Annotated in this window: 55 protein-coding genes and 2 pseudogenes (2 of these 57 only partly in view); 27 read left to right on the top strand and 30 right to left on the bottom strand. The window is 58.3% G+C overall.

Annotation, left to right across the window (positions count from 1 at the left end):
* Positions 1 to 728: the 3' portion of a hypothetical protein gene (locus ACIQY3_RS02370; protein WP_403017634.1), read on the top strand. The gene continues 379 nt to the left of window position 1, outside the view; 728 of the gene's 1,107 nt are visible here — the last part of the coding sequence; the start codon falls outside the window, past its left edge; the stop codon is at positions 726 to 728.
* A 204-nt stretch (positions 729 to 932) separates the two neighbouring features.
* Positions 933 to 1,808 carry a LysR substrate-binding domain-containing protein gene (locus ACIQY3_RS02365; RefSeq protein ID WP_403016869.1) on the top strand — a complete coding sequence of 292 codons (876 nt, stop codon included), beginning with the start codon at positions 933 to 935 and terminating at the stop codon, positions 1,806 to 1,808.
* A gap of 127 nt (positions 1,809 to 1,935) precedes the next feature.
* Here the strand turns inward: ACIQY3_RS02365 and ACIQY3_RS02360 are convergent, their stop codons facing one another.
* The 7 genes from ACIQY3_RS02360 to ACIQY3_RS02330 all read right to left on the bottom strand — a co-directional run bounded on the left by ACIQY3_RS02360 (position 1,936) and on the right by ACIQY3_RS02330 (position 8,583).
* A complete protein-coding gene (locus ACIQY3_RS02360; RefSeq protein WP_403016866.1) occupies positions 1,936 to 3,300 on the bottom strand; it encodes an MFS transporter in 1,365 nt (454 codons plus the stop codon).
* A gap of 172 nt (positions 3,301 to 3,472) precedes the next feature.
* Positions 3,473 to 4,906 carry an NAD-dependent succinate-semialdehyde dehydrogenase gene (locus ACIQY3_RS02355; RefSeq protein WP_403016864.1) on the bottom strand — a complete coding sequence of 478 codons (1,434 nt, stop codon included), beginning with the start codon at positions 4,904 to 4,906 and terminating at the stop codon, positions 3,473 to 3,475.
* A complete protein-coding gene (locus ACIQY3_RS02350; protein WP_403016863.1) occupies positions 4,903 to 5,937 on the bottom strand; it encodes an aldo/keto reductase in 1,035 nt (344 codons plus the stop codon). The genes ACIQY3_RS02355 and ACIQY3_RS02350 overlap by 4 nt, the downstream gene beginning before the upstream one ends.
* Positions 5,938 to 5,947: 10 nt before the next feature.
* Positions 5,948 to 6,460: a formaldehyde-activating enzyme gene (gene fae / locus ACIQY3_RS02345; RefSeq protein WP_054615233.1), complete on the bottom strand. Its 513-nt coding sequence runs from the start codon at positions 6,458 to 6,460 to the stop codon at positions 5,948 to 5,950.
* Between the two features lie 378 nt (positions 6,461 to 6,838).
* Positions 6,839 to 7,135 carry a pentapeptide MXKDX repeat protein gene (locus ACIQY3_RS02340; RefSeq protein ID WP_290028986.1) on the bottom strand — a complete coding sequence of 99 codons (297 nt, stop codon included), beginning with the start codon at positions 7,133 to 7,135 and terminating at the stop codon, positions 6,839 to 6,841.
* A gap of 54 nt (positions 7,136 to 7,189) precedes the next feature.
* Entirely contained in the window at positions 7,190 to 7,969 is a 780-nt protein-coding gene (locus ACIQY3_RS02335) for a molybdopterin-dependent oxidoreductase (RefSeq protein WP_403016861.1), read from the bottom strand.
* The gene (locus tag ACIQY3_RS02330; protein WP_403016859.1) at positions 7,966 to 8,583 is read right to left on the bottom strand and encodes a cytochrome b/b6 domain-containing protein; all 618 of its coding nucleotides are present in this window, start codon (positions 8,581 to 8,583) and stop codon (positions 7,966 to 7,968) included. The genes ACIQY3_RS02335 and ACIQY3_RS02330 overlap by 4 nt, the downstream gene beginning before the upstream one ends.
* A 157-nt stretch (positions 8,584 to 8,740) precedes the next feature.
* Between ACIQY3_RS02330 and ACIQY3_RS02325 the strand changes: the two genes are divergently transcribed.
* Positions 8,741 to 9,682, top strand: coding sequence for a class I SAM-dependent methyltransferase (locus tag ACIQY3_RS02325; protein ID WP_403016857.1), 942 nt, complete (start codon positions 8,741 to 8,743; stop codon positions 9,680 to 9,682).
* A gap of 188 nt (positions 9,683 to 9,870) precedes the next feature.
* Here the strand turns inward: ACIQY3_RS02325 and ACIQY3_RS02320 are convergent, their stop codons facing one another.
* Complete coding sequence (locus tag ACIQY3_RS02320) at positions 9,871 to 10,638, bottom strand: LuxR C-terminal-related transcriptional regulator (RefSeq protein ID WP_403016855.1); 768 nt, start codon at positions 10,636 to 10,638, stop codon at positions 9,871 to 9,873.
* 111 nt (positions 10,639 to 10,749) lie between these two features.
* On the opposite strand from ACIQY3_RS02320, the gene ACIQY3_RS02315 reads away from it, so the two are divergent.
* Positions 10,750 to 11,853: a polyamine ABC transporter substrate-binding protein gene (locus ACIQY3_RS02315; protein ID WP_403016853.1), complete on the top strand. Its 1,104-nt coding sequence runs from the start codon at positions 10,750 to 10,752 to the stop codon at positions 11,851 to 11,853.
* Between the two features lie 44 nt (positions 11,854 to 11,897).
* Positions 11,898 to 13,013, top strand: a complete 1,116-nt coding sequence (locus ACIQY3_RS02310; RefSeq protein WP_403016851.1) for a P1 family peptidase — start codon at positions 11,898 to 11,900, stop codon at positions 13,011 to 13,013.
* A gap of 126 nt (positions 13,014 to 13,139) precedes the next feature.
* On the opposite strand, the gene ACIQY3_RS02305 is transcribed toward ACIQY3_RS02310, so the two are convergent.
* On the bottom strand, positions 13,140 to 13,751 hold the full coding sequence (locus ACIQY3_RS02305) for an NAD(P)H-dependent oxidoreductase (protein WP_403016849.1): 612 nt from the start codon (positions 13,749 to 13,751) through the stop codon (positions 13,140 to 13,142).
* A gap of 85 nt (positions 13,752 to 13,836) precedes the next feature.
* Here ACIQY3_RS02305 and ACIQY3_RS02300 point away from each other — a divergent pair, with 85 nt between their 5' ends.
* Positions 13,837 to 14,463 (top strand): TetR/AcrR family transcriptional regulator, encoded by a 627-nt coding sequence (locus tag ACIQY3_RS02300; RefSeq protein WP_403016847.1) that lies wholly within the window; start codon positions 13,837 to 13,839, stop codon positions 14,461 to 14,463.
* 133 nt (positions 14,464 to 14,596) lie between these two features.
* Here the strand turns inward: ACIQY3_RS02300 and ACIQY3_RS02295 are convergent, their stop codons facing one another.
* On the bottom strand, positions 14,597 to 15,229 hold the full coding sequence (locus ACIQY3_RS02295) for a TetR/AcrR family transcriptional regulator (protein WP_403016845.1): 633 nt from the start codon (positions 15,227 to 15,229) through the stop codon (positions 14,597 to 14,599).
* A 162-nt stretch (positions 15,230 to 15,391) separates the two neighbouring features.
* Here ACIQY3_RS02295 and ACIQY3_RS02290 point away from each other — a divergent pair, with 162 nt between their 5' ends.
* Positions 15,392 to 15,832, top strand: coding sequence for a hotdog fold domain-containing protein (locus ACIQY3_RS02290; protein WP_403016843.1), 441 nt, complete (start codon positions 15,392 to 15,394; stop codon positions 15,830 to 15,832).
* 127 nt (positions 15,833 to 15,959) lie between these two features.
* Here the strand turns inward: ACIQY3_RS02290 and ACIQY3_RS02285 are convergent, their stop codons facing one another.
* Positions 15,960 to 16,682, bottom strand: coding sequence for a GNAT family N-acetyltransferase (locus ACIQY3_RS02285; RefSeq protein ID WP_403016841.1), 723 nt, complete (start codon positions 16,680 to 16,682; stop codon positions 15,960 to 15,962).
* 290 nt (positions 16,683 to 16,972) lie between these two features.
* On the opposite strand from ACIQY3_RS02285, the gene ACIQY3_RS02280 reads away from it, so the two are divergent.
* From ACIQY3_RS02280 to ACIQY3_RS02270, 3 genes and pseudogenes are all read left to right on the top strand, one after another.
* On the top strand, positions 16,973 to 20,377 hold the full coding sequence (locus ACIQY3_RS02280) for an Ig-like domain-containing protein (RefSeq protein ID WP_403016839.1): 3,405 nt from the start codon (positions 16,973 to 16,975) through the stop codon (positions 20,375 to 20,377).
* Positions 20,378 to 20,526: 149 nt separating this feature from the next.
* Positions 20,527 to 21,599, top strand: a pseudogene (locus tag ACIQY3_RS02275) (alkene reductase).
* A 221-nt stretch (positions 21,600 to 21,820) separates the two neighbouring features.
* Positions 21,821 to 22,708: a LysR family transcriptional regulator gene (locus ACIQY3_RS02270; protein ID WP_403017632.1), complete on the top strand. Its 888-nt coding sequence runs from the start codon at positions 21,821 to 21,823 to the stop codon at positions 22,706 to 22,708.
* A 1-nt stretch (position 22,709) separates the two neighbouring features.
* Here ACIQY3_RS02270 and ACIQY3_RS02265 read toward each other — a convergent pair whose 3' ends face one another.
* Positions 22,710 to 23,930 carry an MFS transporter gene (locus ACIQY3_RS02265; protein WP_403016837.1) on the bottom strand — a complete coding sequence of 407 codons (1,221 nt, stop codon included), beginning with the start codon at positions 23,928 to 23,930 and terminating at the stop codon, positions 22,710 to 22,712.
* 228 nt (positions 23,931 to 24,158) lie between these two features.
* Here ACIQY3_RS02265 and ACIQY3_RS02260 point away from each other — a divergent pair, with 228 nt between their 5' ends.
* From ACIQY3_RS02260 to ACIQY3_RS02250, 3 genes are all read left to right on the top strand, one after another.
* The gene (locus tag ACIQY3_RS02260; RefSeq protein WP_403016835.1) at positions 24,159 to 25,253 is read left to right on the top strand and encodes a Gfo/Idh/MocA family protein; all 1,095 of its coding nucleotides are present in this window, start codon (positions 24,159 to 24,161) and stop codon (positions 25,251 to 25,253) included.
* A gap of 325 nt (positions 25,254 to 25,578) precedes the next feature.
* Entirely contained in the window at positions 25,579 to 26,064 is a 486-nt protein-coding gene (locus ACIQY3_RS02255; protein WP_401322476.1) for a hypothetical protein, read from the top strand.
* 41 nt (positions 26,065 to 26,105) lie between these two features.
* Positions 26,106 to 26,480 carry a Ypar14, super integron cassette gene (locus tag ACIQY3_RS02250; protein WP_403016833.1) on the top strand — a complete coding sequence of 125 codons (375 nt, stop codon included), beginning with the start codon at positions 26,106 to 26,108 and terminating at the stop codon, positions 26,478 to 26,480.
* 18 nt (positions 26,481 to 26,498) lie between these two features.
* Here ACIQY3_RS02250 and ACIQY3_RS02245 read toward each other — a convergent pair.
* From ACIQY3_RS02245 to ACIQY3_RS02230, 4 genes and pseudogenes are all read right to left on the bottom strand, one after another.
* Positions 26,499 to 26,984, bottom strand: a pseudogene (locus tag ACIQY3_RS02245) (hypothetical protein); the annotation flags it as partial.
* 806 nt (positions 26,985 to 27,790) lie between these two features.
* Positions 27,791 to 28,354 (bottom strand): YceI family protein, encoded by a 564-nt coding sequence (locus tag ACIQY3_RS02240; RefSeq protein ID WP_403016830.1) that lies wholly within the window; start codon positions 28,352 to 28,354, stop codon positions 27,791 to 27,793.
* A gap of 128 nt (positions 28,355 to 28,482) precedes the next feature.
* Complete coding sequence (locus tag ACIQY3_RS02235) at positions 28,483 to 29,220, bottom strand: hypothetical protein (RefSeq protein ID WP_403016827.1); 738 nt, start codon at positions 29,218 to 29,220, stop codon at positions 28,483 to 28,485.
* 56 nt (positions 29,221 to 29,276) lie between these two features.
* On the bottom strand, positions 29,277 to 30,215 hold the full coding sequence (locus ACIQY3_RS02230) for a LysR substrate-binding domain-containing protein (RefSeq protein WP_403016825.1): 939 nt from the start codon (positions 30,213 to 30,215) through the stop codon (positions 29,277 to 29,279).
* Between the two features lie 109 nt (positions 30,216 to 30,324).
* On the opposite strand from ACIQY3_RS02230, the gene ACIQY3_RS02225 reads away from it, so the two are divergent.
* Positions 30,325 to 31,761, top strand: coding sequence for an amidase (locus ACIQY3_RS02225; RefSeq protein ID WP_403016823.1), 1,437 nt, complete (start codon positions 30,325 to 30,327; stop codon positions 31,759 to 31,761).
* Between the two features lie 176 nt (positions 31,762 to 31,937).
* Positions 31,938 to 32,585, top strand: a complete 648-nt coding sequence (locus ACIQY3_RS02220; protein WP_403016821.1) for a VOC family protein — start codon at positions 31,938 to 31,940, stop codon at positions 32,583 to 32,585.
* Here the strand turns inward: ACIQY3_RS02220 and ACIQY3_RS02215 are convergent.
* The 5 genes from ACIQY3_RS02215 to ACIQY3_RS02195 form a co-directional block, all read right to left on the bottom strand.
* Entirely contained in the window at positions 32,582 to 33,238 is a 657-nt protein-coding gene (locus ACIQY3_RS02215; protein ID WP_403016819.1) for a hypothetical protein, read from the bottom strand. The genes ACIQY3_RS02220 and ACIQY3_RS02215 overlap by 4 nt on opposite strands.
* A gap of 95 nt (positions 33,239 to 33,333) precedes the next feature.
* Complete coding sequence (locus ACIQY3_RS02210; RefSeq protein ID WP_403016817.1) at positions 33,334 to 34,302, bottom strand: hypothetical protein; 969 nt, start codon at positions 34,300 to 34,302, stop codon at positions 33,334 to 33,336.
* Between the two features lie 75 nt (positions 34,303 to 34,377).
* A complete protein-coding gene (locus ACIQY3_RS02205) occupies positions 34,378 to 35,721 on the bottom strand; it encodes an MATE family efflux transporter (RefSeq protein WP_403016815.1) in 1,344 nt (447 codons plus the stop codon).
* A 250-nt stretch (positions 35,722 to 35,971) separates the two neighbouring features.
* A complete protein-coding gene (locus tag ACIQY3_RS02200) occupies positions 35,972 to 36,829 on the bottom strand; it encodes a hypothetical protein (RefSeq protein ID WP_403016813.1) in 858 nt (285 codons plus the stop codon).
* Positions 36,830 to 37,222: 393 nt separating this feature from the next.
* Complete coding sequence (locus ACIQY3_RS02195) at positions 37,223 to 38,953, bottom strand: DUF6119 family protein (protein WP_403016811.1); 1,731 nt, start codon at positions 38,951 to 38,953, stop codon at positions 37,223 to 37,225.
* A gap of 355 nt (positions 38,954 to 39,308) precedes the next feature.
* On the opposite strand from ACIQY3_RS02195, the gene ACIQY3_RS02190 reads away from it, so the two are divergent.
* The 3 genes from ACIQY3_RS02190 (at position 39,309) to ACIQY3_RS02180 (ending at position 40,891) form a co-directional block, all read left to right on the top strand.
* Entirely contained in the window at positions 39,309 to 39,581 is a 273-nt protein-coding gene (locus ACIQY3_RS02190) for a hypothetical protein (protein WP_403016809.1), read from the top strand.
* Between the two features lie 100 nt (positions 39,582 to 39,681).
* A complete protein-coding gene (locus ACIQY3_RS02185; RefSeq protein WP_403017630.1) occupies positions 39,682 to 40,083 on the top strand; it encodes a GFA family protein in 402 nt (133 codons plus the stop codon).
* A gap of 331 nt (positions 40,084 to 40,414) precedes the next feature.
* Positions 40,415 to 40,891, top strand: a complete 477-nt coding sequence (locus ACIQY3_RS02180) for a phage infection protein (protein ID WP_403016807.1) — start codon at positions 40,415 to 40,417, stop codon at positions 40,889 to 40,891.
* A 74-nt stretch (positions 40,892 to 40,965) separates the two neighbouring features.
* Here ACIQY3_RS02180 and ACIQY3_RS02175 read toward each other — a convergent pair whose 3' ends face one another.
* From ACIQY3_RS02175 to ACIQY3_RS02165, 3 genes are all read right to left on the bottom strand, one after another.
* Positions 40,966 to 41,331 (bottom strand): hypothetical protein, encoded by a 366-nt coding sequence (locus tag ACIQY3_RS02175; RefSeq protein ID WP_403016805.1) that lies wholly within the window; start codon positions 41,329 to 41,331, stop codon positions 40,966 to 40,968.
* 167 nt (positions 41,332 to 41,498) lie between these two features.
* A complete protein-coding gene (locus ACIQY3_RS02170) occupies positions 41,499 to 41,801 on the bottom strand; it encodes a hypothetical protein (protein ID WP_403016803.1) in 303 nt (100 codons plus the stop codon).
* A 103-nt stretch (positions 41,802 to 41,904) separates the two neighbouring features.
* A complete protein-coding gene (locus ACIQY3_RS02165; RefSeq protein ID WP_403016801.1) occupies positions 41,905 to 44,484 on the bottom strand; it encodes an EAL domain-containing protein in 2,580 nt (859 codons plus the stop codon).
* Between the two features lie 268 nt (positions 44,485 to 44,752).
* Here ACIQY3_RS02165 and ACIQY3_RS02160 point away from each other — a divergent pair, with 268 nt between their 5' ends.
* Positions 44,753 to 45,073, top strand: coding sequence for a hypothetical protein (locus ACIQY3_RS02160; protein WP_403016799.1), 321 nt, complete (start codon positions 44,753 to 44,755; stop codon positions 45,071 to 45,073).
* A gap of 243 nt (positions 45,074 to 45,316) precedes the next feature.
* On the opposite strand, the gene punC is transcribed toward ACIQY3_RS02160, so the two are convergent.
* Positions 45,317 to 46,516 carry a purine nucleoside transporter PunC gene (punC, locus tag ACIQY3_RS02155; protein ID WP_403016797.1) on the bottom strand — a complete coding sequence of 400 codons (1,200 nt, stop codon included), beginning with the start codon at positions 46,514 to 46,516 and terminating at the stop codon, positions 45,317 to 45,319.
* Positions 46,517 to 46,639: 123 nt separating this feature from the next.
* Here punC and punR point away from each other — a divergent pair, with 123 nt between their 5' ends.
* The 3 genes from punR to ACIQY3_RS02140 all read left to right on the top strand — a co-directional run bounded on the left by punR (position 46,640) and on the right by ACIQY3_RS02140 (position 48,195).
* A complete protein-coding gene (punR, locus tag ACIQY3_RS02150; protein WP_403016795.1) occupies positions 46,640 to 47,560 on the top strand; it encodes a DNA-binding transcriptional activator PunR in 921 nt (306 codons plus the stop codon).
* Positions 47,561 to 47,626: 66 nt separating this feature from the next.
* Entirely contained in the window at positions 47,627 to 48,001 is a 375-nt protein-coding gene (locus ACIQY3_RS02145) for a hypothetical protein (RefSeq protein ID WP_403016793.1), read from the top strand.
* Complete coding sequence (locus ACIQY3_RS02140; protein WP_403016791.1) at positions 47,998 to 48,195, top strand: helix-turn-helix transcriptional regulator; 198 nt, start codon at positions 47,998 to 48,000, stop codon at positions 48,193 to 48,195. Before ACIQY3_RS02145 ends, ACIQY3_RS02140 begins: the two co-directional genes overlap by 4 nt.
* Before the next feature lie 6 nt (positions 48,196 to 48,201).
* Here ACIQY3_RS02140 and ACIQY3_RS02135 read toward each other — a convergent pair whose 3' ends face one another.
* Together ACIQY3_RS02135 and ACIQY3_RS02130 are read right to left on the bottom strand one after the other, a co-directional pair.
* The gene (locus tag ACIQY3_RS02135; protein ID WP_403016789.1) at positions 48,202 to 48,522 is read right to left on the bottom strand and encodes a DMT family transporter; all 321 of its coding nucleotides are present in this window, start codon (positions 48,520 to 48,522) and stop codon (positions 48,202 to 48,204) included.
* Between the two features lie 68 nt (positions 48,523 to 48,590).
* Positions 48,591 to 49,046 (bottom strand): carboxymuconolactone decarboxylase family protein, encoded by a 456-nt coding sequence (locus ACIQY3_RS02130; protein ID WP_054054944.1) that lies wholly within the window; start codon positions 49,044 to 49,046, stop codon positions 48,591 to 48,593.
* A gap of 200 nt (positions 49,047 to 49,246) precedes the next feature.
* On the opposite strand from ACIQY3_RS02130, the gene ACIQY3_RS02125 reads away from it, so the two are divergent.
* From ACIQY3_RS02125 to ACIQY3_RS02115, 3 genes are all read left to right on the top strand, one after another.
* On the top strand, positions 49,247 to 49,861 hold the full coding sequence (locus tag ACIQY3_RS02125; RefSeq protein ID WP_403016786.1) for an FMN-dependent NADH-azoreductase: 615 nt from the start codon (positions 49,247 to 49,249) through the stop codon (positions 49,859 to 49,861).
* Positions 49,858 to 51,267 (top strand): PLP-dependent aminotransferase family protein, encoded by a 1,410-nt coding sequence (locus ACIQY3_RS02120; protein WP_403016784.1) that lies wholly within the window; start codon positions 49,858 to 49,860, stop codon positions 51,265 to 51,267. Before ACIQY3_RS02125 ends, ACIQY3_RS02120 begins: the two co-directional genes overlap by 4 nt.
* A gap of 98 nt (positions 51,268 to 51,365) precedes the next feature.
* The gene (locus tag ACIQY3_RS02115) at positions 51,366 to 51,959 is read left to right on the top strand and encodes a TIGR00730 family Rossman fold protein (protein ID WP_403016782.1); all 594 of its coding nucleotides are present in this window, start codon (positions 51,366 to 51,368) and stop codon (positions 51,957 to 51,959) included.
* Between the two features lie 131 nt (positions 51,960 to 52,090).
* Here the strand turns inward: ACIQY3_RS02115 and ACIQY3_RS02110 are convergent, their stop codons facing one another.
* The 3 genes from ACIQY3_RS02110 to ACIQY3_RS02100 all read right to left on the bottom strand — a co-directional run bounded on the left by ACIQY3_RS02110 (position 52,091) and on the right by ACIQY3_RS02100 (position 54,751).
* Complete coding sequence (locus ACIQY3_RS02110; RefSeq protein ID WP_403016779.1) at positions 52,091 to 52,630, bottom strand: ester cyclase; 540 nt, start codon at positions 52,628 to 52,630, stop codon at positions 52,091 to 52,093.
* A 34-nt stretch (positions 52,631 to 52,664) separates the two neighbouring features.
* Positions 52,665 to 53,693: a polysaccharide deacetylase family protein gene (locus ACIQY3_RS02105; protein WP_403016777.1), complete on the bottom strand. Its 1,029-nt coding sequence runs from the start codon at positions 53,691 to 53,693 to the stop codon at positions 52,665 to 52,667.
* Between the two features lie 131 nt (positions 53,694 to 53,824).
* Positions 53,825 to 54,751, bottom strand: a complete 927-nt coding sequence (locus ACIQY3_RS02100; protein ID WP_403016775.1) for a LysR substrate-binding domain-containing protein — start codon at positions 54,749 to 54,751, stop codon at positions 53,825 to 53,827.
* Positions 54,752 to 54,883: 132 nt separating this feature from the next.
* On the opposite strand from ACIQY3_RS02100, the gene ACIQY3_RS02095 reads away from it, so the two are divergent.
* Complete coding sequence (locus ACIQY3_RS02095; RefSeq protein ID WP_403016773.1) at positions 54,884 to 55,288, top strand: RidA family protein; 405 nt, start codon at positions 54,884 to 54,886, stop codon at positions 55,286 to 55,288.
* A 329-nt stretch (positions 55,289 to 55,617) separates the two neighbouring features.
* On the top strand, positions 55,618 to 55,686 hold the 5' portion of the coding sequence (locus tag ACIQY3_RS02090; RefSeq protein WP_403016771.1) for a pyridoxal-phosphate dependent enzyme. The gene runs 1,308 nt beyond the window's last position; only the first 69 of its 1,377 coding nucleotides appear in the window; it begins with the start codon at positions 55,618 to 55,620; its stop codon lies off the right edge, out of view.

Raw genomic sequence — 55,686 nt, 5'->3', positions numbered from 1 at the left:
ACATCCAGCAAAGCGGCGACTGGAACATCCAGGCCGGTTACTACTTGCGCCCGGCGTGGCAAGGCAAAGGCACCAGTAAAGGCGTGACCTATTCCAGCGTGGTGTCCGGGGCGGACAGCTACGTGGGCGACGGCAGCGACAACCAGGAACGCAACACCGTGGTGCTGCGGGTGGCCAAGGCGCTGGACCTGGGCCCGTGGAAATCCGAAGTCGGGATCTCCGGACTGACCTCGACCCTGGAGAACAAGGACACCGACAACGACGGCCGACGCAACGCAGTGGCCGTGCACTACCTCGGCAAGAACGGTCCGTGGGGCGTGCAACTGCAAGCGGCGCGTCAACAGATGTCGCCACGCAACGCCGGAACCGATGAAGTGGTGACCCTCGGCGGTTACGACGGCACCTACAACGTCGCCAGTCGCGGCAATCTGTACGTCGCGGACCTGAGCTACGACGTCAGCGGCAAATACCTGTTCGATCTGGTCAGCGGCGTGAAGCTGTACGCCAACTACAGCGCTTTCGACAAGTCCGCCGATGAGTTCAAGACCTCGCAGCGGATGATCCTCGGTACGTCGTTTTCCTTCAGCAAACTGTGGATCGCGACGGAGTGGTTGTATGGCAAGAATGATCCGTACATTGGGGGTAGCAGCTACACCCAGAGTTTGGGTGCGGGCGGGACTGATCACTGGGAGAATCAGTTGTATATGAACATTGGGTATTACTTCTGATCGGGATTTTTTGGCGTTATTGAGGGCGCCTTCGCGAGCAAGCCCGCTCCCACAGGTTTAGCGCATGACCTGTGGGAGCGGGCTTGCTCGCGAATCGCCCAAACACCACTTGCATCAGCCCATCCACACATAGTCAGATAGGCCACCACCCAAAAAAACAATAAACCTGCCCCACATCGGCGTCAGGTGCGGAGTCACCCTTCCATGCGTCAACTGCCCTCGCTCAACATGCTGCGTGTCTTTGAAGAAGTCGCCCGGCATCGCAGTTTCAGCCAGGCGGCGCTGGGTCTGAACGTTACCCAAGGCGCGGTCAGCCGTCAGATCAAGCAGCTCGAAGATTACCTCGGCGTGGCCCTGTTCATTCGCACGCCACAAGGCCTGTCACCGACCGAAACCGGGATCGCCCTCTCCCCGCATTTAAGCGACGCCTTCGACCACATCGAACGCGCCCTGCAAGCGGTGCGCGTGCCCAACCTGCGCCAGCGTCTGCGCATCGTCGCGCCTCCGACCTGGGCCACGCGCTGGCTGTCGGCGCACTTGCGTGCATTCTGCCAGCGCTACCCGGACATCAGCCTGAGCGTCACCCACCAGGCCGGCCACGACAACCTCGCGGAAATCGACTGCCACATCCGCTTCGGACTCGAAGCCGACAGCCATTGCAGCAGCCGGTTACTGGTGATGGAACGGCACATGGCAGTGGCCAGCCCGGAGTTGTTTATCAACGGTCAACCGCCGGACCTGCGGCAGTTTCCACTGCTGCACATCCTGCACGATGGCAGGCGTTTGAAGGTGTGGGAGAACTGGCTGGCGGCGATGGGCCGTGACGATATCGATGCGGGACAAGGGCTGGAATTCAGCACCCTGGACCAGGTGATCCACACAGCACTGGCCGGTGGCGGGTTGGCGGTGATTGATCGGCAGATGATCGAAAAGGAACTGGCCAATGGCAGTTTGTTGCCGATCACCCCGGTGGAAGTGGTCGGGCCGTATGGCTATTGGCTGGACGTGGCGAATGACAAATTGGGGTTGTCGAAGGTGCGGTTGTTTACGGAGTGGTTGGGGTTGGTCAGCAACCCCTGAAGCCGTAATGATCGTTCCCACGCTCTGCGTGGGAATGCAGCCCGGGACGCTCCGCGTCCCAAAGCGGACGCAGAGCGTCCATTGAGGCATTCCCACGCGGAGCGTGGGAACGATCATCATGACTGGATTAAACCGATGCTGCGACTTTGACGGCCACCTGAGCCCCACTCTCCACCGGACTTTGCGCCTTGCACGCCTGGCTCAACGTCAGGGATTTGGTCTCCGGCGCCCACGCCCAGGAAATCATTGCGCCCAGCGCCAGGATCGCCGCGAGTATGCCCATGGTCGGGCTCAGGCCGATCCCCGCCACGCTCACCGGCAGCAGGAAGGTACTGACCGCCGAGCCCAAGCGACTCACCGCTGTCGCAAGACCAATCCCGCTGGCCCGAACTTCGGTCGGGAAGCTCTCGGCCGGGAACACGCCCACCAGGTTGTTCACCGCCGACAACACCAGGGTGAATACGCCGAACACCAACACCATCAGGAATGCCGCGCTGCCCGGCAATGCGGCCAACAGGAACAACGCCACCGCCAGGATGATGAACGAGTTGATCAAGAAACCCCGGCGGGAAAACTTGACCGTGCACCAGATGCCGATCAGTGCGCCGAGGATCAGCAGCAGGTTCAGCATCAGTTCCGTACCAAATCCTTCGGCCAGGCCCATCTTCTGCAGAATCGACGGCAGGAAGGTGTAGATCGCGAAGTACGGCATCACGATGCACACGAAGAACAGGCAATTGAACGCCGTGCGCTTGCGGTATTCACGGCTGAACAGCACCGCGTAGCCGGAACGGGTTTCGGTGGAGCGGGTTTCGTCGAGTTCGACGTTATCGCCCAGGTGCTTTTTGACGATGGCCCGGGCTTCGGCGATGCGTCCTTGATTGACCAGCCAGCGCGGCGATTCCGGGGTGCCAATACGGGCGATCAGGATCAACGCTGCAGGGATCGCCGACGAAGCCAGCATCCAGCGCCAGGCGTCATCGCCGAGGTTGAGCATGGCCGTGCCGACGAAGGTCGCGGCGACGTAGCCGAAAGTCCAGATCACGCTGAACGAACCAAGCAGCACGCCGCGGTGTTTCTTCGGCGAAAACTCGGCGAGCATCGCGTGGCCAACGCTGAAATCACCGCCCAGGCCGATGCCGATCAGCACCCGGCAGAGGAACAATTGCATGGCCGTTTCGGCGTAGAACTGCATCACCGAGGCGATGGTGATCAGCACAAAACTGACCAGGAAGATTTTCTGCCGGCCGACCTTGTCGGAGATCCAGCCAAAAAACAGACTGCCGAGGAACAGGCCGATTAGTGCCGAGGCACCGATCAGGCCCTGCCAGAACGCATCGAGGTGCATCTGCGGGCTGAGCAGGGTGAAGGCGATCCCGATCAGGCCGAGGATGTAGCCGTCGGTGAAGTGCGCGCCGAAGGTCAGGCCGGCGATTTTGAGATGGAAGCGCCCGATGGGCAGGTCGTCGATTTTTATCGATTGAGCGGACATGTTCGTCTCCAGTTGTTGTTATTGACGGAGAAATGGAACCGATCTTTCTTTTACCTGTGGAACCTGTGGGAGCGGGCTTGCTCGCGAAAGCGGTGTGTCAGGCACCATCAATGCCAACTGATACACCGCCTTCGCGAGCAAGCCCGCTCCCACATTGGTTATGCGGTGTGTGTCAGAGCCCGCCCATCAACAGGTATTTGATTTCCAGGTAGTCTTCCAGACCGTATTTGGAGCCCTCGCGACCGAGACCCGATTCCTTGATGCCGCCAAACGGCGCAACTTCCGTGGAGATGATCCCTTCGTTGATCCCGACCATGCCGGCTTCCAGGCCTTCGGCCATGCGCCAGACGCGGCCGATGTCGCGGCTGTAGAAGTACGCCGACAACCCATACGGCGTGTCGTTGGCCCGTTGCAGCACTTCGGCTTCGTCCTTGAAGCGGAAGCACGCGGCCACCGGGCCAAAGGTTTCGTCCTGGGCGATCAGCATGTCGCTGTTGGTTTCGGTGAGGATGGTCGGCTCAAAGAAGGTGCCGCCGAGGGCATGCCGACGACCGCCGCACAACAACTGGGCGCCCTTCTCCAAGGCGTCGCCGACATGCAGTTCAACCTTGGCCAATGCCGCCGCGTTGATCAACGGGCCTTGCTCGGTTTCACCGTCCAGCGCACTGCCGACGCGCATCGCCGCGACCGCTTCGGCGAGTTTGCCGGTGAAGGCTTCGTACACGCCGTCCTGAATAAAGAAGCGATTCACGCAAACGCAGGTCTGCCCGGTGTTGCGGAATTTCGAGGCCATGGCACCTTTGACGGCGGCGTCGAGATCGGCGTCGTCGAACACAATGAACGGCGCGTTGCCGCCGAGTTCCAGCGAGACTTTTTTCAGCGTGTCGGCGGCCTGGCGCATCAGTAGTTTGCCGGTGCGGGTCGAGCCGGTGAACGACAGCTTGCGCACGATGCCGGAGGCTTGCAGCGCCCCGCCAATCGCCACCGCGTCACCCGAAACAACGTTGAACACACCGGCCGGAATGCCCGCCTGCTCGGCCAGCACCGCCAGGGCGAAGGCTGACAGCGGCGTCTCTTCCGACGGTTTGAGGATCATCGTGCAACCCGCCGCCAGCGCCGGGCCGACCTTGCGGGTGACCATCGCCAGCGGGAAGTTCCACGGGGTGATCGCCGCGACCACACCGATGGCTTCCTTGACCACGATGATGCGGGCGTCGGCCTTGTGGCTCGGAATCACGTCGCCGTAAGCGCGCTTGGCCTCTTCGGCGAACCACTCCAGAAAACTCGCGGCGTAGACCACTTCGCCCATGGCCTCGGCCAACGGTTTGCCCTGCTCGCGGCTGAGCAACGTGGCCAGATCCTTCTGGTTGCTCAGCATCAGCTCGCTCCAGCGCTTGAGCTTCTGGCTGCGGTCCTTGGCGGTCAGTTTGCGCCAGGCTGGCAAGGCACGGTTGGCGGCGGCAATCGCGAGGTTGGTTTCTTCCGCGCCAGCCTTTTGCACTTCGACGATGAGTTCGCCGTTGGCCGGGTTCGAAACCGGGTACGTCGGGCCACCGCTGGACCATTGGCCATCGATGAAATTGCCGTTACGGATCAGCGCGCTCATGCCACGGCCTCGGTCAGAGTGAAGCGTTCCAGCGCCGGACGGGCCGAGCGCAGGATGCGTTTGCCGGCGGTGTAATCGTTGATCACGTCGCACGGGGTGTAGTTGCGTTCCAGTTCATGCAGTTCTTCGGCGTCGAGCCTGGTTTCCAAGGCTGCCAAGGCACTGTCGAACTGCGCGGTGGTGTCGGCGCCGACCAGCATGCAGTCGACACCCGGATGATTGGCGACCCAGGCCTGGGCGATCTGCGCGTTCGACACCCCACGGGCGCGGGCCACGCGTTGCACCGAATGGGCGATCTCGAACGAAGCTTCGTCGCTGTACATTTGTTGGGTGAAAAAGTCGGTCTGGTTGCGGGTCGATTGCACATCGCCGGTCAGCAAGCCACGGGCCAGCGGACTAAATACCGAGACGCCGAGGCCCTGGTCGCGGCAGAACGGAATCATCTCGCGCTCTTCTTCGCGGTAGGCGCAGTTCAATTGCAGTTGCATGTTGATCGGCTTGACCCAGCCATTGCGTTCGCAGGCCATGAGGATCTTCGCCAGTTGCCCGGTGAGCATGGTCGAGACGCCGATGTAACGGGCCTTGCCGGAGCGCACGATGTCGTTCATCGCGCTCATGGTTTCTTCAACCGGGGTGTTCACATCGAAGTAATGCAGCATGAAGACGTCGACGTAATCCATATCCAGACGCTTCAGCGAGGCGTCGATGCTGTCCATGATGTGTTTGCGCGAATGGCCGCTGGCATTGATGCCGTTGCGGGTGCCGTAGCCGACCTTGGTGGTGATCACCAGGTCGTCGCGACGGGCCAGGCGCTTGACGATGCGCCCGACGACTTCCTCGCCGACGCCAGCGGAATAGAAGTCCGCCAGGTCGATGAAATTCACCCCGTTATCGAGGGCGTGAGCGACGATCGGCTCGCTTTGCTTCTCATCGAAAATCCATGGTTTCCAGTCCGGGGTGCCCATGTTCATGGTGCCCAGGCACAGGCGGGAGACTTGCAGGCCGGAGTTGCCCAAACGAATGTATTGCATGGCGCGGACCTCAGGCTTTTGGCGTGTAGAAAGGGTTGCTGATGTGATCGACCACATCCGCCAGTTGCGCGGTTTCCGGCTTGCCGGTCAGGGCAGCGCGGATCGCGGTGCGGCAGGCGTTGTAGTTGTTCAGGTACACCGCGTCGAGGTCGTCGCAGGCCGGGTTGACCCAGTTGGCCGTCACAATCGCCCATTCGTCTTCGGCTTCCGGCGGCAAGGTGCCGTCCAGCAATGCTTCCAAAACAGCCTTGGCGATCCCGGCCTGAGACGCGCCCCAGGTGGCATTGCCATGCAGGTCGCTGCTGATCGCGGCTTTATTGACGTAAAGGGTCATCGGCTTGACCGGAATGTTCGGCTGGGCGATCACCATGAACGGGCAATGCCCTTGGCTTGGCGAAGCCAGGCTGTTGGCAAACGCCTGCCCCGCCGGACCGTTGCGCGGCCCGATCAGGATGTTGATGTGCGCGGCATTCACGCCTGGGCCTTCGAAACCTTCACCGATGTACAGGTCGAGTTCTTTCATGGGGCAATACTCTTTTTGGATTTTTCAGGGTGATCAGAAGCGCACGCGGATCGTGAAGATCGCGGGGCAACAGTCGGGGTTCGAAGAGCGCAGCGAGGGGCTGGCGGGGACGCGGCAGTGGGGCTTGGTCATGATTGCAAACGCTCTTTTTTGTTGTTGATGAGCTGTGTGTGCGATTTTTTAACACTGGGGGTTGGCGGGGTTGTAACCATTAAAAGTCATGAGGGTATGAGTTCAGGTAATACCCTTTGTGGTCTGCACAAAAAACTGTGGGAGCGGGCTTGCTCGCGAAGGCGTCGTGTCAGTCAGCATTTACGTTGACTGACACACCGCTTTCGCGAGCAAGCCCGCTCCCACAGGGGATTGGGGTGGCTTGGGTTATTGCGACATGGCGTCTTTTTTCATGGCGTCTTTGCTCATGCTGTCCTTGGACATGTTGTCTTTCTTCATCGTGTCCTTGCTCATGGCGTCTTTGGACATGCTGTCTTTTTTCATGGTGTCCTTGGCCATGTTGTCCTTTTTCATCGTGTCTTTTTTCATGGTGTCTTTGGACATGGCGTCTTTGGACATCGAGTCCTTGCTCATGCTGTCGTTGCTCATGGTGTCGGCGGCGTAGACGCTGGCGACGCCCATGGCCAGGAACAGGGACAGTGCGGCGGTGGCGAGCTTTTTCATGGTGGTATTCCTTATAGAGTTGAGTGTGCTTGCGGTGAAGTGTCTGGGCATTCGTCAGCTACCGCCGAACCAGTTGTAGCCCTGGTCTTCCCAGTAGCCGCCCGGGTAGGTGTTAGTGACGAAAATCGCCTGGATGTGTTTCGGGTTCTTGTAGCCAAGCTTGGTCGGCATGCGCAGCTTCATCGGGAAGCCGTATTCACGGGGCAGCACGGCGCCGTCGTAGGTCAGCGTCAGCAGGGTTTGCGCATGCAGCGCGGTGGCCATGTCGATGCTGGTGTAGTAATCGTCGGCGCATTTGAAGCCGACGTACTTGGCATCGGTATCGGCGCCGACGCGTTTGAGGAAATCACTGAAGCGCACCCCGCCCCAGCGGCCGATGGCGCTCCAGCCTTCGACGCAAATGTGTCGGGTGATCTGGTCGGTTTGCGCCATCGCACGCAATTCTTCGAGCTTCCAGCTGCGCTTGTCGGCGACCATGCCGGTGACTTCCAGTCGATAGCTTTCTTCCTCGACGGTGGGTGCCTCGTCGATGCCGTAAAAGGCATTGAAGGGAAACGGTCGGGTGATCATCGACTCGGGATAGGTCGGCGCCATGGCGTTGGGGTTGAACAGCCAGCCCTGGACCCGATCGTTGAAGCGGGACATCGAGGACAGCGCGGTTTCGACGCTGTCGTTGTCGGTGATGTTGCAACCCGACAACATGGCTACGCCGCCGAGGGTCAGGCCGCGTAACAGGAACGAGCGCCGGGAGCGGTCTTCGATTTGTGGCGCCAATACCTTCCTGGCTTCGCTCAGGATGGACGACTCGTCGAGTCCTTCGATGCGCTTTTTCATACGGACTCCTTGCGACCAACGATCATGTACCACAACGTTTTTGGCACCAGCAGCACCATTACCAGGTGCACCACGATGAACGCCACCAACAGCGACATCGCGATGAAATGCACCTGCCGCGCCCCTTCGTAACCGCCCAGCAATTCACGCAACAGCGGGAACTGCACGGACTTCCACAGCACCAGCCCGGAGATCACCATCAGCGTGATGTCGAGCATGACGAACAGGTAGGCAAAGCGCTGAACCTGGTTGTAATGACTAAGATCGGCATGCCCCAGTCGCCCTCTCAATGCCGCCCACAAGTCATGCAGGATTCCTTTGGGCGATACCGGGAAAAACCGTCGAAACAGGCGACCGCTGGCGAGGTTGATGATCAGGTAGATGAGGCCGTTGACGGCGAGGAACCACATCGCCGCGAAATGCCACTGCAACGCGCCGCCGAGCCAGCCGCCGAGGGTGAGCGATGCCGGGAAGCTGAAGTCGTAGAGCGGCGAGGCGTTATAGATGCGCCAGCCGCTGGCGATCATGACCACGACGGCCAGGGCGTTGAGCCAATGGGTCAGGCGCAGCCAGCGTGGGTGGCTGGCCTTGGGTGAGGCAGTTGGCTGCGACATGTCCGGCTCCCGGTTGGTGTTCGTTGGGGCCAAGTATGGGAGCCGGAAGATCGCCAAATCCTCACGTAAAGTTAAATTAAACGTGATAACTATCCGGGGGTGGCCGGGGTGCATTTGTGGTTAAAATGCCGCCCACTCACATTGCCGACGTTGCCTGATGAACCCTGACGCCCTCGCCACGCTGAACACCCACTTGCTGACCGCCCTCGCCGCTGCTCCGGCCGAAACCCGTCGTTTGTTTCACGGGCGCGGGCGTTGCTGGCCGGGCCTGGAGCAACTGACCGTGGACTGGTTGCAGGGTGTGGTGCTGGTGTCGTTGTTCAAGGAACCGGAACCGCAGCAGCTGGAAGACTTGAAGCAGTTGTTGATGGGCGTTACCCAGTCGCCCGAATGGCGACAGTCCGGCGCTCACACGCTGCTGCTGCAACACCGCTACCTGTTGCAAAGCACCACCGAATGGCTGCTGGGTGATGCGCTCGATGAGATGACCATCACCGAGGGCGGCCTCAAATATCGCGTGGACCTGGGTCGCAAACAGAACGCCGGGCTGTTCCTCGATATGCGCTATGGCCGCGATTGGGTACGGGCCAATGCCGAGGGCAAGCGGGTGTTGAACCTGTTCGCCTACACCTGCGGGTTTTCCGTGACGGCCGTCGAGGGTTGCGCGGCGCATGTGGTCAACCTGGACATGTCCAGTTCGGCGCTGAGCCGTGGCCGCGATAATCACCGACTCAACGGCCATGACTTGAGCAAGGTGACGTTCCTCGGCCATGACCTGTTCAAGTCCTGGGGCAAGGTGATCGGCAAGGGGCCGTATGACCTGGTGATCATTGATCCGCCGTCGTTTCAGAAAGGCAGTTTTTTGCTGACCAAGGATTACCAACGGGTGCTGCGTCGGTTGCCGGAACTGCTCACCGAACAGGGCACGGTGCTGGCCTGCATGAACGACCCGGCGTTTGGTTCGGACTTCCTGATTGATGGTGTTACCCGTGAGGCGCCGAGCTTGCGCTTTGTGCAGCGGCTGGAGAATCCGCCGGAGTTTCCGGATGCGGATATGGAATGCGGACTGAAGGCGTTGGTGTTTCGGCAGGGGGATTGAGGCGCGGCATTCGCGAGCAGGCTCGCTCCCACAGGTGATTGGGGCTGACCACCAATACTGCGCCCACTGGAGAACCAATGTGGGAGCGAGCCTGCTCGCGAAAGTGATCTAGCAGGCAATGCGATGTTGGCTGTGGCTGAGTCTTCGCGAGCAGGCTCGCTCCCACAAGGGAGCTTCAGTGAAGCGTTTTACTTCGGTTGCAGCACCAGCGCAAACAGCTCGCCATGTCCGCTGACATTGAGCTTGTGGTAGAGGTTGCGCCGATGCACCTTCACCGTTTCCGGTGAGATGTTCAGTTGCTGGGCGATGGCTTTGCTCGAGAAGCCCTGGAGGATCAGGCGCGCGGTTTCGACTTCACGCACCGTCAGGCGCGCGTCGAAGCGATCGAGCAAGGTCGCCAGATCCCCGGCCACCGCCGTCGGGCCTTCCGGTGGCACGAGTTGCAGGTGTCGGCCTATCGCGGCCAGCACCCAGTCACGCACGCACAGCAAGCGCCCCTGTTCTTCAAGGGTGAATCGCGTAGCACGCCCAAGGGACAAACCGAGCACGGCGTCGTCCACATTGATCATGAATTGCATCTCGTCACCGCCCACCACCGAGCGGAAGTAGCTCTGGTAGTACTCGCTCTGCTGAAACTGGTCCGGAGCCACTGAGTCGAGGCAGTGCAAGCCGTCGGTGATGCCGGCGCAGACGGCTTGATAGAAAGGATCGAGCAAGTACATGCCGGCGCTGTAGCGGGCCAGTTCCTCGTCTTCGGGGGCATTGGCCCGGGAGTCGAAATCAATCAGCAGCCGTGGCACCCGCCCGGTGCGCATCACCGCGACCAACGCGTTATCCAGCGGCACCAGCACGCGCAAGGTATCCACCAGCGCACGCCAGAACCCGTCTTGGCCGAGGGTGCCGAACACCCGCGCCAAACCTTGATGCACCGGCAACTCTTTCAACAACCCGTCCACGTCCTACCCCTTTCGAGTAACCCATGATGGGAATGGGTGACCACCCTCCCCCTCGATACGCTGCAAGCTCCTGATTATCACCGGCCTGCAGCAGGCCAGGAGCGCCGCATCATGAGTGGTCACCGAACGTATATCAACCTGGGACTGAGCGCCTGTCTATCGACCTGTATAGCGGTCGCGGCGGCGGATGAGCCCACCGTGCACGTCTACAACTGGTTTGACTACATCGGCCCGACCACGCTGAAGGATTTCCAGCGCGACACCGGGATCAAACCCGTCTATGACACCTTCGACAGCGGCGAAGTACTGGAAGCCAAGCTGATGACAGGTCACAGCGGTTATGACGTGGTGGTGGCCAGTAACTTCATTCTGCCGGCCCTGATCAAGGCCGGAGCCTTGCAGAAACTTGACCGTAGCCAACTGACCAATCTGCAACACATTGACCCGGTCTTGCTGGAAAAGCTGCGCGCGAACGACCCGGACAACCAATACGCCGTTCCTTACCTATGGGGCACCGACGGCATTGGCTATAACGTTGACAAGGTCCGCGCAGCCCTGGGCGATCAGGCGCCGGTGAACTCCTGGGATCTGCTATTCAAAGAAGAAAACCTGGCCAAGCTCAGCCAATGTGGCGTAGGGGTTTTGGACGCTCCCGCCGAAATCATCCCGATCGCCCTGCACTATCTCGGCCTGCCGCCTAACAGCAGTAACCCCGCGGACTACAAAAAAGCTGAAGCACTGCTGCTCAAGTTGCGCCCGTACATCACCTATTTCAATTCGTCGAAGATCCAGACCGACCTGGCCAACGGCGACATCTGCGTCGCCTTGACGTGGTCCGGTACCGTGTTCGGTGCCATGCAAGCCGCCAATGAAGCCGCAAAAGGCGTAAAGATTGAATACAGCATCCCGATCGAAGGTGCGCCGCTGTGGACCGACAACCTGGTCATGGTCAAGGACGGCAGCAATCCAAAACAGGGACTGGCCTTTATCAACTACCTGCTACGCCCTGAAGTGATCGCCCCGGCCACTAACCTGGCGCTCACCGCCAACGCCAACAAAGACGCGACCGCGTTGCTCTCGGACGAGGTCCGCGAGTTCAGCAACATCTATCCCTCGGCCGAGGTGATCGCCAAGGCATTCACCCTGCAACCGCAGCCCCATGAGATCGAACGTGTCCGCACACGCTCCTGGAGCAACATCAAGAACGGCAACTGAGCCGGCCTCCACCCCTCCTGTTTAACTTGCCTGAGAGTTCCTGCATGAAACCACGTGCCCGCGATTTGAATATCCCGTTCGGCCAGTTGCAACCCGGCCCGCTGAATGCCATCACCGACGTACCCGGCGTGCGCGTCGGCCACAGTGATGTGCGAGGCCGCACCGCTCAGGGCCGCGACATCCTGACCGGCGTCACCGTGATCGAACCCCGCCTCGGTTCCACCAGCCAACAGCCGTGTTTTGCCGGGGTCCATGTGCTTAACGGCAACGGCGATGCGACCGGGTTGGAATGGATTCGCGAGGCAGGCCTGTTGACCAGTCCGATCGCCTTCACCAACACCCACAGCCTGGGCGTGGTGCGCGACGCGCTGATTGTGCTGGACCGCGAACAGCAACCGGATGACGGGCGACTCTACTGGAACATGCCGGTGGTGCTGGAGACGTTTGACGGCTTGCTCAACGACATCAACGGCTTTCATGTGAAGCCCGAGCACGTAGCCGAAGCCTTGCGCACGGCGGTAGGCGGCCCGGTGAGCGAGGGTAATGTCGGTGGCGGCAGCGGCATGATCTGCCATGAATTCAAGGGCGGGATCGGCACCGCGTCCCGGCGCCTGATCGGCGCCCAGGGTGGCTGGACGGTGGGCGCCATCGTCCAGGCCAACCACGGGATTCGCCACGAATTGCGGGTCGATGGCTACCCCGTCGGGCGCTATATGGAAAAGGCCGACTCTCCATTCCTCAAAGCGTCACTGCCGCATCCAGGCATGGGTTCGATCGTCGTCTGCCTGGCCACCGATGCGCCATTGCTGCCGCACCAGTGCACCCGCCTCGCGCAACGTGCCAGCCTGGGCCTGGCCCGCACCGGCGGTGGTAATGAAGATCACAGCGGCGACATCTTCATTGCCTTTTCCACCGGCAACGACGTGCCACCCGCCGCTTATGAAAGCAAGAAAGCGCCGACCTGCGACAACCTGCGCATGGTCAACAACGACCACATCAGCGAACTGTTCCTCGCCGCCACCGAAGCGGTGGAAGAAGCGATCATCAATGCGTTGCTGGCGGGTGAAACCGCAGAGGGCAATGGCCATGCGGTGCCGGGGCTGGATGCCGCGACGTTGCTCAAAGCCTTGCGCCAGGCGGGTTGGCCGGGGCCAGTTTAAACACCACTAATCCCCTTGTGGGAGCGAGCCTGCTCGCGAAGGCGGTGGGTCAGTCAATCTCGATGTCGACTGACACTCCGCCTTCGCGAGCAGGCTCGCTCCCACAGGGGGGGGGATCGGTGGTGCTCACACGGTCTCGGTTACTTCAGATGATTTGAAGAGTTTTCGGCCCAGGGTCCGCGCTGTCTTCAAGTGGACCTGTGGCGCCTGGGTTTCCGAGTCCAGCAACAGTTCGGACGTGACCACCCGCGCACCGCAGTACTCGAAGATGCCATGGTCGATCTGGGTCTTCATCGCCTCGTCGTAACCATGTCGCGTAAACGACCCGGCATCGGCGCCGCCCACGCCGACCAGATGCACCCGCAAGTGACCCAGCTTCTGTACGAATGGCTTGTCCAGACTGAAGTCGAACGCCCAGCCATTGGAGAACACGCGGTCAATCCAGCCCTTGAGCAGCGCCGGCATCGACCACCAGAAAACGGGATAGACCAGCACCAACGCATCGGCGCGCTCGATCCGGGCCTGTTCGGCGAGGACATCGGCGGGCGGCGGCGCTTCGCGATGGTGAACGGCCATGTCTGCCGTGCCGAACCGTGGATCAAAGCCTTGGGCCGAGAGGTCGGCGATTTCATAGGTGTTGCTGGAGTCGGCGGAGGTCAGGCCTTCGGCGATTTGCCGGGCGAGGCTGTGGGTGAGCGATTGGGGATTGGGATGAGCCACGACGATCAGTGCGTGCATGCTGAAACTCCTGATTGAGAGCACAGGGCGGACCTTATATACTCTTGGTAAGTTACGATCAGTAAGTTACTTTTGGTACATAGTCATGTCAAGCACCGAAAACACCGAGCAGGATTCCACACCACAACCCCGTCGCCGCCTGTCCCGCGAGGACCGCCAACGCCAATTACTGGATGTCGCCTGGCAGATGGTCAGGGAGGAAGGTACGGATGCGTTGACCCTCGGGCGCCTCGCCGAACTGGCGGGCGTGACCAAACCGGTGGTCTATGACCACTTCACCACGCGCTCGGGTTTGCTGGCGGCGTTGTACCAGGATTTCGACGCCCGGCAGACCGCGATCATGGACGCCGCGTTGCTGACCTGCGAACCGACTCTGGACAGCACCGCCGGGATAATTGCGTCGTCCTATGTGGCGTGCGTGCTGACCCAGGGCAACGAAATTTCCGGGGTGATTGCCGCGCTGGCGAGTTCGCCGGAACTGGAGAAAATCAAGCGCGAGTACGAGGCGATTTTCCTCAACAAATGCCAGGACGTCTTGCAGCCTTTCGCTGGAGCAAACACGATCAGACCCGCGAGTCTGCGGGCGATGCTGGGTGCAGCGGAGGCCTTGTCGAACGCGGCGGCGACGGGGGAAATTACTGCTGGGCAGGCGCAGGAAGAACTGTTCGAAACGATCAAGGCGATGGTCGAGAGAACAACGCGCAATATCTGACGCCACCACTATCCCCTGTGGGAGCGGGCTTGCTCGCGAAGGCGTCGTGTCAGTCGACATATCTATTGACTGACCCACCGCTTTCGCGAGCAAGCCCGCTCCCACAGGGGGATTTTCTACAGTTGGGAGATTTTCATTGGTCGCCGGTTGCGCCCGTGGAAATCGATCGCCACGCCGCTTCCGCCAGCATGTCTCTGTAGACCATCGGGCGGCCCTTCACCCGGCCCGATAACCAGGTCCGGCAGTAGCTGTCCGCCTGGCCGATGATCAGCGACAGCATCAACTCGGCCGGCACACCTTTCAACTCATCGCCCCGGTCCGGGGCTGACAGCCATTCCCACAGCGTGCGGTTGCGGGTTTTGTTGCGGGTGGCCAGTTCATCCTTGAACGGTCCTTTGGTCACGGCAAATCGCGCGTGGTACTGAAACCGCGCCCACTCGGGTTGGTTATCGACCCAGTCCACATAGCTGTGCACCAGCGCGTAAATCCCCTCCTGCGTGGTGCCGGCGTCGGCCAAGTATTGGTCGCGAAGCTGCGCCTGATCATCCAGCGCGGTGAAAAACAGCGCAGCCACCAAGCCTTCCTTGTTACCAAAATGGTGGTAGATCGCGCCGACGCTGGTATCGCATTCGGCGCGAATCATCTCGATGGTCGTGGCCTCGATCCCCTGTTCGTTAAACAGCCTTAGGGCTTTTCTGAAGATGTCGCGCTTGAGTTCGGCTCTTCGTCCGGGGTAGCAGCGCTCGAGTAAATCTGCGGTTTCCATGCTGAACACAGGCTCAAAAAATCAACGATAAGACAGGCGGTTGCCCACGGATAAGTCGCGCTAGGTTGACAGATTTCCTTTCGACAGAATACTGTTCCGTTACAGAACATTATTCTGTTACGGAACATCATTCTGTAAAACGACCTTTCAAGAGGCTTCAACATGAACCAGTTTCTCAGCATGTTCACCAGCGCCGGCCCCGAAGCATTCAGCCAAATGGCCTGCAAGGTGGCGCCCTACTTCAGCACCATCAACCCGCTGGTGTCGGAACTGCGTCCAGGTTATGCGAGCGTGCAGGTGCCGTTTTCCCGGGAGATCACCAACCACTTGGGCACCGTGCACGCGATTGCCATGTGCAATGCCGCGGAACTGGCCGCCGGGACAATGACCGACGTTTCGATTCCCGAAGGCGCACGCTGGATTCCGAAAGGGATGACGGTCGAGTACCTGGCGAAGGCCAAGACTGATGTGACGGCGGTGGCCAACGGGGAGGCGGTTGACTGGCTGACGGGTGGCGACAAGATCGTGCCGGTGGATGTTCACGATGCCGAGGGCAAGAAGGTGTTCACGGCGCGGATTACCATGAACGTGAAGCTTTCATAATCTTCAACTGTGGGAGCGGGCTTGCTCGCGAAGGCGTTGTGTCAGTCGACATATCTATTGACTGATCCACCGCCTTCGCGAGCAAGCCCGCTCCCACAGGGAATCTTCTGTGTTGGGTTGAGCCGGGTTAGACCAACCGCAGCCGAGGCGTCATGGCCGGCACCGCCTCATCCCCCAACCGCTCCCGCACAAATTCATTCGCCTTGCGCGTCAGTTGGTCCAGATGCCGGTCCCGCTGTTTCTCGGCATCGGTCATCGCCCGCTTGCCGTTCCTTTGCAGCAGATACGTATGAATCTGTCGCACTTCCAGGGAGCTGTAGATCGGAGCCGTGTCCAGCACCGCCATCAAGCCATCCGTGCCGTAATCGCGGGTGTTCATCAAAACTTGAGTTCCGCGCACACCCAACACCTGGAAGCCCATCACCTCGAAATACGCGACTTTGCCAACACTGCAGCTCAGTTCGGCGTGTGGATAGCGTCCGACCATTTCCCGCAGCATCGTCCGGGCGATGCCCTGGCCGCGATGGCTGGCAGCGACGGCCATATAAGCCACGCCACACGCCTCGGGATCGTCCTTGACCGGCAGGTACAGCACGAAACCGATGACCTTTTCCGGATCGTCCACGTCCGTGGCCACGATCAACTCGACCGCAATGCCCTTGGCCCCGTTCAACGCCTCCAGATAAAGGTGAACCTCATAGCCGATTGCGTACTGGTACACGTTGTACAGCAGGTTGCTCGGCGGCAGCGCCACGGCGCTGATGTCGGTCAGGTTGTCGACCACCAGTTGCAGGATCTGGCTGGTGATGTGCTCGGGGCACGGGGTTTTGAAATGGCTGATCTGGGGCATTGCGCGGCTGACTCCGACGGTTAAGGCGTACCCGTGACGTGAAGAATGCGTCGCGAGCCCGGCCATCATAACGCGCGCTGGGGTCATTCCCCGAAACTGAGGGATTTCCCCAGTGAAACCGGCCTTCTTACACAAACAGAAAACAATTCAACCCATTGATTAACAAACGATTTAAACAAGAAATCACCCCATGGCGCGACTTTTGCCTTGTTCCTCAACGACGCACCGACTGCCCTCGCCACTTGGTGATGGCTGCTATCGCTGTGCCGGCCTGACGCAAGGGGAAAAAAATGAAAAGCCCAGCATCGGAGCACCGCTTGCCCAACTGTTTGCTGGGTTCGGGTGTCGCTTCCGCCATGCTCATCACTTTCGGCCTGGCCACGGTCAGCGCTGCACCGCTTGATGATGTCGGGCAACCGCCACCGACGGATCCCTCGGCCTATGCCAATCCCCCGGCCGACCCAAAAGCCGCACTGGATGCGCTGGGACTCTTGCCGGAGGCCAATCAGGGCGCCATCGCCCTGCCCAACGGCGTATTCGGCGACAGGGACACGCCGCGGGCTGACAACGTGCTGCCACCGAGCGTGCAGACCTCGTTCAACTTCCCCACTAACGGTAAACCCAGCCCCTTGTTCGGGGCCGAACCGTTTACCCAGCAACTGCTGCTGTTTGAAGAATTCGGTCCGGAAAAACTCGACCCGACCACCCCGCCGCCGCTCCTGACATTCCCGGTGCCCACCACCGGGCCGGCGCCCCAGCAGGACCCGAACAACGTCGCCCGCAGTGGTCCGTCGAGTGCCGCGATGGAAGCATTCATGCGCCAGCCGGGGTTGTTTCCGTTCCCGTCGCAGTTTTCCAACGTGCTGGACCGCAACCCCTGGAAGGCGCAGATCGAAGCCTTCCTCAACCGCCACCCGGTCGGTTCGCCCGCCGAGGGTCGGCCACCGGGAAAAGGCTGGTCGCACCAGCGCTGGAACGAGTTTTACCCGCAGGTTCAATACAAGACCGTGCAAATGGGCGCGCGGACCAACCAGGGCCTGCGCGACCGCAAACAATTGCACAACTACGCTGCCGGTGAATTCGCGCCCGGCGGGCTCTACTACCAAACCTCGGACATCCCGGAAACCGCCGGCACCACTAAAGGCATCGACGTGCGTTTCCATTCGAAAATGCCGTTGCAAAACCACAACTCGCTGTGGACGTTCGACGGCACCGTGCCGCCCAAACTGCTGATGGTCCGCTACGGCCAACCGCTGCTGATGCGTCACTACAACGCCCTGCCGATTGACCCGTCGGCCAACGCCGGTTTTGGCCTGCACACCATCAGCACCCACGAACACAACGGTCATTCCCCCGCGGAAAGCGACGGCTATGCCAACGCATTCTTCTTTCCGGGGCAGTACTACGATTATCGCTGGCCGCTGCAACTGGCCGGCTACGACACGATCAACACCACGGCGCAGGACCCGCGCGCAGCATTCCCTTGTGCACCGGGCGAAACCCTGTACGTCAACGACGCCAACCCCGGCCTCAAGACCTGCGACCACGGCAGCATCAAGATCCGTGGCGACTGGCGCGAGACCATGAGCACCCACTGGTTCCACGACCACATGCTCGATTTCACCGCGCAGAACGTCTACAAGGGCAACGCGGTGATGATGAACTACTACAGCGCCCTCGATCGCGGTAACGAAGCGCTCGAGGATGGCGTGAACCTGCGCTTGCCCAGCGGTTCGGCGCTGCCGTGGGGCAACCGCGACTACGACGTCAACCTGGTGGTCGCTGACAAAGCCTGGGACGAAAACGGCCAGTTGTGGTTCAACCCGTTCAATACCGACGGCTTTCTCGGCGATCAGATCCTGGTCAATTGGCAATATCAACCACGCCTGAAAGTGCGGGCGCGCAGCTATCGCTTTCGCATCCTCAACGGTTCGGTGTCGCGCTATTTCAAAATGGCCCTGGTGCGTGAAATCAGCGGCAATGGCGGCGAGTTTCCGGGGCCGGCAGGCTCGGGAGTGTCCTACAACCGGGTGCCGTTCCACCTGATCGGCAACGACGGCAACATCATGGAACACGCCGTGCCCTTTGACGGCAGCATGGACCTGGATGGCGACGGTGATCGGCAGGACCACAATGCAATCCTGCCGACACAGGGCATCGCCGAGCGCTACGACATCATTGTCAACTTCGCGAAAAACGGGATCAAAACCGGCGACAAGCTGTACTTCGTCAACCTGCTGGAGCACAAGACCGGCAAGGGGCCGGAGAAAAACGAACTGTCGCTGGCCGACGTGCTGTCAGAAAAATACAAAGCGGTGATCAAGCAGACCAGCAAAGGCCCGCAATGGGACAAGGGCGACCCGACGGTGGGGAAATTCCTGCAACTGCTGGTGATGCCCTATTCCGGCCAGGATCAAAGCATGGACCCGGTCGCGTACGAACCGGCTAAACCGGGTAAACCCGCCGGCAAGGTCATGATCCCGCTGACCATCGATCGCGACAACGCGAACGACCAGGCGAAACTGAAAGTGGCGCGGCACCGCGAGTTCATTTTCGGTCGCTCCGACGGCACCGATGAAGCGCCCTGGACCGTCAAGACGGATGGCGGTTTTGGCTACAACATGGACCCGCGCCGGCTCAGCGCCGCGCCGCAATTGGCCAACGGCCCGACCGATGCCGGGTTCTCCGGCGACGGCACGCTTGAAGTCTGGAAAATCAAGAACGGCGGCAACGGCTGGAACCACCCGGTGCACGTGCATTTTGAAGAAGGGGTCATCCTCAGCCGCGACGGCAAGCCGCCGCCGGAGTGGGAGAAAGGCGCGCGCAAGGATGTCTATCGCATCGGCGAAGGGATCGACAGTTCGGTGGATGTCGAAATGGCTATCCACTTCCGCGAGTTCGCCGGCACGTACATGGAGCACTGCCACAATACCCAGCACGAGGACTCTTCGATGCTGCTGCGTTGGGATGTCGAGCATCCCGGCCAGTTCCAGTTGATGCCAACGCCGCTGCCGGGTTGGGACGGCGTCACCTATGTGAACTCCGCCGCACTGCCAACCTTCCGCACCGGCGATCAAGATGATGATCACGAAGGCCAGAACAAGAAACCTGTGGCCAACCCTGACGTCGCCACCAGCAACAATGGCCTGCCGCTGACCATTAACGTGCTGGCCAATGACACCGACCCCGACGGCAACCTGCCGCTCAAAGTGGTGGGCCTGAGCCAGCCGGATTCCGGCCAGGGCACAGTCAGCACCGACGGCGTGCGGGTGATCTACACACCACCGGCCGTGGTCGCTACGCCGTTCACCGCACTCTTCACCTATAACGCCAGTGACGCCAAGGACGCCGTCTCGGAAAACCCGGCAACAGTGTCGGTATCCGTCGCGGCTACGGCAACCGTCAACGAAGACCTGCAAGTGACCAGCGCTTCCGTCACCACCCGCAGCAATAACCGCAACACCTGGGACATCGCCGGGACGACCTCGCGAGGGACGGGCAACACCATCACCGTGACTGCGACGACTACCGGCGGACCGCTGAACCTGGGGACCGCAACCCTCACGCCGACCGGCACGGGTGCGCGCTGGAGGGTGTCCGTCACGACCACCGGCAATGGTCCGACACCGAACCCGACGATCACCGTCAGTTCGGCGCTCGGCAAGACAGTCACGGCGCCGATAGCGGCGCATTGAAGTCACCTCGTTTGACGCCCGGTCCATGCAATGTGGACCGGGCGCCCATCGATTACGGATCAATCGGTCCAAATAGAGCGGATCGCCGGCCCGTTTTTCCCCTCAGGCAATCCGCCTAAGGTGGCCTCCATCACTTACCGGAGGTCACCATGAATCACCCTACCCTGCTTTCCACGATCCAGATCGGCCCACACAATCTCACCCACCGCGTGGTCATGGCACCGCTGACCCGCATGCGTTCCGAGCCCGGCGACTTGCCGGGTGCGCTGATGGCCGAGTACTACTCGCAACGGGCCACCGACGGCGGCTTGATCATTTCCGAAGCCACGGTCGTGTCCACCACCGGCAACGGTTACCTCGGCTCGCCGGGCCTGTACAACGATGCGCAGATTCCTGGCTGGAAAGCCATCACCGAGGCGGTGCATGCCAAGGGTGGAAAGATTTTCCTGCAACTGTTCCACGCCGGTCGCCAATCCCACAGCGACATGCAGCCCAACGGCGCGCAACCGGTGGCACCGTCAGCGGTTGGGTGCCGAGCACGCCGCATCGCGCACTCAGCGAAGCGGAAGTCGAAGCACTGGTGGAAGATTTCCGCAGCGCCGCGCAACGGGGCCTGGCCGCCGGTTGTGACGGCGTGGAAATCCACGGTGCCAACGGTTACCTGATCGACCAGTTCTTGCAGGACGGCAGCAACCGCCGCACCGACGCCTATGGCGGCACCATCGCCAAGCGTTCGCGGTTTCTGCTGGACATCACCAACGCAGTGATTTCGGTCTGGGGCAGTGAGCGTGTCGCCGTGCGCCTCGGCCCAAGCGGTACGTTCGGAGACATGAAGGACAGCCATCCTGAAGCATTGTTTGTGTACGTCGCCGAGCAACTGGCGCCGTTGAAACTGGCGTATCTGCACTTGATCGAGCCGCGGGTGTTGGGCAATTCGATCGATGAGAGCAAGGACCAGAACCCGGTGGCGGCGCAGTTGATTCGTCGGCATTACGACGGTTTGATCATCGCGGCCGGTGGCTTTACCGCCGAGTCTGCCGAGCAGATCTTGCGGGCGGGTGATGCGGATCTGGTGGCGTTCGGTCGCGACTTTATTGCCAACCCGGATTTGCCTGAGCGTATTCGTCACGGTCGGCCGTTGAATGCTTATGACCGGGATACGTTTTATGGCGGTACCGAGGTTGGGTTTACGGATTATCCGTTTTATCAACAAAGTGCCTGATTTGATCCGACCCTTGCGTTGAATGTCAGGCCCGCTTCGCGAGCAAGCCCGCTCCCACATTTGATCTTCAGCGAACACAGAACGTGTGTTCGACGCAGATCCGGTGTGGGAGCGGGCTTGCTCGCGAATGAGGCACCTCGGTTTCCCTGCCTGCCCCTTTGCAAATCCCCCGCCCGCCTCTACTCTGCTTCAACCCTCCTGCCTCGAGCACACCTCCCATGATGGACAGCCTCAGCGGTATCACGGCCTTCATTCAGGTGGCCGAAACCCGCAGCTTCACCGAAGCCGGGCGCCTGTTGGAAATCTCCTCTTCGGCCGTGGGAAAAAGCGTGGCGCGCATGGAAGAACGCCTGGGCGTGCGGCTGTTCCATCGCAGCACCCGCAGCGTCACCCTGACCACCGAAGGCGAGCTGTTCCTGGACCGTTGCAAGCGCATCCTCAGCGAAGTGGAAGCCGCGCAAATGGAACTGCTGGAATTGTCCGCCACGCCCAAGGGCAAGGTACGCATCAGCGTGCCGATTCAGAACGTGCTGATCATGCCGGTGCTGGCCGGGTTCATGCGCGCCTACCCGGATATCGAGCTGGACGTGGACATGTCCGACCGCATGGTGGACGTGATCGAGGAAGGGTTCGATGCGGTGATCCGCACCGGTGCGCCGCAGGATTCGCGGCTGATGGCGCGCAAGTTGGGTGGCTATCAGTTGCAGCTGGTGGCATCGCCGGAATACCTGGAACGCCATGGCGAACCGATGCACCCGGACGAGTTGATCAACCACGTGGCCCTGCTGCACAAGTTTCCGGCGACGGGAATGATCGAACGCTGGCCACTACGGATTGGCGAGACGCACATCGAGCCGAATCTATCGAAGGCCATGGCTTGCACCACGATGGATCCGCTGACGTATCTGGCGCTGGATGGGGTGGGGATTGCCTGCCTGCCGGATTTTTCAATCCGTCAGCCATTGGCCGATGGCAGGCTGAAGGTGGTGTTGGCGGACTATACCGACCACACCGGCAACCTGTGGATGCTCTGGCCTGCATCGAAGCAGACCGCACCGAGGCTGCGGGTGCTGATCGATTTTTTCAAAGACAACATCTTGAAGGTTTGAATCAGCGTTGCAGGGCCTCGGCAATCGGGGCTTTGCTGAGGCCGAAACTGAGCATCACCGCCAACCCGAGCACACCGATACCGGCGCCCAGCCACAGCGCCGACGACACGCCAGCGTGATCGACCATCAAGCCGCCGAACAGCGAACCCGAGGCGATCGCCACCTGGAACGTGGTCACCAACATGGCGGAACTGGCTTCCGGCAATTGCGGCGACGTCAGTTGCATCCAGGTGCTCACGCCCAGCGGAATCGCGCCATAAGCAACGCCCCAAACCAGTACCGCCAATGCCACGCCCCAGCCGTGTAAGGCAGGCAACGCCAGTTGCGCGATCACCATCAACACCACCACCGCCCCCAAAGACAGGCGCAGATGCCGGACGATGCTGCCAGCCATGACGAAGTTGGCGAGCATGCCCAACAGACCGAAGCCGAGCAGAATCGCGGTGATCGCACTCGGTGAGTAACCGGCTTCGTTTGCAAGGAACGGCGCAATGTAGGTGTAGGCCGTGAAGTGAGCCGCGACCACCGTGCCCAACAGCAGCATGCTGCGCCGGGCGTTACTGCGCGCCAGGAACCCCAGCAATGCGCGCACTTGCAAACCTTCGCGCGATGGCAGCGATGGCAAGGTCAGCCACTGCGCCAGTAACGTCAGCAACGCCAACCCGGCCGTGGCCGCGAACGACACCCGCCAGGAAAACAACGTGCTGACAAACGTGCCAAACGGCACTCCGAGCACCGTCGCCAGGGTGATGCCGCCGAAGATCAGCGCGGTGGCTTTCGCGGCTTTTGATTGACTGACCAAACGCCCGGCCGCCGCAATCGCCACCGCCCAGAAACCGCCCAGCGCGACACCCAAGAGTCCTCGTCCCAGCAACATGATTGGCAACGACGGCGCCATAGCCGACACCAGGTTGGAAGCCACCAGCAACAGCGTTAATAACAGCAGCAGATGCCGGCGATTCATCTTCCCGGCGCCGAGCATGATCGCCGGTGCGGAGATCGCCGCGACGATGCCCGGCACGGTCACCATCAGCCCCGCCACGCCATCGGTGATGCCCAGGCTGTTGGCGATTTGCGGCAGGATGCCCACCGGCAGGTATTCGGTGGTGACAAACGCAAAGGCGCCGAGGGCGACCGAAGCCACCGACAGCCATTCGCGCATTGTAGAGGGTGGCTCAAGCGCAAGCGCCGGGGTGGCCGGTATAGCGTGCATATCGTTCATGAGGGGAAGCTCCACAGTCAGAAGTGGAGCCATGGTAGGGAGCGAGCCGACGCGGAAAAACGGTGCAGGGCTCCGATCACTGTGGATCGATCGCTCCGCAATCAACCGCTCTGGCCTGTGCATTAGCGCCGTTTCTGTCCAAAGAGTTCGGCCGTGCGCCCTGTTTTTCTTGAGGGCTGTGCTCCCTAGTCTGTGCCTTGTCTGCTATCCACTCACGAGGCTAAACCTATGACCCCTTCAAACACCCCCATTCGCGTCGGCATCGTCGGCGTGGGTACCTGGGCCCGCCACGGTCACTTGCGCGTGCTCGCCCTGCTGCCGCAATACAATGTGCAAGCGGTGTACAGCGAACGCCGCGAACGTGCTGAAGCAGCGGCCAGCGAATACGAGATTCCGCAAGTCGCTGACTCGCTCGACGCCTTGGTGAATAACCCCGAGGTCGACCTGGTGGTGGTGCTCAACACCGCGCCCCAGCACGAACAAACCGTGCGCGCCGCCATTGCTGCCGGCAAAAACGTCTATTGCGAATGGCCGCTGACCACGACCACCGCCGCTTCCGAGCAATTGGTGCACTTGGCCAAAGACGCTGGTGTGCGCCACATCGTCGGCCTGCAACGCCGCCATGCGCCGCATAACCGCTATCTGCATGACTTGTTGCAGCAAGGGTATGTCGGCCAGTTGCGCTCGGTGCGGATGCACGTCAGTACCCATTATTTCCAGGCCCTGCGTGCCAATGCCCTGCGCTGGACCGCGCCTGAAGAAAATTTCTCCAGCATCGTGTCCATCTACGCCGGGCACTTCCTCGACATGCTGTTCACCGCCACCGGTTGGCCGCTGAGTGTGTCGGGGTTGATGGTCAGTCAGTTTCCGAAAGTCACCCTCATCGAAACCGGCGAAGTGCTGGACAGCACCGCGCCGGATCAACTGGTGCTCAATGGCTTGCTGGAAAACGGCGCAGTGATTTCGATCCATATCGAGGGCGGCAAACGTAACGGCTCCGGCGTGCAAATCGACATCACCGGCGACCAGGGCGACCTGAAAATCACCAACCGCTCAGCCTTCGGCGGCGTGGGCGACGACTATGTGATCGAAGGCGCCCACGGTGATGACCTGCCGCTGCAAATCCTGCCGTTGCCGGACAGTTACCAGCGCTTGCCTGAATCGGGATTGCCGTCGGCCGTGCTGGAACTGGCGGAGTTGTATCACGTGTTTGCGCAAGACCTGGCGGACGGCACCCACGCGGCGGCGACGTTCGAAGATGCACTGCGGATGCACCGGTTGCTGGATGTGGCCAAGGTCACGAATCAACTGACTGTCCGGTAGGAGCACAGCTTGCTCGCGAAGAGGCCGGTACATCCAACATCGATGTCGACTGACACTCCGTCTTCGCGAGCAAGCCCGCTCCCACAGGGGGTGGTGGCGAGCACACAATTACCAATCCACGCTAAACCCTGTGGGAGCGTGGCTTGCCCGCGAAGAGGCCGGTACATCCAACATTGATGTCGGCTGACACTCCGCCTTCGCGAGCAAGCCCGCTCCCACAGGGGGATTGGCGGCGGGCGCGTCATCTTCAAACCGCGCGAAACCTAAAGTTGTTACTCTCGCAGCCGATTTGCTCTAGCCAATCCAAGCTGCGAAGGACCGTCAGATGTATTACCCCCGCGAAGCCGAAAAAGACCATTTGTTCAACCGCGTGATCCTGTTGACCGTCGCCTGCTGCGTAGTCTTGCTCCTGGCCAGCATGGCTCGCGGCGAAGGCATTTTGTATGCAGCCCTGAAGTTGGGCGCCATCGAAACCACCGGCACCGTCACGCAACTGGACGACATCCCGATGAACCGCGACGGCAAGGTCATCCACTACACCTACACCGATGACAAAGGCCGGGCTCACGAAGCGGAATACGTCGATGAGCGCTACGCCCAAAACGCCCACTATGAAACCGGTGGGCCTATTCCTCTGCTGTACTCACGCTGGTTGCCAGAGAAAAACAGCATCGCCAGCCTGGTAGAGAGTAATCGTCCGGGCTTCTACATCATGACCGGCGGCGTGTTGCTGGCACTGTTGTTTCTGGGGATTTCGTTCAGGACGCTGGGGCGGATTTATGCGATGAAGGAAGAGGATCGGTTTTACTGAGCCGGCGATCAACACTCAAATGACCCGCCAAGGATAACGTCATGCCCCCACTGATTTGGGACCTGTTCGACCTGTTCAACGTACTCGGAGTGATTCCCCTCGAAGAAGAATCGGGAATTTCGCACCGATACACCGTCGAACAAGGTCCCGTTCGGTTGCAACTGACCATTTGGCAATTCAATGCCGACGTGGAAGTGAAACTATGGGCCGCTCCATTGCCAAACCCGATCATTCGCTACTCGATGCTCGATTGCCCTGGAATCAGAGTCGTGGACGATAAGCGCGGCCGGTTTATCGAATTTGCGGCAGCGAATACGTTTACTGGCCGATACGATGGTTACTCCGTCATCCCGTACGGTTTGAGGCTTTGGATTGAGCCGCAGATTTTCCTGGAACCGTTTGCATACTCGGCCTGAGCCCCATCGCGTTGATCAGCTCAACTCTTCGCACAAGCCACGGGTAAAGTCGCGGCCATCATGGGTGATGCAGGTAAACGGCCGAAGTTGCAGGACCGGATTTTGGTGGCTGGCCACTTTGGGCCGGTGCCGTTCGTAAGCCATGCGATAACTGCCGGCTGGTACGCTCAGACGCACCAGGTCATGTTGGCCGAGCGTGGCGTAATAACTGGCGAGCTTGCGCCGCAATCGACCGACCTGCACCCGCACCACCGGATCGTCGCCGGTACAATACATCGCTGGATCACGCCGAAACACGGCGATGCCGATGGCATGCTCGGTGAGGGAGATGTTCGAAAATTGAAGGTCGTGTTCAACCAGAAAACGCAGCAAGCCGCCCATCCGCCGCGACTTGGCGAACAATGGACTCGCCAGGAGCTGCGCCAGTACACGCTCCACTTCTTCACGAACGAACAGTTCAGGAACTGCTTGCACACTTGTATCGGCAATACGTTTGATCACCATCAGCCTGCCTCCATGCAGATTGTTGCGTTCAACTCGGGTTTTGCACGGGGAAGCGTAGCAGTTGGAAGGGATTGTGTAGTGGCACCTTGATATATGGCTGCCCGGGATTGGGGTGGATCACAAATAATGCGTCCACTGAAGATCCAGTGTGGGAGCGAGCCTGCTCGCGAAAGCGGTGGGTCAGTCGACATCCATTCTGAATGTACCGGCCTCTTCGCGAGCAGGCTCGCTCCCACAGGGGATTGGGGTTGGCCGCGAATGCTGCGTTAGTCAGAGATTCAATGTGGGGGCGGGCTTGCTCGCGAAAGCGGTGTGTCAGTCAACATCAATGCTGAATGTTCCGGCCTCTTCGCGGGCAAGCCACGCTCCCACAGGGGATTGGGGTTGGTCGCAAATGCTGCGTTAGCCAGAGATCCAGTGTGGGAGCGGGCTTGCTCGCGAAAGCGGTGTGTCAGTCGACATCCATTCTGAATGTGCCGGCCTCTTCGCGAGCAGGCTCGCTCCCACAGGGGATTGGGGTTGGCCGCGAATGCTGCGTTAGCCAGAGATTCAATGTGGGAGCGGGCTTGCTCGCGAAAGCGGTATGTCAGCCAACATCCATTCTGAATGTGCCGGCCTCTTCGCGGGCAAGCCTCGCTCCCACAGGGGATTGGGGTTGGCCGCAAATGCTGCGTTAGTCAGCGATCCAGTGTGGGAGCGAGCCTGCTCGCGAAAGCGGTGTGTCAGTCGACATCAATACTGAATGTACCGGCCTCTTCGCGGGCAAGCCTCGCTCCCACAGGGGATTGGGGTTGGCCGCAGGCAGGTTATTGTTCTGGCGCAACGATGCGAAAGCGGATGTTGATGTCTTTGGACACCACGCCATCCGCCCACTCGCCCTCGCCGATTTTGAAGTCATCCCGGTTGAGCGCGAATTCGCCGACGAACACGCCGATACCGCTTTCGGGCTTCAACTGGACTTGAACCTCCACGCGATGGGTGATGGTTTTGAGGGTGAGATCGCCAGTAAACAGATAGCGGTTGTCGCCCAGGGCCTTGACGCTGGTGGATTTGAAAACCCCGAGCGGGTAAGTGGCCGTGTCGAACCACGCAGGCTTTTGCAGTTCAGTATTGGCATCGCTGCTGCCTGCGTCGATGCTGGCGAGTTGGATACTCAGCGCCGCATGGGCCGCCGAGGGTTTTTGCGTGTCGAAATCGAGGGTGCCTTCGAACTGGCTGAACGTGCCATACACCCGCGAGCCAAACTGGCTGTAGGTAAAGCTGATCTGGCTGGCGGCTGGGTTGACCTGGTTGTACTCAACGGCTTGAGCGCATGAAGCGAAGACCATGGCGGCAGCGATTGCGGCGCAGCGCGGGAACCGAAAGCGCATGAGATTCTCCGGTCAGGCTTTTTATGATTGGGCATCGCGCGTGTTGGCCAGCGATAAGTGGACTAAAGCAAATAACCGCTGTTTATTCCACTGGCGCTGGCCTGAAGGATACAAACCCGTCGCCGCACTCAATCGCTATCGATCTCCAGCGATTCAAACAAACGGGTAAATTCAGCAATCGCCGGCCGGATATCCCGCTCAAACGCCCGATCATAATCCTCTCGCCGCCCCAAACTCTCTTCACAGAGCCTAAACAGCCAATCGGGCGTAATCAGGGTGAATTCGCACTGATCAACCTGCGTGCCGGGCGCATGGCATGTGGCTTGGGTGATCATTCGGAAGCGCCGCCTCGGTGCTGTTTCGGGGGATTGCGCGTTAAACAGCTCATGCAGGCGCAACTCATCGGAGTTCACCCCTTCTCTCATCGTCAGAACCAGGCTGACAAACGTGTCCGTCTCAGCGCCGCCACTCAGGCGAATATGTTGAGAAAGTGCAACCGTGCGGGCAACCAGCGCGGTGGTTTCCCGCAAACAATGCGCCACATTGGACACATCGAACGGGTAATTCAGCGACTTGGATTTCCAGGCATTCCGGCGGCTTTTTTTCGGTGACGGTTTAGGCGATTGAAACGGCTTGTGTGCCCGGTTCCACTTCGGGTTTTCGACAATGATCGCGTGCTTTTCGGCTTCAGCCGCCAATGCCAGATTGGGGAACCGTTCTATCTCGATGGAAGCAATTTCGTCGGCCCAGCGGGATGACCGGCGGTGCTGCGACAACCTGGAAACGGTGCTCAGCGAGATGCCTACGTAAAGCAGGTTTTTGGCGGAATCAAAATGTCGGTATAGCTCTCTGCCTCGAGTCGCCATGTGCAATAGACCTCCCTGGTCAATTGTGAAAACGGTCCGAGGCTACTAATTCGCTATCACTCTGTCCAGTCGTGGGAAATTTCCGACCCGGACATTTTCCCCTTTAAATAGTTGATAAACGCCGTCACCTTGGGCGATGGCAAATGCTCCCGCGCCGTCACCGCATTCAGATCCTGCGGCGGGCCGATCCATTCGGGCAAGACCCTGCACAACCGCCCCGCCTCAACATCAATCCGCATGCTCCGATCCATGCCAAGACTCAGCCCTTCACCGGCCAGCAACGCATCCTTCAACAGCGCCGGGTCGTTGGCGATGATCGTCGGTTCAACCCGATAATTGCGCAACTTGACGCCCGCCTTACGCAACGGCCAGACGTAACCCACATCGCGGCGCGCCTGATTCAGCACCAGCGTGGGGTGCTGAATCAACTCGTCAGGCGTGGTCGGTTGGCCATGACGCGCCATGTATTCCGGAGCGGCGTAAACGCCAGTGGCGTAACTGGCCAACCGCCGCGCCACCAGGCTCGAATCTGGCAGCGCGCCGAGGCGCAACGCCACGTCGATCTCCTCCCCCACCAGATCCAGCGGCACATGGGACGCCAATATCTCCAGCTTGATCTCCGGATACGCCTGCCGAAACCCGGCCACCAACGGCGCAAACCAACTGACCCCGAACGAGTACGGCACCGTCACCCGCAACCAGCCACGCGGGCCGTCGCGCAACTGATGCACCGCCAGTTCGGCGTGTTCAAAGATCGTGGCGATGTCCTTGCATTGCTCGTAGTAAACCGCCCCGGCCTCGGTAAGGCTCAACTGGCGGGTGGTGCGGCGCAGCAGTTGCACGCCGATGGCCTGCTCCAACTCGCGTACACGGCGGCTGACGGTGGTCTTGGGAATCTGCAAGGCCTGGGCCGCCGCAGTAAAGCTGCCCAGGCGCACTACCCGTACGAACACCAGCGTGTCATTCAAGTCCCGGATCATCGCGTTGCCTGTCATGGTGGAATCGCTGGATTGTGCCACCAACGGCATATTTCATACCGCTTTTATGGGCTAATCAGCGAACCGTACGCGCCCTATCCTCGGGTCTCTTAAGTGGAGACTGCTCATGAACTTGAACGAATACGCGACTTACGACGGCATCGGCCTCGCCCAATGGGTGGCGGCTGGCGAAGTCACCACGGCAGAACTGGCCGAACTGGCGTTGGCCGCCGTAAACCGGGTCAACCCGCAGATCAACGCCGTTATCGAAACCTGGTCGCCCAGCGTGACTGAAGGCACCGGACCGCTGGCCGGCGTGCCATTTCTGATCAAAGATTTGGCCATCACCTCGGCAGGCCGGCGCGTGGAGTTGGGCAGTCGCCTGGCGCAAGGCCTGGTGGCGGAATCCGACTCGTACCTGATGCAACGCTTCAACGCCGCCGGCCTCGCCACCCTCGGCCGCACCACCACGCCGGAAATGGCCTTCAGCACCGAAACCGAATCCGCCCTGCAAGGCCCGACCCGCAACCCGTGGGACCTTCGGTTATCGGCCGGTGGATCGAGCGGCGGTTCAGGTGCCGCAGTCGCCGCTGGCATCGTGCCGATTGCCCATGCCACCGACGCCGCCGGTTCAATCCGCGTACCGGCAGCCTTCAACGGTTTGGTCGGCCTCAAACCAACACGCGGCCGCGCGTCCAACGGCCCGGCGCTGGACGAAGTGTTTGCCGGATTCGGCGTGCAACTCGGCCTGTCGCGAACCGTGCGCGACAGCGCGGCATTGATGGACATCGTCCAGGGCGGCGCGCCCGGCGATCCGTATTACACCGCCGCACCGGCCGAAGGCTTTCTCGCCCAAGTGGGCCGCGACCCGGGACGATTGCGCATCGGCCTGCTCGACACGCCTTGGAACGGCGCCCCGCTCGCCCCCGAAATCACCGACGCCACCCACGCCGTCGCCCGAGAACTCGAAGCCCTCGGCCACACCGTCGAGCAAGTCACCGCCCCGCTCGGCACCTCGTGGGATTCCTTCGTCGAAGCCAACGCGCACATCTGGTGCGCCACCCTCGTCCGCTGGATCGACGGCCTCGCCACCGCCACCTCGCGCCCCATCGACCTGACCACCCTCGAACCCGCCACCCTCGCCTGCTACGCCTTCGGCCAACAGGCTCGCGCGGTCGAGTTCGGCGGTGCGCTGGAAGTGCGCAACCTCATCGCCCGCAGCGTGGCGAGTTGGTTCGACGCCTTTGATGTGCTGCTGACACCCACCCTGCCGCGCCTGCCCCAGGCCCTGGGCACCTACAGCCTGGGCGCGGAAAACATGGATGGTTTGCAATGGACCGCGCGGGTGTTTGACCACTCGCCGTTTACCCCGGTGTTCAACGTGGCGGGGACGCCGGCGATCTCGTTGCCGTTGGGGATGTCGCACAGTCACGGTCTGCCCATCGGCCTGCAGTTTGCAGCGCGATTCGGTGCGGAGGATGTGTTGTTGCGGCTGGCGGGACAGTTGGAAGTGGGAATGCCATGGCATCAGCGCCGCCCCGGCGTCTGGGCAGGCAATCCATAAACCCGAACACACCCCAAATCCCCTGTGGGAGCGGGCTTGCTCGCGAAGGCGTCGTATCAGCCAACATCTACATTGACTGACACACCGCCTTCGCGAGCAAGCCCGCTCCCACAATGGACGGTGTATAAACCAACAATTGATCCCGGCAGGCAAATCCCCAAAAAGGCACGGAGAACATGAACAGCACCCTCGACCACCTCGCCATCGTCGCCCCCGACCTCGACACTGGCTGCGCCTTCGTAACCCACGCCCTCGGCGTCGACCTGCAATCCGGCGGCGCGCACCCACGCATGGGCACCCACAACCGCCTCCTGCGCCTCGGCCCCGACGTCTACCTGGAAGTGATCGCCATAGACCCCGCCGCCCAACGCCCCGGCCGGCCGCGCTGGTTTGGCATGGACGATTTGGATTTTGATGCACCGCCACACCTGGCCACCTGGGTCGCCCGCACCGACGACATCCAAGCCATGCCCGATGCCTGCCGCAACATCGTGGGCAACCCCGAACCCATGACCCGAGGCACCTTGTCCTGGCAAATCACCATCCCCGCCGACGGCATCCTGCCCCTGAACGGCTCAGCGCCCACGTTGATTCAATGGTCGCAAACACCCCATCCCGCAAGTGCCATGCTGGATCGAGGTTGTACGCTGATAGCGCTGGAGGTGTTCGATCCCGATCCCGAGAAAGTCCAGGCGATACTCACCGCGATCAACTTTTCCGGCCCGGTTCATCTTCATGGATTGCCAGCGACTGCAAAGCCCTACTCGCTGGCGCACATTCAAACGCCCCATGGCTTGAAAACACTACCGGTTTCAAACCTTTAAATCGGCACTTGCGCCGATTTTGATCGAGGGTAATTGAGCGCTTCGATCTCCGACTGGCTCAACTCGCCCGCTTCAAACTTCTGAAGCATGGCGCCGGCGACCTTGGCTTTCGGATGATCATCCTGATAAGCCATTTTGTGTTCACCCAGATAGTCGCTCAAGTTCATGGAGTAACCCACCACCTGGCAATTGGGGTACTTGGCCCGGGTCATGATGCTTTTGAACCGTGCAGCGAAAGACTTATTCTCCCCATCCGGCACACCGGAGAAACACGCATAGATCTTTATCTTTCCGGCAAAGGCCTTGTTGAGCTCTAACTTCTTGACGAACAAAATCGCAAGTCCTACAGAATCCAGACCGATCTTGCCATTGACGTCCTTGGCGATCAGATCCACGCCCGGCGCGCAGTGACCGTACACATAAATATGATCCTCAGGGCCCGTACACCCTTCGATCGCTGACTTGAGCTCTTCAATTTGGCCCAGATGAAAAAACTTATAAGCCTCGAACCCCTCAGGAACTTTTCCCGTCTCGATGTCCCTGATTTTATCCAGTTTTATCCGCCGGGCGGCCGTCCAGTTTTTCTTCGTCTGGGTAGCCTGCCCCGTCAAATTATCGAATGGAAAAATAACAATCCGTTTGCCCTTTTTCATGATCTTTCCCTGCCAGTGGGAGCACCTGAATCACAGGATCGTGGCGTCCGTTTCCTGCGGTGCTATCAAGCCTAGCAGCCATTGCCGGGGACGGTTCAGAAGTAATCGTCCAGCTTCAACCTCTGCAAAATTGCACTCCTTACCTCAGGCGCGGATTGCATATGACACGGCAGCGTTTCGAACGTGTAACCCCGGTGTGAGGGTGTGGCGATCACCGCTTTGCCATCGCTGACCAATGCCGCCCATGAATCTTGAGGCCGACCGGGAATGCCACAATCCCTGGGATGAAGATGAAACGAGGAAAACACCAGGGTTTCCTGAATGACGTCTTCGGCATGTTGGAGGATGTATTCCCAATATATCAACGCAATCATGACCGTAAAAATGGACCCTATAAAAACGCTCGCTAACATCAAAGAACGCCGCTTCTCGAGAACCCCTCGCTCATAGGCCTTCCAATGCGATGCGACCAAATGGTTGCGTTTAAGCGTCTCAAAGAAGGTCGGGGTAGTTATCGACATGAAAAACGACACGACAATCACTGCGACACTGGTCAACACCGTCACAAAACTCGCCCAGAAAAACACCAGAATCAGCGTCGTCAGGGTTTTCTGGGCAACGGGAAACTGCGCCGCGTCTATACGCGTGCGGTTGAGGATAAAAGAGTCGGCAAAGGCACTGGCGAGAAGACCAAACCCCACCGTTATCAATGCTGTCAGCAGCGTCATCCACCAGGCGTGTGCCTTGAACTTCGCGATGAGATTGAAATGCCGGATGGAGAGCACGGCCGAGCTGATGCAAATAACCACCAGAAAAAACCGACCGATATCCTTGTTGAGCGAACCGCCAAATTCGATCCAGAACAGCAGCATGAACAGCACTAACACCGACCCCAAGGTGATCGCCGCCCAATACTCCTGAGCCCCCCACCACCGGATGCTGTAGTTGAACTTCCAGGGCCAATGCTTTGAGTGCGTCCGGATAAAAAGTGGCCGATCCGTGAAGCGATCGATAATCGCCAGAATGAAAGCGATGAACAAATAGGTAGCGATATACGGGAGCATCGATCTTGAGCGTCCTTTCACAAAAATCGGGGGTGAAACAATGTCACGGTTATTACTGACGTCGTGAGCGGCGAACTACACCAACCGCTCAATCTTCTGATGCTGCCAGACAAACTTGTAGTACGCCGTCTGCAACGCCAACATCCCCAAATACGCCACCGGAAACGCCATCCACACACCTTGCAAACCGTACTTCGCGTCCAGCAGATATGCCACCGGCAACTGCACGCCCAACACGCAAACAATCGAAATCGCCATCGGCACCAACACCGTGCCGCTGGCCCGCATGATCCCGCCGATAATCGCCTGAAAGCCAAACACCAACAGACTCCACAACATAATGTGCAACAGATGCTCAGCCATCGCCCGGGTCGAGTCTTCCGTCAGGAACAACCCCAACAACCAGTGCGACAACAAATAACCCAACAACACCAAGCCACCGGTCAAACACACATTAATCAACATCCCCGTGCGCAAAATTGGTGTAATCCGCTCCAACCGCCCCGCCCCAATCGCCTGCGCCCCGAGAATCGACGCGGTGATCGCAATCGACAACGCCGGAAACTGCACGTAATTCACAATCTGCGTCACCGCCCCATACGCCGCCGTCGCCTGGGAACCGTGCTGATTCACCAACGCCAGAATCACCAACTCCGACGCCGACAACACCACCATTTGCAACCCGGTCGGCAACCCGATGCGCAACACCTTGCCCAGAATATCCAGGTCCAACCGCATCGCCGCAAACATCTCCCGATCCGGCGCCAACGGATGCCCTTTGCGAATCAACCGCCACGCCAACCACCCCATCGCCGACAAATTCCCCGCCAACCCCGCAAACGCAGCACTCTGAATCCCCATCGGCGCAAAACCCAACCAGCCTTTTATTAAGGCGGGAGTCAGCGCCAGACCAATGCACGTTGAAACGACCAACGCCACCAACGGCGAAACCGTATCACTCACCCCACGCAGCAACTGGGTGAACAACACGTACACCAACAGCGACGGCATGATCCACATCATCACGTGGGCGTAGGAAACCGCGTCGTCCAGCACATCCGCTGGGGTGCCCAAGCCTTGCAAGGCTGGCCTTGCGAACACACTGCCCAACACCGCCGCGACCAACCCGATCATCGCTCCCAACAGCAAGGTTGTGGCGGCGATGGTCTTCACCAAATGGGTTTCGCGTGCGCCCCAGGCTTGGCCGATGAGTACGCCAGCGCCCGCGCCGAGGCCGATGACCAGGGCGATGAAGAAGAACACGATTGGGAACATGCCGGAGACGGCCGCCAAGGCTTGGGTGCCGAGCATTTGGCCGATGTAGATGCTGTTTATGGTGCCCGACATGGATTGGAGGAAATTGGAGAGGACCATGGGGGCTAGGAAAAGGAGGTAGGTTTTCCAGAGGGGGGTTTGCATTGAGGCTCCGTCTCGGGGTGGCTGAGGCTTTGGGGATTCTACGCTAGGGTGCTGGCCTCGATGCGGTGCTATTTTAAGGATTTGGTTGGCGTGAGGGATAGCTGGCTTCTATCCAAACTTGCCTTTTGCGAAAGAGCAACTATCGGCCAACATCGGAAGTTCAGGTCATTAATAACCCGCAGACACTTGACTGACCATATAGGAATAATCCATCTACTTTATATCGAATTGAAGCAAAAATCCGAGACATCTAAAATGGAATTCCTATATCAAATGTGAAGTCACCTTCATAATGAAAAACACTTACCACAGCATTTGCCACCTCTTTTTTAAACTGACCATCTTGATTTAATTTGGCAATCATATCAAGATCTATATCATCCGCATTAATATCTACTGATAATGATTCTTGCTTTTCATTCCAACTCAAAGACAGATCTGAAACCATGGAAAATTTTCGAGTTTCCCGATAGAGAGCCATACGTAAAGCCGGTTTAGCTAGAGTATTAAATTCCGGCAACAACACTTGGGTTTTTGACCAGTCTTTGTATGCATCACGATAGAACCTATCATAATTTCCCTGAATAAACTCGCAATTACTCGCGTGCAACTTGGAGTATTGCTTCAACACTTCAGGAAATGCATTTGCAGTGATAAACTTAATTCTAGCGACCTCTTCTTTTTGGTTCAATATATATCGACATAGGTAGTCTTCAGAGTCCACCGATTCCGCTGAGACATCAGCGTCTTGAAATAAAATCCTAACCAACTCGCTTTCAATTACTGAGGCCAAATTAAATTGATAAACTCTTTTTTTGTTTTTCTGACGCTCATTCAGAATACTCATCTCATAAGACTGCGCCTTCATTAATGACGTAATTGAGGAAAATATATTTTTGTCGTTCTGCGGAGAGGAGTTGGCTTTACTCATTTCTTGGAAGGCAAATACATCTACATTTGGCGCAGAAAATAGCACCGGACATTCTTTTGATAATTTTTCGTGATAAGAAGGAGACCATGTCATTTTTGACATATAGTGATTGATAGCTGGATGATTAGTCCAGCCTTTGAAAGGACGCCAGTTATAGTTAGGGTCTTTATCATCCACCGGGCGAGATAGAAGTGCCCATGAGTTAGCTTCATTTTTTTACAGCTTACAATTATCACAGTATAAACACTTAAGTCTTTTAGATTTGTAACCTTGTAAGCTAGTAGATCAATCTCTCTTACGGTCCCCTCCAGGTCATCAATGTAGCAACGATTGCTAATTAGATGCCAGCTGTCTTGCCGAAAAGTTTGTCCAATCTCAAATTCCAATTTGAAGCCAGTCTTCGAAATTGATTGAGCAATTTTTACCAAGTCGATTGCCATAACACTCCTTTTACCTCATGATTCAACAGCACCGAAAAGCGCTGCGGTAGTTTATGTTAATCATAATTTGTCTTGTGCAGATTGGCTTCAGGTGAATGCCAGTAAAGCTGGGCACAGACAAAAAGCACTTTTAATGGGAAACAGCTTTGACATAATTTTTCTTGACCACTGGAATAAACCGTATTATCACATCTTGAAACTTGCATGTGTTTCGCAAGTGCTCGTGCATCAGTTTTAATTCATATTGAGCCATTAATGGTATTTCAGTTTTAACAGGAATCGTTACGCGCTGATCGTATAACAACCAAAGACAAACAACATAATCCTTGCCATGTAAATCCGCTATATTAGGTTTTATGTAGTCTAAGTACTCTGTCTTTTTTGTGCTGGCAGATAAACTTATATAATTCCTAATCTCACCAAGGAAAGATTGATCGTTAATGAAGGCATGACAATAGAATTGGGCCTGTGAAAATAAATAATTTGTTGAGGAAGAGTTTTTGTATGGTTTGCAATGAATAATTCTGATCTTATCCTCATTCGTGAGATCTAGAATGTCACAGAATTCTTTGTCTTTACGACCAGAGCCTATTTTAAGTTTTGCCTGATCAAACAAAACGCATGAGGGACGAATTTCGCAGATTTTTTTGTTAAAAATGCTCTCTCTATTCTGCATTCTTACATCATCGCTAATATCTATCCCCCTATAAACCTCCTCGCAAGCTTCTTCGTGGAGCGTGACTTTGGTGAAGTTGGTGATTTCGCTGTAAAAGTCACTATCTACCTCGAGCCACTTCCCATCACTTAATACAAAATATTTACCCCCAAGGCTTTGCTCAAAAGATAGACAGTTATATAGTGGCCATTTTTTGTAGCCAAGCACCTGATCCTCTTCATACGAGTATGCATATATATGTTTAGATTTCAGCTTCGCGACAGTTATTTTTCCCGCATCTATATGGTCGAATATTTGGCAAATTTCTAGATATGCATAGATTTTATCATCCGATCTTTTGTTGTTCGAGTAGGCGAATCCATAATCAGAATCAATTAGCACCTCTGGTATCCCAAGACTAATGCTACTCGTATTTTTTAAGCGGAGCTGAGTGACTAAACACTCATCTAGCGAGTTGCTATCTGACTCCACCGCCTCGTTAAAATGCTTATAGTTTGGAAATAGCCTAGTATATTCCTTACTTGCATAAGCCACTAAGAAATTTTCACAGTAGTCGATCAAGACCTGCCAGCTAAGCTTCTCTTTCCCAATAATTTTTATTGTTAAATTGTTTCGTCCCTGAAGCGTTATATTTCTGTGATCCTTCATGTGAGCCGAGATATACCTCAAGTCTTCCGCTTCGCTTAGGCCAAAAGCGAAAGAGTCAACTGGTTTATTAACCTGCCTATCAATATGTGTTGGTGTTATTGCGTGACTCTCACTTTTTGTCTGGCGTATTTCTTCGTTACCACACATATTCATAGCTGTTTTTATTCCAAAATCCGGCTCAAAAACATCGCGATCAAGATAGCTCACGGCACTCCGACCAAAGGTTGCAGCAAACACTCTACTTTTGACGGTAAGAAATAAAATTCCATTTGGATTCTTGCTTATTGAGCTGAAGAGCGGCGCTCCGTCCGAAGGGAGTTTTTCATTAATAAAGTTTAGCCATGGTGGGTTTGATTTCGTGGTCGTTGTCTCGAAGTATATAAACAGACAATCCGTCTCGTTGATTGAGAATTTGAATTCTCTTGCGGACAAATTTTTTAAAACGTCTTTTTTTTGATCAAATAAGGAATCGACTTTTTTATTTTCTCTTGCGAGAAAAAACGATATTTGTGCGATCTCAATTCCCTGTTCAGTCATGGTTTCCCCTCGGATTAGTCACACATTACTCAGTAGCTAAGCAGCATTAGTGCTTATGTCAATGAATCACCCTTATCTTTATGGACAAACCGGAAATTTTCTTTGGGTAGGGACTGACTCCTAGTCCTACCGTCCGCTCCTGGCTGAAGCGGACTACTTGTCCTACGTCTCGGACCCGCTTAGTCCAAACTCCCGCCTACAATCCATAACCGTCCTACAACAACCTCGGAAATTACGCCTATCCCCACGAGGCGATAAAACTTACAGTCACCCCGTCCCCCAAAAAGCGACCAGGTTTGGCGACCTGCAGATCGGATCAGTCCTTTACTTAAATCTGATTCGGAGTTTCACCCTTATGGAAAGATACATGCCCCTAACCGGAATCGACCTGGTCCCGGCTTCCCTGCTCATCGACACCCACGCTCCACTCGACGTCCTGCAAGCCACGGCGGATTACCGCATCCGCACGGTCACGCAGGTACTGGAAAACATCGCCTACCGCGCCGAGATCGGTTGTGACACGGTGGTGTTGGCGGATTTCTCCAAGCTGTTGGTCATTCCATTGCGTGACGGTTGTGACTTGATGGATGTGATTGGCCGGCGTTTGCGGGCGCAGGTTAAGGAGTGAATGAAACGGGCGCCTGTTTGGCGCCCGTTTTTTTGTGTCCGTGATGCCGTAGCATGGCGGATCTTGCGTCTCCCCTTCTTTTTTCGAGTAACCGATGAGCATGGATGAATTTCATCAAGGCAGCTGTCTCTGTGGCGCGGTGCGCTATGAGGTTTCGGGTCAGTTGAAAGCCGTGTCCCACTGTCATTGCAGCAGATGCCGAAAGGCCCATGGCGCCGCATTCGCGACGTATGCCAGCGTTCCCCGGTCGGACATTTCCATCGCGAGCAGTGTGGATGCGCTCAAGCGTTTTCAATCGTCGGCCGGGGTCACGCGGCAGTTTTGTTCGAATTGTGGGACTTCGTTGTTCTGGTCGGATTCGAATGGCGAGTTTGCGGATTGGATTTCGGTTGCGATTGGGACGCTGGATACGCCGTTCCGGGCGGAGAAGCAGCGGCATACGTGTGTTTCGGAGAGGGCTTCTTGGTTTGAAATTGAGGATCAGTGGCCGCAGGAGGGTTGATGGGGTTTGCCTGATGGAGTGCGATTGCGGGTTTTAGGGCTGCTTCGCAGCCCAGCGGGAGCAAGCTCCCTCGCCACAGGGGCGCCTGTCGATGGGGCCTGTTTGACGGACCGTGGTGCCTGACTTTACGACTGCTTCGCAGCCGAACGGGGGCAAGCCCCCTCGCCACAGGGGAGTGAGTCGATGGCGGTATTATCGACCTTGGCGATGGCCCATCGAGGCGATCATCATTGCTGTCGATGGTCACCATCACGTCAATGAAGTTCTCATAAAAAATCCTCGGCGTAACATCCGCTCCATACCCAACTAACAACACCCGGAGCACACGATCATGAAACGCCAAATCCTTCTCAGCATCGCTTTCTCGGTTTTCGCAGTTAACGCTTTTGCCGCGCCTTCTCGCACAATGATCGCTGAAGGCGGTTCGGATCGGTTGATTGAAAGCCGTGTGGCTGAGGGTGGTTCGGATCGTTTGATCGAGAATCGTGTGGCTGAAGGTGGTTCGGATCGTCTGATCGAAAAACGCGTTGCTGAAGGTGGTTCCGATCGTCTGATCGAGAATCGCGTTGCTGAAGGTGGTTCGGATCGTCTGCTGGAAAAACGCGTTGCTGAGGGTGGTTCGGATCGTCTGATCCAGAATCGCGTCGCCGAAGGTGGCTCTGATCGTCTGATCCAGAACCGCGTTGCTGAGGGTGGTTCGGATCGTCTGATCCAGAACCGCGTCGCCGAAGGTGGCTCTGATCGTCTGATCCAGAATCGCGTCGCAGAAGGTGGTTCGGACCGTCTGATCCAAAACCGCACCGCATAAGTAAATAGCTTTAAAGCAATCCCCAACAAAGAGCCCGGCCTGATCAGCCGGGCTTTTTCACGTCTGAAACGCCGCTATGGGACTAGCTCGACGTAACTGGACTCCCCGCCCCCACTCGCACCCGACAACCAACCCCATACGAAGGCCAGCGTGGTGCGCCCTGCGTCATCAACGCCTACCGTGCCACGGGACCAGCCGGCAAGCATCTCGCCTTCTGTCGTCAGGCAGTGATAAAGCAGTTCAATGCTATCGGGACCTGTCACGCGTCCGACTTGATGCCCCGTGCGAATCCGGCCGCCCTGGTAAGTGCCCGAAATGGCATCTTTCTCGACTTGGTAATGAAATACCGTGCCTGCGCCGGATACCCCGTGGGCGTTACCCGCTACCGTAAATCGGCGATTGTGCAAACGCTCGCTGACTTGAGAAAAGGGAGTTTCCATAAATGTCGCGTCCTTTGGTCGAGAGGGTCCATTCCAGCGTTCGATGATCTTAAGCCATTGTGTCGTGACTCATTAAGGCTCTGCTTCAGCTATGTCCGGAGCTACGAATTCAAGACGATAAAAAGCCCGGTCTAATAGCCGGGCTTTTTTGTACCTGAAATCAGGTCTTAGTGCGCATTCAACAACATAAACACACCCATCACCGCCCACAGCACCGAGATGTACTGCATCGGCACAAAGAACAGCGTGTGTTTTTTGCGAAAGACGACTTCGCCGCCGGTGTCTTTATCGATGTAGATCTTGCCCGGCTGGTTGTTCATCCGGTGGCCAACATAGGCGTTGACGGCCGCGCCGACCAACAGGCCGACACCCAGCCCGAGCCCATTGCCGAGCCCGGCGAAAGGTATGACGCAGAGCAGCGGGATAACAACTGCCAGAAGGCCCCATCCTTGCCAAATAACAAAAAACATAACGCCGTCCCTGGTTAATTTTTGAGGCGCGCAATCTAACAAAAAAACCATGACAGCGGTAACAATTTGAAATCAATTAGCCATCAGTTTCCATCTAAGCCATTCAAACGATGCTTTTGGCTCCTGCACGTTCCACCAAAGCGTTAAACGCCTCAATCTCCAGCGGCCGGCTCAAGTAGTAGCCCTGACCTTCATCGCAGGACACCGCTTTTAGCAGTCGCAGGTGCTCCGCCGTTTCAATGCCTTCTGCCGTCACGGTGAGCGATAACGCACGTCCCAAGCCCACGATGGCCTGGACGATGGCCTTGTCATCCTCACTTTCAACCAGTCGACTCAGAAAGCTGCGGTCGATTTTCAGGCCGTCGAAAGGAAATTCGCGCAGGTAACTCAGTGAAGAATATCCCGTGCCAAAGTCGTCCATGGATATCCGCACACCGAGGCGTTTGAGTGTTCGCATCACTTCCAGTGCGCCGGCGGCGTCGTCGAGCATGACGCTTTCAGTGATTTCCAGTTCTACCCGGGCGGGGTCGATGCCAGAGTCGTGCAGGGTTTGCTGGATGCGCTCGACCAAGTTGCCTTGCCTGAATTCGATCGGTGAAAGGTTGATGGAGACAAACAGACTTTTTGGCCACTGTGCGGCGCAGTGGCAGGCGGTATTCATGACCCAGTTGCTCAAAGAGAGGATCAGCCCGGACTCTTCGGCAATCGGGATGAACGTGTCGGGCGGGATTAAACCGCGCACGGGGTGTTGCCAGCGTACCAATGCTTCGGCACCGACCATTTGACCGTCGGCGATTCGATAGCGTGGCTGGAAATGCAGCCGCAGTTCACCGTGTTTGATCGCATAACGCAGGTCGCTTTCCAGTCGACGCCGCTCAATGATTCTGACGTTCATGTCGCCCGCGTAAAAGCGCCAGGTGTTACGACCTCCGGCCTTGGCCTCGTACAACGCAATATCCGCGTAGCGAAGCAGTTCGGCAGCCTCAATAGCGTCCGTCGGCGCCATCGCGATGCCAATACTGGCGCTGACGAACACTTCTTGCTCGCCGATGGCTATAGGTCGCTCAATCGATTCGATCAGACGCCGACAGAGCGCCTCGACTTCGTCCTGCGAGCTGACGTCAGTGAGGATCAGGACAAATTCATCGCCGCCGATACGCGCGACAAGGTCCCCTTCGCGCACGCAATCGGCGAGGCGGCTCGATACCTGGTTAAGGACCAAATCACCGGCGGCATGCCCGAGCAGGTCATTGACCGGTTTGAACCGGTCAAGGTCCAGGCTGAGCATGATCAACGGTTGCTCCGCCGTTGGCAGTGCCTTGAGTTTGCCGTCAAGAAACTCCTGAAGACGTGTCCTGTTGGGAAGCCCGGTCAAGGCGTCGTGCTGTGAGAGGAATTCGATACGGCGACGGGCTTCAACTTCCTCGGTTACATCGGTCGCGGTGCCCCGGAATCCTTCCCCGGCCATTTCTCGAGCGGATAAACGGGTGATGCGCTCCTGCCCTTTGCTGTCGATATAGCGGCACTGGACGCTGATGTCCGGACGGCGCTTCGGGATGCTGAGCCACTGGGATAACGTGCCTGATTCGAGATGCAACAGGTCATCGATCAGGGCGCCGGTCCAGGCATCCCTGGAAAGCCCGGTAACGACTTCAAATCGCTCGGACAAGAAGGTCAAACGCCAGTCGGCATCGATTTCCCAGACCCAGTCCGAGCTGGCTTCAACGACGTCGCGAAACCGCGCTTCGCTCGTGGCGAAGGCGTCCTGACTGCGTTGCAGCGATGTGTAGCTGGCATCGAGTGCCTGCGCGGCAGCCGTCGCACGCCGCAAAATGAACCAGGTCATCAGGCACACCAACAGCGCAGCGATGCCGATCAATGGCAGCCCTCCCCCCAATAAACGCAGGCCGGGCCTTGATGAATGCCATTGCAGGCGACCGGCCGTGCCGTCATCGCCCAATAGAAGGAATGACCTTGAGTCCATTTCGTCAGGCGTGGCGACATGCAGGCGATCGACCCCGAAATCGTTGCCGATCAGGGCGAGTTTGGTGCTGTTCAACATATCCACGAAAATCAACACTGACGGCGGCTTGTCATCAGGCACCACGGTCGGGTCGGTTCCCGGGGTAATCGCGGCTGCTGCGATGACGGTGGGTACGCCTTTTACATTGATAAAAGCCGTTGTGGGCGTTTCTGTCTCCGCGCCGGCACGTGCTTTATCGAGAATCACGGCAAGGGAGGACTGCTCCAGCCACTCGGCGGCGGCAACGGGTTTGAGCTCACCCTTGATCACCGAATAGACGGTGCGATTGGCGTCGTTGACGACAAACACCCCTTGAAATCCAAAATCCGAGTACAGCGTTGAACCCACGTTTTGCCGAGTGTAGGCCCAGTCAACGTCCACATCCGTGTGCAGATGCTTGTAGGCATCGCCCCAAAAGGCGTAGTCCTTGACCGTTGAACGCATGGATTTTTCCAGCGATTGCATGGCCTTCTTTGTGTAGAAAGCGCTCTCGACCTCTTCGGTCCGGTCCAGATCATGCGCAAGATAAATCAGTGAACCGCTGGCCAGTAAAAATACGGCCGCCAATAGCCCCACGAACTTGAACAAAGAGGCACGTGCCAGCGACAGGCTCGATCGATTGGCGAGCGTTGAGACGATAGGGGCGAGATTGTTCGGCATAGTTTCCCGCTGGTCGTGGGTGCAAGGTGCTTGCACATAAGGCTATCGGCTGTGATGACAGAATAGTGAATCATCGGACTTCTGCCTGACGGCACTTTAAATGCGCATCGCTGACGCGGGTTCCAGGTGGAAAACGCGGCTGGAAAGGCGCCCTCCTCAACCATTGCCAACGTCGATAGTCACCATCACATCAATGAAGTTCTCTTAAAAATTCCGGGGCGTAACATCGCATCCATACCAACCAATAACACCCCCGGAGCACACCATCATGAAACGCCAAATCCTTCTCAGCATCGCTTTCTCGGTTTTTGCAGTTAACGCTTTTGCCGCGCCTTCTCGCACCATGATCGCTGAAGGCGGTTCGGATCGATTGATTGAAAGCCGAGTGGCTGAAGGTGGTTCGGATCGTTTGATCGAGAATCGTGTGGCTGAAGGTGGTTCTGATCGTCTGATCGAAAAACGCGTGGCTGAAGGTGGCTCGGATCGTCTGATCGAAAAACGCGTTGCCGAAGGTGGCTCTGATCGCCTGATCGAGAACCGCGTTGCTGAAGGTGGCTCGGATCGTCTGATCCAAAACCGCACCGCATAAATGAATGGTTTCATCGCGGTACTCAACAAAAAGCCCGGCCTGATCAGCCGGGCTTTTTCGTGTCTTAAACCCAACCTGTAGCAGCTGGCGAAGCCTGCGTTCGGCTGCGAAGCAGTCGCGAAATAAGCCAACGCGGTGCTTCAGGAAAACCGTGCACCAGGTTTTACGACTGCTTCGCAGCCGAACGCAGGCTTCGCCAGCTGCTACAGGGAACGTGTTTTGTTTGGGATTTTCAGAACTCCGTTACTGATCTGTCTCAACCCGCCCAAACCGTTCCACCTCTCCCCGCTTCCGTCCCTGAATCCAATACCCCAAAACCGCCACCGGCACCGTCCCGAGCATCACCACCACCGCAATCCGCAACGGCTGCTCGATCCACGTCGACACCAGCAGACTCGCGCCAAAGCACGCCCCCAGTTGCAACGCGTTTTGCAGCGCCGCTGCCTTGCCGGAATTTTCCGGGAATGGCATCAGCGCATTCGTAATGATGATCGGGAAACTCGCCCCGTTGACCAATCCCATCAGGCAAAACGGGATCAGCAATGTGGTCAGGTTCGGTGTGGTCAATGTCGCCACCAGGTACAGCGCGACCATGCTCAGGCAATACGCAAGGATCAGCCACGGCAGCATGAGGTGGCCGCTGATCCGTTGCAGCAAACTGCGGCAACTGAAGCCACCAATCAAAAATCCGAGGGTGGGCAGTGCGTAGCTCAGGCCGATGTCGCTGGGGCTGTAGCCCATGCCGCCGAGGATGAAGGGTGAGGCGGTGAGCCAGGCGAAGAACGCGGCGGAGCAAGCGGCGTAGATCAGTACGTTGCCGCTAAAGGCCGGTGACTTGAGAAGTTGTCCGAAACTGATGCAGGAGCGTTCGCCGCTGGCTGTCAGGCGTTTTGGCGTGGTTTTGAGCAGAGCGGTGGGCACCAGCAAGGCAACGCTGACACCGAGCAGCACAGCAAAAATCGCCTGCCAGCCCCAGTGATTAAGCAGCATCGCCCCCAGCAATGGCGCGAGTGCGGGCGACAGGGACATCAGCGGAATGATCCCGGCGAACAGGCGATTGGCCTGGTGTGCCGGGAAGCGGTCGATCACCAGCGCTTGCCAACTGACCGCCGCCGAACATACGCCGATGGCCTGGATAAAGCGTAGCGCCCACAGTTGCACGTCGGTTTCGACCCAGAACATGCCGAGACAGCCCAGGGCAAACAGGCTCAAGCCCATGAGCAACACCGGTTTGCGGCCGATGCGATCCGACATCGGTCCCCACAACAATTGCCCGACGGCAAACCCGGCGAGGAAGATGCTCAGGCTCGCCCCGACCGCGCCGGCCGACAAGTGCAGGTCGCCGCCAAGGACGCCGAACGCCGGGAGATACATGTCCATGCCCAGGTAGCCGAGCACGCTCAGCCCGATCAAGTAGCAGGTGAAACCAAACGAGTTTTTCATCAACGCCCTAACGGAATCTTCAAATCAAATAATTTGTTAGCAGCGTGCCATTATGGGTGGTGAGCTTTTGGTGTGAAGCGATAATAATTGGAGGTTCTTATCAATATTTTTGAAGGCAACTGAATGTGGTCTGAATATTCCCTCGATGTGGTGGATGCCGTGGCCCGGCATGGCAGTTTCAGCGCCGCCGCACAGGAGTTGCATCGCGTGCCGTCGGCGGTCAGCTACACCGTGCGCCAATTGGAACAATGGCTGGCGGTGCCGTTGTTTGTGCGGCGGCATCGCGATGTCGAGCTGACGCCGGCCGGCAAGCTGTTTATCGAGCAGGCTCGCGGGGTGATGAAGAGCATGCTCGACACCCGACGCCTGTGCCAGCAAGTGGCCAACGGCTGGAGCGGTCAGTTGAAAGTCGCGGTGGATGCCATCGTCAAACAGGAGCGCTGTCGGCAACTGGTGCTGGATTTTTATAAACAGTTTCCCGACGTGGAGTTGCTGCTCGGCTACGAAGTGTTTAACGGCGTGTGGGACGCCCTCGCCGATGAGCGCACCGACATCGTGATCGGCGCCACCAGTGCGGTGCCGGTGGCCAGTCACTACAGCTTTCGCGACATGGGCCTGTTGAATTGGTTGTGTATCGCCAGCGCCGGGCATCCATTGGCCGCATTAAACGGGCCGTTGGACGACGATCAACTGCGCCCCTACCCCGCGCTGTGCATGAACGACACCTCGCGCCACCTGCCGAAACGCGACACCTGGTCGCTGGATAATCAACGGCGGCTGGTGGTGCCGAACTGGGCCTCGGCCCTGGATTGTCTGCGCGAAGGTTTGTGTGTGGGCATGGCGCCGGCGCACCTGGTGATCCCGCTGATCAAGCGAGGCGAACTGGTCGCCCTGAACCTGCAACGCCCCTTCGCCGCCAGCCCGTCGTGCGTGGCGTGGAATCAAAACAAGCTTTCGCCCGCCATGACTTGGTTGCTCGATTACCTGGGCGATGCGGATACGATGAATCAGGAGTGGTTGAATGGCGAGCAGCTCTCAACGTAAAGCACCCTTTACATCGCGAAAAACTTCGGCGAGTATGTAAAGCACCTTTTACATCAGGACGATGAAATGAAACGCTATTACTACGAAATGGCCGCCTCGCTCACCCTCTACATGATCATGTTGGCCGGCTCGCTAACGCTGCTACAACATCTGGAAAACGCCAGCACGGCCTTGCGGGTTGCCGTAACGTTGATGCCAATGCTGCCGGCAGCATTGATGTGCTGGGCCATCGTGCGCAATCTTCGACAGATGGATGAAATGCACTTACGCATCCAGTTCGAGGCACTTGGTTTTGCTTTTGCGGCGTCCGCGCTGCTCACCTTCAGTTATGGCTTTCTGGAGAATGTCGGTTTTCCCCATCTCAACTGGACCTTTGTGTGGCCGGTGATGGGTTTGATGTGGATCATCGGGCTTCAGGTCGCCAGACGTCGTTATCAATGAAAAACAAACTGAAAGAACTTCGCGCCGAGCGTAAGTGGTCGCAAGTTGATCTGGCTGCGCTGTTGAATGTCTCGCGGCAAACAATCAACGCCATTGAAAATGGGCGATACGACCCGAGCCTTCCGCTGGCGTTTCAAATTGCCCGGGCGTTTGAGATGCCGATCGAGAGTATTTTTGATGATGAAGTTGATTGAAGCCGATCAATTCGCCGACACCAACTTCAACCCAATAACACCGCCCAAGATCAGCACAATGCACAGCACCCGCAACGGCGTGGTGGAGTCGCCCAATATCGCCATCCCGAGGATCGCTGTGCCCGCCGCGCCGATGCCGGTCCACACCGCATAAGCCGTGCCCACCGGCAATGAACGCAGCGCCACGGAAAGTATGTAGACGCTCGACACACCGGTAGCGGCGGCGATAAGTCCGGGGGTCAATCGGGTGAAACCTTCCGAGCCTTTCATGGCAAACGCGAAGGCGATTTCGAGGATGCCGGCGAGACCTAGTAATAACCATGCCATGGTGACAACTCCTTTCGTTTAGCAAGTGAGAGGTGAGCGAGCGCCAACACGGCGCTCGCCTAAAGGGTTCAGGCCTTGTTGGCAGCCGCAGGGATCGAGCGGAACGTCACGCCAAAGCGGTTGAAGGCATTCATCAAGCCGATGGCGTAAGTCAGGTCGGCCAGTTCTTTATCGTTGAACTCGGCAGCGGTGGCTTGATAGTCCGCGTCTGGCACGCCGGTTTCGGCGACGTTCGTGACGGTTTCGGCCCAGGCCAAAGCGATGCGTTCGCGAGTGCTGAATACGGCACCGGCATCGCGCCAGACCGGCACCAGCACCAGTTTTTCCACACTGACGCCGAGCTTGATCAGATCCCGCGAGTGCATGTCGATGCAGTAGGCGCAGCCGTTGATTTGCGAGACGCGCAGGTACACAAGGTCGATCAGTTCGTGGGGCAGACCGGACTTTTGCAGGGTGACGTACACGCCGCCGAAGGCCTTGTAACCGTCGGGCGAAGCGCTGGCGTAGTCGATGCGATTAGTCATGATGAATCCTCTGTTGGCTGTTTGGAGGACTCCATCGTGGTGCTTCATGGCCTATGGGTGAAGGTCCATGATCCGTCTACTGTCATGGGCCATACTTCGCATTCATGGACCAGTCACCAAGGCATTTCTTGGATCTTTTGCCTGGGTCATGGGGTTCGTAGGATGGGGGCCTCTATCGATCATCTGGAAGGGCAAACACCATGAACATCCTGCATGTCAGTTGCAGCCCTCGCGGGCAAGCGTCCGAGAGTTATCGGTTGTCGCAAACCGTGATTGGCCATCTATTGAAGAAAAACCCCACCGCCGAATTGATCAATCGAGTGGTCGGCGCCGGCGGGATAGCCCACGTGGATGAGAACTACGCGATCTCCCAGCAATCGCTCGAAGACGTCTCTCAAGAGGGTTCTTTTATCCAGTCCGAAACGCTGATCAATGAACTGGAAAGCGCGGATGTGCTGGTCATCAGCACGCCGATGCACAACTTCACCGTGCCCTCGGCATTGAAGGTGTGGATCGATCATGTCGCCCGGGTGCGCCGGACGTTCAATGTCGGCGCGCAGGGGAAAACCCCGATGCTGCGGGATCGTCCGGTGTTTGTGGCCATCGCATCAGGCGGGCGATTTTCCGGGGAGCGTGCGCGTCAGCCAGACTTTTTGACGCCGTATCTCAAAGCCGTGCTAAACATGATCGGCCTGCATGATCTAAATTTCTTCACAGTCGAAGGCACCGCCCTCGGCCCAGACGCTGTCACTGAGGCCCGCGCCGCGACCGATCAGGCGCTACAGGCGTATTTCCAGAATCACGAGGCGCAATGACAAATCCCGGCAAACCTTTTTCGCCCCTGGACCCGGCGTCCAATGAACCGATCTACCGGCAAATCTACTGGCGGTTCCGCAGCGCGATTTCCGATGGCGCGCTCACACCGGGCGAGCGGATTCCGGCCGCCCGTGCGTTGGCGAAAGAACTCGGTCTGGCCCGCGGCACCATCGATACCGCGTATTCGCTGCTGACAGCTGAAGGTTACATTCAGGCGCGCGGCCAGGCCGGAACGGTGGTGGCGCCGGGGATCAACGTGCGGGCGCCCTCTTCTGCCGCCGAGCGAACGGTCGAGAACACCTCGATCCGGCACAAGGCGCCGATCCTGCCGTTTCAAATGGCCTTGCCGGCGCTGGATGCGTTTCCACGGAAAATCTGGGCACAGATCGGCGCCCGTTGTGTGCGCGCCACGCAGGTAACGGACATGGCCAACCCGTCGGTGTATGGCCTGGAATCGTTGCGCATTGCGATTGCCACGTACCTGCAAGTCGCTCGCGGCATTACCTGCGCGCCGTCCCAGGTGTTCATCACTTCGGGTTACCGCAACTCACTTACGCTAATCGCCCACACCTTGCTCAAACCAGGCGACCGCGTGTTAGTCGAAGACCCTGGCTACTTACCGACCCGGCAATTGCTCGCGCATCTGCAGATTGAAACGGTGCCGGTGCCGGTCGATCAGGACGGCATACAGGCCACGCAAGCAGTGAACAACGCGATGGGCGCCCGTGCGGCAGTGGTCACGCCGGCACATCAAAGTCCGCTGTGTGTGTCGCTGTCGTTGCCGCGCAGGCTGGAGTTGCTGGAGTGGGCGAGCCGCGAGCAAGCCTGGATTGTCGAGGACGACTATGACGGCGAGTACCGCTACGTCAGCCGTCCATTGCCCGCGCTCAAGAGTCTGGATCGGGATGGTCGAGTGCTCTATGCGGGCACGTTCAGCAAGGTGCTGTTTCCAGGGATTCGCCTCTCGTACCTGGTGGTGCCGCCGGCGCAGGTCGAACGCTTCGAATACGTCGGCCAGACTTTCCTCGGTGGCTGCCCGGAACTGACCCAGGCCATCGTCGCCACGTTTCTCACCGAGGGGCATTTCGCCCGGCATATCCAGCGGATGCGCAAACTCTATGGCGAGCGTCGGGAGGCGACTGCGCGGGGGCTCAAGGCTGTTTTGGGCGAGCGGATTCGCATTGATGCGCAGCCCGGTGGCATGCATTTGATCTTGCGCCTGACCGATCAACAATCCGATCGCGCACTGGTCGAGCGCCTTCAGCAAGCAGGAATTTACGCTGAAGCCTTGAGCGAATTCAGTGTTCATGGCCAGATCGATTCGGCGCTGTTGCTCGGCTTCGCCAACATCGATTCCCAGGCCACCGCCGAACGCCTTGGCCAGCGCATTCTGGAATTGCTGTAGCGCCTGCATGGCCTACTCAAACACTCGGTTCTTGGCGCTTTTGCATCAGTCCAACACACCGCAGGATGAGGCGCTCAGCCCTCAAGCGGACATAATCGATGCCCTCCCCACTTCGCAGCATTGCTGTTTTCTCCGGCTCCAACTTCGGCTTCAACCCCGCCTACGCCGAAGGCGCTCGTGCCCTGGGTCGTGAGATCGGCAGGCGCGGCTTGCAATTGGTGTATGGCGGCACCGACCGGGGTTTAATGGGGATCGTGGCCGACGCGGTGCTGGCCGAGGGCGGCGAAGTGGTCGGCATCATCACCCGCTATCTGCACGACCTCGGTCATTTGCATGGCGGACTGACCCGACATGAAATCACCCCCGACATGCGCAGCCGCAAGACGCGCATGAGTGAATGGGCGGATGCCTTCATTGCCTTGCCGGGTGGTTTGGGGACTTTTGAAGAGTTGTTTGAAGTCGCGACCCTGACGCAACTGGGCGAACACATCAAAGGGGTCGGTTGCCTGAACATCGGCGACTTTTTCAACCCGGTGCGCAGCCTGCTTGAGCATGCAGTGAAGGAAGGTTTCATGAAGACCGAGCACAGCGACATGCTGATCTTCAACACCGAACCGGCGGCGCTGATTGATGCGCTGGAACAGTGGCAAGCGCCCACCGTCAACAAATGGATCGGCCCTGCCCAGACTTGAATCCACCACAACCCCCCTGTGGGAGCGGGCTTGCTCGCGAAAGCGTCGTATCAGTCGACATAAATGTGCCTGACACACCGCATTCGCGAGCAAGCCCGCTCCCACAGGGGGGGAATGCGTGACGGCGGATTTCAGCGATACATGCCTAGCTGCTTCATCAATGTGAGGTTGTCTTCGATGTGCCAGTTCGCGGCGATCTTGCCGTTTTCAATCTGGTAGATATCGGTGGCGATGAAGTCCACGGTTTGCCCGGTGCCTTTGGTCTCGCCAAACGCCCCGGTGAAGTGCCCGCGAAAATGCAGGTGCACCACGACCCGGTCGCCGGCGATGATCATTTGTTCGACCTCACAACTCAGGTCCGGCACGGCGCCGCGAAACGCCCGGGACGCCAGCAACGGGCCTTCCGGTCCTTGTTTGCGGCCTTCGGGCGGGGTTTTGTCGATGAAGTTACTCGCCAACGCTTCACGGGCAAACGCTTCTTCCCCGGTGTTCCAGAACGTGTCGTAACGGCGGGCGGCGGTTTCCATGAGGTTGAGTTGCGCGGCGGTCAGGCTCTTGTCGGTGATCAACACACCGGGTTTCACCAGATCGGTGGCGGCGGCGGTGCCGGACAGTGTCAGGGCGAACAAAACACCGGCGATGAGGGACGGGGATGCGATTGAACGTGGCATCGTCAGGCTTCCTTTAAATGATGGCGGGCAAGACTCAAATCGTCTCGTTTTCTCGAATGCTCAGAGGGCTTTTGAGGGTGTATTCAGCGATGGCGTCCTTGCGCATGAAAGCAACGCCGGGATGGCGTTTGGCGTAGCGCAAAAACTCGTCCCAGACCCGCACCATCTGCGGCGTGCCGCTGATCCGGTCATGAGCGCTGACCGACATCATGCGCCGCCGAGTGCCGGCCTCTTCGTAGAGCTGATCGAACTCCAGTTTGATCTGTTCCAGGAATTGCGCCGGCGAGTAGTTGCTGCCCTCGATCAGCACGATGTCGTTGTTGCGCAGGGTGTACGGCACCACGACAAAATCCTTGCCGTTGACCTGCTCGATAAAGGGTTCGTCGCGGCTGACATCGTCGATGTGATAGACGTAGTCCAGCTCCTGCAACAGCGACAAGGTATTGGGGCCGCGCCGCAGCCAGTTGCAGTTGTAGCCCTTGACGGGCTGGCCGGTGACCTCGGTCAACAGGCTCGCGGCCTGCTGCAGGAAGGCGCGCTCCTCGTCCCGGCTCATGGCAAATTGCGAGCTCCAGTGCGGGCCGTGCCCCGAAGCTTCATGGCCACGGGCGACGATCTCTTTGGCCAGCGCGGGGTTGCGTTTCACTGCGTCGCCGATCATGTGGCTGGTGACTTTGACGCCGTGGCGATCCCACAGGTCGAGCAGCCTGGGAATGCCTTCGCGGTAACCGTAGGCAAACCAGGTATTGGTGGCGGGGTCCGTCGCGACGCTGTCGGGGAAGTTAACGCGGGGAAACGGGCTGTCGGTGTCTTTGAGCGGCTGTCCGCCGGCTTCGAACTGCATGGAAATCGAGACCACCAACCGCGTATCACCCGGCCAGAAACCGCCCTTGGATCGACTGGAAGTTGGCGTTGCCGTGCCAGTGGTTTGCGCCGCGGAAACGGTTGACGGACTGAGCAACGAGCCAGCCGCCAAAACCGCTGCACCCGCCCCCGCCTGGGCCAGAAACGTCCGGCGTTGTGGATTCGGTGGGGTCGCAGAGTCGGTGTTCGTGGGTTCCATCGTGTTGACCTCAAACAATAAATGAAGCGCCGAAGGGGCATGGCGCAACGTTAGTGCTTAAGGTTTATTTTGATAATCGAGCAAAAATCGAAAATCAATTTCGGAAAAGCCGAACAATGTTTCCAGCGCTTTTATGCATCCTGTCGAGCCGTGATCGGCGCATGCTGCGTCATCAACTCGGCAACCCAATCGATAAACACCCGCAGCTTGCGGCTGATATGCCGGTTTGGCGGAAACGCTACATAAATCGGCATCGGATCTAGCTGCCAGCCCTCGAACAAACGCACCAGATCGCCGCGTGCTTCATGGGCCTTGGACATGTAGTCGGGCATCCACAGCACACCGAGCCCCGCCAGACCCGCCGCGAGGTAGGCATTACCATCATCGACCGCCAGCACGTAGCGACCCTTGATCTCCACGTTATCAGTGTCGCTGCGCATCGCATAGGGCAAAGCCCTGCCGGTGCGCGCCCAGAGGAAACCGACGATGCGATGCGCCGACTCTTCCAGTTCCCGTGGATGCGACGGCGTGCCGACCCGCGCCAGATAACTCGGCGCCGCAAACACCCCGAGTTGCAAATCGCCGACCCGCCGCGCCATCAGCGACTGATCAGTGAGTTCGCCGCCGCGCACCACGCAATCGACGTTCTCACCGATGATATCGACCATGCGATCGCTTACGCCCATGTCGATCTGGATGTCCGGGTATCGCGCATGAAACGCAGGCAACGCCGGCACCAGAATCATGCTCGCCAATGGGCTGGGCACATCCACCCGCAGGCGACCGCGAGGCTGCACCGACGCGCCGGACAAACCCGTCTCGGCATCGTCCAGGTCCGCCAACAACCGCACCACCCGCTCGTAAAACACCGCACCATCGGCGGTGACATTCACCTTGCGCGTGGTGCGATTGAGCAACTTGACCCGCAACCGCGCCTCCAGTTGCTGCACCAGTTGCGTCACGCTGGTCTTGCTCATGTGCAGCGTCTCGGCAGCCTTGGTGAAGCTGTCCGCCTCCACGACTCGAGCAAAGGCCTGCATCGCATCAAAACGGTCCATTTTCACCCCGGATTGTTTGGGTTTTACAAACAGTGATAGCTACGGTTGCTCGTTTATCGGGCGGGTGCAAGTCCTTACAGTCACTTCATCGTTAATGACGGGTCACTGTTGACCTGCCGATGGAGGCACTTTATGACTCAGCGTGATGTGGTTTTTCCGCCTGGACGCCAGGCACTTTACGAGCGCAATCGCTATTCGCCAGCGATCAAGTCCAATGGCTTTTTGTTTGTGTCGGGGCAAGTGGGCAGCACTGAAGATGGCTCGCCGGAACCGGACCTTGAGGACCAGGTGCGGCTGGCGTTCACCAACTTGAATGCGATACTGAATGCGGCCGGTTGTACGTTTGACGACGTGGTTGATGTGACGGTATTTATCGTCGATCCGCAGGAACGGTTTGAAAAGATCTGGAGCGTGGTGCCGGAGTTCTGGGGCAATGCGCCGCATCCGACGGTGACCGCTGTGGGTGTGACTTGGCTGTATGGTTTCCAGTTTGAAATCAAAGTCATCGCCAAACTCCCCGAAACCACCACCAACTAACCCGCATACCACCGATCCCCTGTGGGAGCGGGCTCGCTCGCGAAAGCTGCTTAACATTCAACATAGAGGCTGACTGTTACACCGCTTTCGCGAGCAAGCCCGCTCCCACAGGGGTTATGCGCCATGGTTAAAACTGGTGAATCTGAAGCCGCTGCTCCGTTAAAGGACCAGCGGCTTTTTCGTAATAGGGGAACAGCGTCGCGCCGTTACCGAATGGCGACACCCGGTTGCGGATGGGGCCAACCCGGCCTATGGTCCAAGCGTGATTTGCCTGCGACTGGCAGGCGACATTTCGCCACCAGTTGCTGCCCCCCACAGGAGGTGACGCTATGCCGAATAACTCCCGCCCCGCCGTTCTCGAACTGATCGGCAATACCCCGCTGGTGCGCGTCAGCCGC

Origin of the sequence: Pseudomonas sp. NPDC096950 (assembly GCF_044762525.1) — a bacterium.
Lineage (GTDB): Bacteria > Pseudomonadota > Gammaproteobacteria > Pseudomonadales > Pseudomonadaceae > Aquipseudomonas.
Note: the sequence above shows the minus strand (reverse complement) of the source record. Positions and strands in the feature narration are given on the sequence as shown.

Bases quoted from the DNA above. Each gene is read 5' to 3' on its own strand.
- ACIQY3_RS02365 (WP_403016869.1), top strand. From the start codon at position 933: ATGCGTCAACTGCCCTCGCTCAACATGCTGCGTGTCTTTGAAGAAGTC.
- ACIQY3_RS02360 (WP_403016866.1), bottom strand. From the start codon at position 3,300: ATGTCCGCTCAATCGATAAAAATCGACGACCTGCCCATCGGGCGCTTC.
- ACIQY3_RS02355 (WP_403016864.1), bottom strand. From the start codon at position 4,906: ATGAGCGCGCTGATCCGTAACGGCAATTTCATCGATGGCCAATGGTCC.
- ACIQY3_RS02350 (WP_403016863.1), bottom strand. From the start codon at position 5,937: ATGCAATACATTCGTTTGGGCAACTCCGGCCTGCAAGTCTCCCGCCTG.
- fae (WP_054615233.1), bottom strand. From the start codon at position 6,460: ATGAAAGAACTCGACCTGTACATCGGTGAAGGTTTCGAAGGCCCAGGC.
- ACIQY3_RS02340 (WP_290028986.1), bottom strand. From the start codon at position 7,135: ATGAAAAAGCTCGCCACCGCCGCACTGTCCCTGTTCCTGGCCATGGGC.
- ACIQY3_RS02335 (WP_403016861.1), bottom strand. From the start codon at position 7,969: ATGAAAAAGCGCATCGAAGGACTCGACGAGTCGTCCATCCTGAGCGAA.
- ACIQY3_RS02330 (WP_403016859.1), bottom strand. From the start codon at position 8,583: ATGTCGCAGCCAACTGCCTCACCCAAGGCCAGCCACCCACGCTGGCTG.
- ACIQY3_RS02325 (WP_403016857.1), top strand. From the start codon at position 8,741: ATGAACCCTGACGCCCTCGCCACGCTGAACACCCACTTGCTGACCGCC.
- ACIQY3_RS02315 (WP_403016853.1), top strand. From the start codon at position 10,750: ATGAGTGGTCACCGAACGTATATCAACCTGGGACTGAGCGCCTGTCTA.
- ACIQY3_RS02310 (WP_403016851.1), top strand. From the start codon at position 11,898: ATGAAACCACGTGCCCGCGATTTGAATATCCCGTTCGGCCAGTTGCAA.
- ACIQY3_RS02305 (WP_403016849.1), bottom strand. From the start codon at position 13,751: ATGCACGCACTGATCGTCGTGGCTCATCCCAATCCCCAATCGCTCACC.
- ACIQY3_RS02300 (WP_403016847.1), top strand. From the start codon at position 13,837: ATGTCAAGCACCGAAAACACCGAGCAGGATTCCACACCACAACCCCGT.
- ACIQY3_RS02295 (WP_403016845.1), bottom strand. From the start codon at position 15,229: ATGGAAACCGCAGATTTACTCGAGCGCTGCTACCCCGGACGAAGAGCC.
- ACIQY3_RS02290 (WP_403016843.1), top strand. From the start codon at position 15,392: ATGAACCAGTTTCTCAGCATGTTCACCAGCGCCGGCCCCGAAGCATTC.
- ACIQY3_RS02285 (WP_403016841.1), bottom strand. From the start codon at position 16,682: ATGCCCCAGATCAGCCATTTCAAAACCCCGTGCCCCGAGCACATCACC.
- ACIQY3_RS02280 (WP_403016839.1), top strand. From the start codon at position 16,973: ATGAAAAGCCCAGCATCGGAGCACCGCTTGCCCAACTGTTTGCTGGGT.
- ACIQY3_RS02270 (WP_403017632.1), top strand. From the start codon at position 21,821: ATGGACAGCCTCAGCGGTATCACGGCCTTCATTCAGGTGGCCGAAACC.
- ACIQY3_RS02265 (WP_403016837.1), bottom strand. From the start codon at position 23,930: ATGAACGATATGCACGCTATACCGGCCACCCCGGCGCTTGCGCTTGAG.
- ACIQY3_RS02260 (WP_403016835.1), top strand. From the start codon at position 24,159: ATGACCCCTTCAAACACCCCCATTCGCGTCGGCATCGTCGGCGTGGGT.
- ACIQY3_RS02255 (WP_401322476.1), top strand. From the start codon at position 25,579: ATGTATTACCCCCGCGAAGCCGAAAAAGACCATTTGTTCAACCGCGTG.
- ACIQY3_RS02250 (WP_403016833.1), top strand. From the start codon at position 26,106: ATGCCCCCACTGATTTGGGACCTGTTCGACCTGTTCAACGTACTCGGA.
- ACIQY3_RS02240 (WP_403016830.1), bottom strand. From the start codon at position 28,354: ATGCGCTTTCGGTTCCCGCGCTGCGCCGCAATCGCTGCCGCCATGGTC.
- ACIQY3_RS02235 (WP_403016827.1), bottom strand. From the start codon at position 29,220: ATGGCGACTCGAGGCAGAGAGCTATACCGACATTTTGATTCCGCCAAA.
- ACIQY3_RS02230 (WP_403016825.1), bottom strand. From the start codon at position 30,215: ATGACAGGCAACGCGATGATCCGGGACTTGAATGACACGCTGGTGTTC.
- ACIQY3_RS02225 (WP_403016823.1), top strand. From the start codon at position 30,325: ATGAACTTGAACGAATACGCGACTTACGACGGCATCGGCCTCGCCCAA.
- ACIQY3_RS02220 (WP_403016821.1), top strand. From the start codon at position 31,938: ATGAACAGCACCCTCGACCACCTCGCCATCGTCGCCCCCGACCTCGAC.
- ACIQY3_RS02215 (WP_403016819.1), bottom strand. From the start codon at position 33,238: ATGAAAAAGGGCAAACGGATTGTTATTTTTCCATTCGATAATTTGACG.
- ACIQY3_RS02210 (WP_403016817.1), bottom strand. From the start codon at position 34,302: ATGCTCCCGTATATCGCTACCTATTTGTTCATCGCTTTCATTCTGGCG.
- ACIQY3_RS02205 (WP_403016815.1), bottom strand. From the start codon at position 35,721: ATGCAAACCCCCCTCTGGAAAACCTACCTCCTTTTCCTAGCCCCCATG.
- ACIQY3_RS02195 (WP_403016811.1), bottom strand. From the start codon at position 38,953: ATGACTGAACAGGGAATTGAGATCGCACAAATATCGTTTTTTCTCGCA.
- ACIQY3_RS02190 (WP_403016809.1), top strand. From the start codon at position 39,309: ATGGAAAGATACATGCCCCTAACCGGAATCGACCTGGTCCCGGCTTCC.
- ACIQY3_RS02185 (WP_403017630.1), top strand. From the start codon at position 39,682: ATGGATGAATTTCATCAAGGCAGCTGTCTCTGTGGCGCGGTGCGCTAT.
- ACIQY3_RS02180 (WP_403016807.1), top strand. From the start codon at position 40,415: ATGAAACGCCAAATCCTTCTCAGCATCGCTTTCTCGGTTTTCGCAGTT.
- ACIQY3_RS02175 (WP_403016805.1), bottom strand. From the start codon at position 41,331: ATGGAAACTCCCTTTTCTCAAGTCAGCGAGCGTTTGCACAATCGCCGA.
- ACIQY3_RS02170 (WP_403016803.1), bottom strand. From the start codon at position 41,801: ATGTTTTTTGTTATTTGGCAAGGATGGGGCCTTCTGGCAGTTGTTATC.
- ACIQY3_RS02165 (WP_403016801.1), bottom strand. From the start codon at position 44,484: ATGCCGAACAATCTCGCCCCTATCGTCTCAACGCTCGCCAATCGATCG.
- ACIQY3_RS02160 (WP_403016799.1), top strand. From the start codon at position 44,753: ATGAAACGCCAAATCCTTCTCAGCATCGCTTTCTCGGTTTTTGCAGTT.
- punC (WP_403016797.1), bottom strand. From the start codon at position 46,516: ATGAAAAACTCGTTTGGTTTCACCTGCTACTTGATCGGGCTGAGCGTG.
- punR (WP_403016795.1), top strand. From the start codon at position 46,640: ATGTGGTCTGAATATTCCCTCGATGTGGTGGATGCCGTGGCCCGGCAT.
- ACIQY3_RS02145 (WP_403016793.1), top strand. From the start codon at position 47,627: ATGAAACGCTATTACTACGAAATGGCCGCCTCGCTCACCCTCTACATG.
- ACIQY3_RS02140 (WP_403016791.1), top strand. From the start codon at position 47,998: ATGAAAAACAAACTGAAAGAACTTCGCGCCGAGCGTAAGTGGTCGCAA.
- ACIQY3_RS02135 (WP_403016789.1), bottom strand. From the start codon at position 48,522: ATGGCATGGTTATTACTAGGTCTCGCCGGCATCCTCGAAATCGCCTTC.
- ACIQY3_RS02130 (WP_054054944.1), bottom strand. From the start codon at position 49,046: ATGACTAATCGCATCGACTACGCCAGCGCTTCGCCCGACGGTTACAAG.
- ACIQY3_RS02125 (WP_403016786.1), top strand. From the start codon at position 49,247: ATGAACATCCTGCATGTCAGTTGCAGCCCTCGCGGGCAAGCGTCCGAG.
- ACIQY3_RS02120 (WP_403016784.1), top strand. From the start codon at position 49,858: ATGACAAATCCCGGCAAACCTTTTTCGCCCCTGGACCCGGCGTCCAAT.
- ACIQY3_RS02115 (WP_403016782.1), top strand. From the start codon at position 51,366: ATGCCCTCCCCACTTCGCAGCATTGCTGTTTTCTCCGGCTCCAACTTC.
- ACIQY3_RS02110 (WP_403016779.1), bottom strand. From the start codon at position 52,630: ATGCCACGTTCAATCGCATCCCCGTCCCTCATCGCCGGTGTTTTGTTC.
- ACIQY3_RS02105 (WP_403016777.1), bottom strand. From the start codon at position 53,693: ATGGAACCCACGAACACCGACTCTGCGACCCCACCGAATCCACAACGC.
- ACIQY3_RS02100 (WP_403016775.1), bottom strand. From the start codon at position 54,751: ATGGACCGTTTTGATGCGATGCAGGCCTTTGCTCGAGTCGTGGAGGCG.
- ACIQY3_RS02095 (WP_403016773.1), top strand. From the start codon at position 54,884: ATGACTCAGCGTGATGTGGTTTTTCCGCCTGGACGCCAGGCACTTTAC.